The 53,737-nt window shown below is 35.2% G+C and carries 58 protein-coding genes and 4 pseudogenes; 45 read left to right on the top strand and 17 right to left on the bottom strand.

Annotation, left to right across the window (positions count from 1 at the left end; translation table 11 throughout):
- Positions 1–442 precede the first annotated feature (442 nt).
- Positions 443–1,690, bottom strand: coding sequence for an S-layer homology domain-containing protein (locus tag ACQKNR_RS26760; protein WP_427322134.1), 1,248 nt, complete (start codon positions 1,688–1,690; stop codon positions 443–445).
- Between the two features lie 125 nt (positions 1,691–1,815).
- Between ACQKNR_RS26760 and ACQKNR_RS26755 the strand changes: the two are divergent.
- From ACQKNR_RS26755 to ACQKNR_RS26735, 5 genes and pseudogenes are all read left to right on the top strand, one after another.
- Positions 1,816–1,953 (top strand): annotated as a pseudogene (locus ACQKNR_RS26755) (IS6 family transposase); the annotation flags it as partial.
- A gap of 302 nt (positions 1,954–2,255) precedes the next feature.
- Positions 2,256–2,453, top strand: a pseudogene (locus tag ACQKNR_RS26750) (N-acetylmuramoyl-L-alanine amidase); the annotation flags it as partial.
- Between the two features lie 116 nt (positions 2,454–2,569).
- The gene (locus tag ACQKNR_RS26745) at positions 2,570–2,740 is read left to right on the top strand and encodes a hypothetical protein (protein WP_427322132.1); all 171 of its coding nucleotides are present in this window, start codon (positions 2,570–2,572) and stop codon (positions 2,738–2,740) included.
- A gap of 247 nt (positions 2,741–2,987) precedes the next feature.
- A complete protein-coding gene (locus ACQKNR_RS26740; RefSeq protein ID WP_427322130.1) occupies positions 2,988–3,227 on the top strand; it encodes a helix-turn-helix domain-containing protein in 240 nt (79 codons plus the stop codon).
- Positions 3,228–3,499: 272 nt separating this feature from the next.
- Positions 3,500–4,999: an ATP-binding protein gene (locus ACQKNR_RS26735; RefSeq protein WP_427322128.1), complete on the top strand. Its 1,500-nt coding sequence runs from the start codon at positions 3,500–3,502 to the stop codon at positions 4,997–4,999.
- A 48-nt stretch (positions 5,000–5,047) separates the two neighbouring features.
- On the opposite strand, the gene ACQKNR_RS26730 is transcribed toward ACQKNR_RS26735, so the two are convergent.
- From ACQKNR_RS26730 to ACQKNR_RS26700, 7 genes are all read right to left on the bottom strand, one after another.
- The gene (locus ACQKNR_RS26730) at positions 5,048–5,911 is read right to left on the bottom strand and encodes a GIY-YIG nuclease family protein (protein ID WP_427322126.1); all 864 of its coding nucleotides are present in this window, start codon (positions 5,909–5,911) and stop codon (positions 5,048–5,050) included.
- A 32-nt stretch (positions 5,912–5,943) separates the two neighbouring features.
- Entirely contained in the window at positions 5,944–6,177 is a 234-nt protein-coding gene (locus tag ACQKNR_RS26725; protein ID WP_427322124.1) for a hypothetical protein, read from the bottom strand.
- A complete protein-coding gene (locus tag ACQKNR_RS26720) occupies positions 6,167–7,177 on the bottom strand; it encodes a plasmid segregation protein ParM (protein WP_427322122.1) in 1,011 nt (336 codons plus the stop codon). The genes ACQKNR_RS26725 and ACQKNR_RS26720 overlap by 11 nt, the downstream gene beginning before the upstream one ends.
- Positions 7,178–7,490: 313 nt before the next feature.
- Positions 7,491–8,087 carry a hypothetical protein gene (locus ACQKNR_RS26715; protein ID WP_427322120.1) on the bottom strand — a complete coding sequence of 199 codons (597 nt, stop codon included), beginning with the start codon at positions 8,085–8,087 and terminating at the stop codon, positions 7,491–7,493.
- A gap of 34 nt (positions 8,088–8,121) precedes the next feature.
- Positions 8,122–8,265, bottom strand: a complete 144-nt coding sequence (locus ACQKNR_RS26710) for a hypothetical protein (protein WP_427322118.1) — start codon at positions 8,263–8,265, stop codon at positions 8,122–8,124.
- An 87-nt stretch (positions 8,266–8,352) separates the two neighbouring features.
- Positions 8,353–8,604, bottom strand: coding sequence for a hypothetical protein (locus ACQKNR_RS26705; RefSeq protein WP_427322116.1), 252 nt, complete (start codon positions 8,602–8,604; stop codon positions 8,353–8,355).
- Positions 8,605–9,057: 453 nt separating this feature from the next.
- A complete protein-coding gene (locus ACQKNR_RS26700; protein WP_427322114.1) occupies positions 9,058–9,534 on the bottom strand; it encodes a DUF3967 domain-containing protein in 477 nt (158 codons plus the stop codon).
- A 216-nt stretch (positions 9,535–9,750) separates the two neighbouring features.
- Here ACQKNR_RS26700 and ACQKNR_RS26695 point away from each other — a divergent pair, with 216 nt between their 5' ends.
- A complete protein-coding gene (locus ACQKNR_RS26695) occupies positions 9,751–10,002 on the top strand; it encodes a hypothetical protein (RefSeq protein WP_427322112.1) in 252 nt (83 codons plus the stop codon).
- A 76-nt stretch (positions 10,003–10,078) separates the two neighbouring features.
- On the opposite strand, the gene ACQKNR_RS26690 is transcribed toward ACQKNR_RS26695, so the two are convergent.
- From ACQKNR_RS26690 to ACQKNR_RS26680, 3 genes are read right to left on the bottom strand one after another with little or no spacing between them, the layout of a single operon-like run.
- Positions 10,079–10,603 carry a hypothetical protein gene (locus ACQKNR_RS26690; protein ID WP_427322110.1) on the bottom strand — a complete coding sequence of 175 codons (525 nt, stop codon included), beginning with the start codon at positions 10,601–10,603 and terminating at the stop codon, positions 10,079–10,081.
- Positions 10,604–10,620: 17 nt separating this feature from the next.
- Positions 10,621–11,550, bottom strand: coding sequence for a hypothetical protein (locus ACQKNR_RS26685; protein WP_427322108.1), 930 nt, complete (start codon positions 11,548–11,550; stop codon positions 10,621–10,623).
- A gap of 20 nt (positions 11,551–11,570) precedes the next feature.
- Positions 11,571–12,602 carry a DnaD domain protein gene (locus tag ACQKNR_RS26680; protein ID WP_427322107.1) on the bottom strand — a complete coding sequence of 344 codons (1,032 nt, stop codon included), beginning with the start codon at positions 12,600–12,602 and terminating at the stop codon, positions 11,571–11,573.
- A gap of 355 nt (positions 12,603–12,957) precedes the next feature.
- Between ACQKNR_RS26680 and ACQKNR_RS26675 the strand changes: the two genes are divergently transcribed.
- Together ACQKNR_RS26675 and ACQKNR_RS26670 are read left to right on the top strand one after the other, a co-directional pair.
- The gene (locus ACQKNR_RS26675; protein ID WP_427322105.1) at positions 12,958–13,224 is read left to right on the top strand and encodes an RNA chaperone Hfq; all 267 of its coding nucleotides are present in this window, start codon (positions 12,958–12,960) and stop codon (positions 13,222–13,224) included.
- A gap of 130 nt (positions 13,225–13,354) precedes the next feature.
- Complete coding sequence (locus ACQKNR_RS26670) at positions 13,355–13,519, top strand: hypothetical protein (RefSeq protein WP_000377658.1); 165 nt, start codon at positions 13,355–13,357, stop codon at positions 13,517–13,519.
- 329 nt (positions 13,520–13,848) lie between these two features.
- Here ACQKNR_RS26670 and ACQKNR_RS26665 read toward each other — a convergent pair whose 3' ends face one another.
- From ACQKNR_RS26665 to ACQKNR_RS26650, 4 genes are all read right to left on the bottom strand, one after another.
- Positions 13,849–13,998 (bottom strand): hypothetical protein, encoded by a 150-nt coding sequence (locus ACQKNR_RS26665; RefSeq protein WP_427322103.1) that lies wholly within the window; start codon positions 13,996–13,998, stop codon positions 13,849–13,851.
- Positions 13,999–14,245: 247 nt separating this feature from the next.
- Complete coding sequence (locus ACQKNR_RS26660; RefSeq protein ID WP_427322101.1) at positions 14,246–14,548, bottom strand: hypothetical protein; 303 nt, start codon at positions 14,546–14,548, stop codon at positions 14,246–14,248.
- Between the two features lie 18 nt (positions 14,549–14,566).
- The gene (locus ACQKNR_RS26655) at positions 14,567–15,208 is read right to left on the bottom strand and encodes a hypothetical protein (protein WP_427322099.1); all 642 of its coding nucleotides are present in this window, start codon (positions 15,206–15,208) and stop codon (positions 14,567–14,569) included.
- Positions 15,209–15,526: 318 nt separating this feature from the next.
- Complete coding sequence (locus ACQKNR_RS26650) at positions 15,527–15,871, bottom strand: helix-turn-helix domain-containing protein (RefSeq protein ID WP_427322097.1); 345 nt, start codon at positions 15,869–15,871, stop codon at positions 15,527–15,529.
- 224 nt (positions 15,872–16,095) lie between these two features.
- On the opposite strand from ACQKNR_RS26650, the gene ACQKNR_RS26645 reads away from it, so the two are divergent.
- The 10 genes from ACQKNR_RS26645 to ACQKNR_RS26600 all read left to right on the top strand — a co-directional run bounded on the left by ACQKNR_RS26645 (position 16,096) and on the right by ACQKNR_RS26600 (position 25,731).
- Positions 16,096–16,302, top strand: coding sequence for a helix-turn-helix transcriptional regulator (locus ACQKNR_RS26645; protein ID WP_427322095.1), 207 nt, complete (start codon positions 16,096–16,098; stop codon positions 16,300–16,302).
- 82 nt (positions 16,303–16,384) lie between these two features.
- Positions 16,385–16,666, top strand: a complete 282-nt coding sequence (locus tag ACQKNR_RS26640; protein ID WP_427322093.1) for a hypothetical protein — start codon at positions 16,385–16,387, stop codon at positions 16,664–16,666.
- Between the two features lie 122 nt (positions 16,667–16,788).
- Complete coding sequence (locus tag ACQKNR_RS26635) at positions 16,789–17,136, top strand: hypothetical protein (protein ID WP_427322091.1); 348 nt, start codon at positions 16,789–16,791, stop codon at positions 17,134–17,136.
- A gap of 136 nt (positions 17,137–17,272) precedes the next feature.
- Positions 17,273–17,437, top strand: a complete 165-nt coding sequence (locus ACQKNR_RS26630; protein WP_427322138.1) for a hypothetical protein — start codon at positions 17,273–17,275, stop codon at positions 17,435–17,437.
- The gene (locus ACQKNR_RS26625; RefSeq protein ID WP_427322090.1) at positions 17,406–17,816 is read left to right on the top strand and encodes a cell division protein SepF; all 411 of its coding nucleotides are present in this window, start codon (positions 17,406–17,408) and stop codon (positions 17,814–17,816) included. Before ACQKNR_RS26630 ends, ACQKNR_RS26625 begins: the two co-directional genes overlap by 32 nt.
- 18 nt (positions 17,817–17,834) lie before the next feature.
- Positions 17,835–18,302, top strand: a complete 468-nt coding sequence (locus tag ACQKNR_RS26620) for a hypothetical protein (RefSeq protein WP_427322088.1) — start codon at positions 17,835–17,837, stop codon at positions 18,300–18,302.
- Positions 18,303–18,567: 265 nt separating this feature from the next.
- Entirely contained in the window at positions 18,568–18,708 is a 141-nt protein-coding gene (locus ACQKNR_RS26615; RefSeq protein WP_176398032.1) for a hypothetical protein, read from the top strand.
- Positions 18,709–18,737: 29 nt separating this feature from the next.
- A complete protein-coding gene (locus tag ACQKNR_RS26610) occupies positions 18,738–19,295 on the top strand; it encodes a dUTP diphosphatase (protein ID WP_427322136.1) in 558 nt (185 codons plus the stop codon).
- A gap of 462 nt (positions 19,296–19,757) precedes the next feature.
- Positions 19,758–20,261 (top strand): sigma-70 family RNA polymerase sigma factor, encoded by a 504-nt coding sequence (locus ACQKNR_RS26605; protein ID WP_427322086.1) that lies wholly within the window; start codon positions 19,758–19,760, stop codon positions 20,259–20,261.
- A gap of 418 nt (positions 20,262–20,679) precedes the next feature.
- Positions 20,680–25,731, top strand: a complete 5,052-nt coding sequence (locus ACQKNR_RS26600; protein ID WP_427322084.1) for an RHS repeat-associated core domain-containing protein — start codon at positions 20,680–20,682, stop codon at positions 25,729–25,731.
- Positions 25,732–25,849: 118 nt separating this feature from the next.
- Here ACQKNR_RS26600 and ACQKNR_RS26595 read toward each other — a convergent pair.
- Positions 25,850–26,213: pseudogene (locus ACQKNR_RS26595) on the bottom strand (DDE-type integrase/transposase/recombinase); the annotation flags it as partial.
- Positions 26,214–26,252: 39 nt separating this feature from the next.
- Between ACQKNR_RS26595 and terS the strand changes: the two are divergent.
- On the top strand, positions 26,253–27,185 hold the full coding sequence (gene terS / locus ACQKNR_RS26590; RefSeq protein ID WP_427322082.1) for a phage terminase small subunit: 933 nt from the start codon (positions 26,253–26,255) through the stop codon (positions 27,183–27,185).
- Between the two features lie 4 nt (positions 27,186–27,189).
- Here terS and ACQKNR_RS26585 read toward each other — a convergent pair whose 3' ends face one another.
- Positions 27,190–28,026, bottom strand: coding sequence for a tyrosine-type recombinase/integrase (locus ACQKNR_RS26585; RefSeq protein WP_427322080.1), 837 nt, complete (start codon positions 28,024–28,026; stop codon positions 27,190–27,192).
- Between the two features lie 251 nt (positions 28,027–28,277).
- Between ACQKNR_RS26585 and ACQKNR_RS26580 the strand changes: the two genes are divergently transcribed.
- The 26 genes and pseudogenes from ACQKNR_RS26580 to ACQKNR_RS26455 all read left to right on the top strand — a co-directional run bounded on the left by ACQKNR_RS26580 (position 28,278) and on the right by ACQKNR_RS26455 (position 53,625).
- Positions 28,278–28,478 (top strand): hypothetical protein, encoded by a 201-nt coding sequence (locus ACQKNR_RS26580; RefSeq protein WP_427322078.1) that lies wholly within the window; start codon positions 28,278–28,280, stop codon positions 28,476–28,478.
- A gap of 5 nt (positions 28,479–28,483) precedes the next feature.
- The gene (locus ACQKNR_RS26575) at positions 28,484–28,825 is read left to right on the top strand and encodes a type II toxin-antitoxin system PemK/MazF family toxin (RefSeq protein WP_427322076.1); all 342 of its coding nucleotides are present in this window, start codon (positions 28,484–28,486) and stop codon (positions 28,823–28,825) included.
- 51 nt (positions 28,826–28,876) lie between these two features.
- Positions 28,877–30,355 (top strand): DEAD/DEAH box helicase family protein, encoded by a 1,479-nt coding sequence (locus ACQKNR_RS26570; protein ID WP_427322074.1) that lies wholly within the window; start codon positions 28,877–28,879, stop codon positions 30,353–30,355.
- Between the two features lie 3 nt (positions 30,356–30,358).
- Positions 30,359–31,921 carry a phage portal protein gene (locus ACQKNR_RS26565; RefSeq protein WP_427322072.1) on the top strand — a complete coding sequence of 521 codons (1,563 nt, stop codon included), beginning with the start codon at positions 30,359–30,361 and terminating at the stop codon, positions 31,919–31,921.
- On the top strand, positions 31,918–32,835 hold the full coding sequence (locus tag ACQKNR_RS26560) for a phage minor head protein (protein WP_427322070.1): 918 nt from the start codon (positions 31,918–31,920) through the stop codon (positions 32,833–32,835). The genes ACQKNR_RS26565 and ACQKNR_RS26560 overlap by 4 nt, the downstream gene beginning before the upstream one ends.
- A gap of 103 nt (positions 32,836–32,938) precedes the next feature.
- Positions 32,939–34,150: an XkdF-like putative serine protease domain-containing protein gene (locus ACQKNR_RS26555; RefSeq protein WP_427322068.1), complete on the top strand. Its 1,212-nt coding sequence runs from the start codon at positions 32,939–32,941 to the stop codon at positions 34,148–34,150.
- A gap of 20 nt (positions 34,151–34,170) precedes the next feature.
- Positions 34,171–35,094, top strand: a complete 924-nt coding sequence (locus ACQKNR_RS26550; RefSeq protein ID WP_427322066.1) for a major capsid protein — start codon at positions 34,171–34,173, stop codon at positions 35,092–35,094.
- 22 nt (positions 35,095–35,116) lie between these two features.
- A complete protein-coding gene (locus ACQKNR_RS26545) occupies positions 35,117–35,449 on the top strand; it encodes a YqbF domain-containing protein (protein WP_427322064.1) in 333 nt (110 codons plus the stop codon).
- A gap of 4 nt (positions 35,450–35,453) precedes the next feature.
- Complete coding sequence (yqbG, locus tag ACQKNR_RS26540) at positions 35,454–35,834, top strand: protein YqbG (RefSeq protein ID WP_427322062.1); 381 nt, start codon at positions 35,454–35,456, stop codon at positions 35,832–35,834.
- A 2-nt stretch (positions 35,835–35,836) separates the two neighbouring features.
- Entirely contained in the window at positions 35,837–36,202 is a 366-nt protein-coding gene (locus ACQKNR_RS26535; protein WP_427322060.1) for a hypothetical protein, read from the top strand.
- A 4-nt stretch (positions 36,203–36,206) separates the two neighbouring features.
- On the top strand, positions 36,207–36,611 hold the full coding sequence (locus ACQKNR_RS26530) for a hypothetical protein (RefSeq protein ID WP_427322058.1): 405 nt from the start codon (positions 36,207–36,209) through the stop codon (positions 36,609–36,611).
- A 10-nt stretch (positions 36,612–36,621) separates the two neighbouring features.
- On the top strand, positions 36,622–36,978 hold the full coding sequence (locus ACQKNR_RS26525; protein WP_427322056.1) for a hypothetical protein: 357 nt from the start codon (positions 36,622–36,624) through the stop codon (positions 36,976–36,978).
- Positions 36,979–36,990: 12 nt separating this feature from the next.
- Complete coding sequence (locus tag ACQKNR_RS26520; RefSeq protein ID WP_427322054.1) at positions 36,991–37,269, top strand: hypothetical protein; 279 nt, start codon at positions 36,991–36,993, stop codon at positions 37,267–37,269.
- Positions 37,269–38,084, top strand: coding sequence for a hypothetical protein (locus ACQKNR_RS26515; protein ID WP_427322053.1), 816 nt, complete (start codon positions 37,269–37,271; stop codon positions 38,082–38,084). The genes ACQKNR_RS26520 and ACQKNR_RS26515 overlap by 1 nt, the downstream gene beginning before the upstream one ends.
- Positions 38,085–38,159: 75 nt before the next feature.
- Positions 38,160–38,726, top strand: coding sequence for a hypothetical protein (locus tag ACQKNR_RS26510; RefSeq protein WP_427322051.1), 567 nt, complete (start codon positions 38,160–38,162; stop codon positions 38,724–38,726).
- Positions 38,727–38,773: 47 nt separating this feature from the next.
- Positions 38,774–39,058 carry a hypothetical protein gene (locus tag ACQKNR_RS26505; protein WP_427322049.1) on the top strand — a complete coding sequence of 95 codons (285 nt, stop codon included), beginning with the start codon at positions 38,774–38,776 and terminating at the stop codon, positions 39,056–39,058.
- Between the two features lie 41 nt (positions 39,059–39,099).
- Positions 39,100–44,331, top strand: a complete 5,232-nt coding sequence (locus ACQKNR_RS26500; RefSeq protein ID WP_427322047.1) for a hypothetical protein — start codon at positions 39,100–39,102, stop codon at positions 44,329–44,331.
- 11 nt (positions 44,332–44,342) lie between these two features.
- Positions 44,343–45,845: a distal tail protein Dit gene (locus ACQKNR_RS26495; RefSeq protein ID WP_427322045.1), complete on the top strand. Its 1,503-nt coding sequence runs from the start codon at positions 44,343–44,345 to the stop codon at positions 45,843–45,845.
- Positions 45,842–46,958, top strand: a pseudogene (locus ACQKNR_RS26490) (phage tail spike protein); the annotation flags it as partial. The gene ACQKNR_RS26495 and the pseudogene ACQKNR_RS26490, both read left to right, overlap by 4 nt.
- An 835-nt stretch (positions 46,959–47,793) precedes the next feature.
- Positions 47,794–48,069: a hypothetical protein gene (locus tag ACQKNR_RS26485; RefSeq protein WP_088325971.1), complete on the top strand. Its 276-nt coding sequence runs from the start codon at positions 47,794–47,796 to the stop codon at positions 48,067–48,069.
- A 90-nt stretch (positions 48,070–48,159) separates the two neighbouring features.
- The gene (locus ACQKNR_RS26480) at positions 48,160–51,198 is read left to right on the top strand and encodes a BppU family phage baseplate upper protein (RefSeq protein WP_427322043.1); all 3,039 of its coding nucleotides are present in this window, start codon (positions 48,160–48,162) and stop codon (positions 51,196–51,198) included.
- An 11-nt stretch (positions 51,199–51,209) separates the two neighbouring features.
- Entirely contained in the window at positions 51,210–51,458 is a 249-nt protein-coding gene (locus tag ACQKNR_RS26475) for a hypothetical protein (RefSeq protein WP_427322041.1), read from the top strand.
- Position 51,459: 1 nt separating this feature from the next.
- Positions 51,460–51,669: an XkdX family protein gene (locus ACQKNR_RS26470; protein ID WP_427322039.1), complete on the top strand. Its 210-nt coding sequence runs from the start codon at positions 51,460–51,462 to the stop codon at positions 51,667–51,669.
- A 58-nt stretch (positions 51,670–51,727) separates the two neighbouring features.
- On the top strand, positions 51,728–52,153 hold the full coding sequence (locus tag ACQKNR_RS26465; protein WP_427322037.1) for a phage holin family protein: 426 nt from the start codon (positions 51,728–51,730) through the stop codon (positions 52,151–52,153).
- On the top strand, positions 52,153–53,145 hold the full coding sequence (locus ACQKNR_RS26460) for a glycoside hydrolase family 25 protein (RefSeq protein WP_427322035.1): 993 nt from the start codon (positions 52,153–52,155) through the stop codon (positions 53,143–53,145). Before ACQKNR_RS26465 ends, ACQKNR_RS26460 begins: the two co-directional genes overlap by 1 nt.
- Positions 53,146–53,481: 336 nt before the next feature.
- Positions 53,482–53,625, top strand: coding sequence for a hypothetical protein (locus tag ACQKNR_RS26455; protein ID WP_427322033.1), 144 nt, complete (start codon positions 53,482–53,484; stop codon positions 53,623–53,625).
- The last annotated feature ends 112 nt before the right edge of the window (positions 53,626–53,737 follow it).

The raw sequence follows: 53,737 nt of genomic DNA, 5'->3' as shown, positions 1-53,737 counted from the left end.
GAATTTAAAAAAGATGACTCCTGTTGAATACAGAAATCATCTTCTTGATGTTGCCTAACTTTTTTTAAAATGTCCTTTACAAAGGGTACAGATTAATATGGGATATCGTTTCTTTTTTTATGGTTTGATGAGAATAGATGTAGCATAATGTTACTGTATACCAACGGATTTGTGATAAATCTTGTCGCTACTAAATATAGGTTATGCAGAGTTAAGGGCGCTGGTTTGGTTTTTCTATCATTCTTCTGAATCATATTTATCAAAATCGGGATTAATTATAATGGTTTTACCAAATATAACCAGATTTCAATCCGAACATTATTTATACCATATAGTACACCTATTGCCTTGAAAGTAGTGCGTTGTGTCTTTTATAGTTATTTTGTTTGTAATACACCATTACTGTCAAAGTTATATGATATATCTGCAATTTAGTTTTTTATCATCTGTTATAGTTGATATAACTAGAGTCATAATAAATCCACTCACCTGTTCCAATTCTTAGCCAGCCGTTCTTTTCTTCATATACTGTAACTTTTTCGCCTTTACTTGTCTTTCTAACAATAGAATAGTTTGTACCTGATCCGCTTCGAACATTTACCCCAATACCATTAATTTGAGCCGTTCCAATTACCTTTTTAACACTACCATTTTCAATTACTTGTAGCATATTTAGAATGAATGTTGCTGTTTCACCACGAGTTGTTGTTCCTTTAGGGTCGTATTGATTGTCACCCTTACCTCTTACAATGCCTAGGCCATACAGTCTTTGTACGTCTTCTTTATAAATAATTTGGTCTTTGTCTGAGAATGGTAGGTTTACAACTGGTCCCCATATACCTTTATACTGTAAAGCCTTGTTTACAATAATTGCTGATTCTTCTCTTGTAATAGGTGTGTTTGGGTCAAAATAACCATCACCTCTACCTAAAATGATACCTGCACTTGCAGTACGTTTAATACCATCTCGTAAAGTTGAGTTTGCATCGTTTAGGTCTTTAAATGAAGCATCTCCGGATGGCAGGTTTAGAGATTTAGAGATTAATTGAGCAAATTCGGCTCTAGTTATCGCTCTATTAGGTGCGAAAACTCCGTTTCCTTCCCCTACCATAATACCCCTTCTATTTAACTCTCGAATAGCTGACTCATACCAACCTCCTGTAATGTCATCTGTTGGTTGAGAAGGATAGGAGTATTGCAAGTGCGGGGAGTCTACAAAACCTTTCCAGTCTCCACCCCATGCAAACCCGATAGACTTCGCATAATGTACGGCACGTTGGATGTCGGCATTATAGTAGCCATCCCATAACGTTTTCGCTCCCTTCGTGGGTACGAAGTCCAATGCTTTTCCTACTAGATGATAAGAATCCATTGTTCGGGAAGCACCTTTGTTTACGTTCTCACGCTGTTTCTCTATAGATCGTGTTGTTTCATAAACTAACACTTGAATCCCATTATCTACACAATATTGATACCACTGTTTGGCTTTTTTTCTTGTATGTGGCTCTAATTTCTCTAAGTTTTCTAGAGTTCGATTGTGATAATATTGGCCGCTAGAATTTTTCTCCGTTTCTTTATATGTTTTAATAGGAGCGGCCAAAGCAGGTGAGCCTTCGCTAATACCCCCAAGCGCTCCAAATCCAAGTGCGCATAAAGATGCCACAGTGAGTTTTTTCTTCAATTTCATCATATAGTTACCTCCAGTATTGTGTATTGAAAAAAAATTATCCTTCCTTTATAAGGGGAACGTACATTCCTTATAAAGGGAGGATAGTCTTAATTTTTGTTAAAGAATTAATAATCGTGGTTCTGCTGCAAAGCCTCCGCCATGCTTCACGTACATTGAAAGGAATCGAAACGATTCATGCTATATACAAACAAAAGAGAAGTCACATGCCAGACTTCTTTTTTTCGACGTACAAGGAATTACAGCAATTATTCATAGCTGCTTAAACAATAACCGTATGTTGTAAGCGGACGTATACTTTTTTTAAACTTTGCAGCAGAACTGATAAAAGAATATCATGTCTATAGACAGTACAGGTTTTCTTTTTCTTCTTTTGATAAAAGTAGTTTTTAATGTGTTGCAAAATTCAATTTTGTGAGATTCTATAGAAGACAAATGTGAGTTAAAAGAATCACCCATTCTCCAATTTACAGCTTTATCTATAAACATCCTTCGTGAAATATCATGAGGGATGTTTTATTTTATTCTAGAAGAAATAAGGCAAGTAAAGATGAATGGATAACTATAGGCTGAAGTGAATAACTTATGTTTCTAGGATGCTCCATCTTGGCAAGATAAAGATGTAGCTGGTTCTGTAGATGTAGGATTAGGATTTCAAATTGATGCAAAAGTAAGCGTCAATGGTATAGCGTAATACAAAGTTCATAATAGTATAGGTAAAACATACTATATAATAGCAAATGAAGCCTATGTGTATGTGAAGTGAAAATAAGAGTCGTCATTATGACGGCTTTTTTTATTTTAAAGGAATTATTTAACTCATACCTGTTGATTCAAATGAATAGCTATGGTATAATTATATATGTAAGGGAGGTGAGAAACATGGATTGGGACTTAACAGAAAAGATTCTTAGGAATCTAGCTTACATAGTAGGTATGGGAGTAGGAATCATAAACGGAAAGAAAGCTCTAAACGACATAAAAGACAGAAAGGAGAAGAAAAAGCAAGAAGAAATAGAAAAACGTCTAGCCCGCAAGACTAGACGCAAATAACACAACGGGGGAAGAAATTCCCCCACTCTTAAAAAAATTATAACACAAATCCAATCCATGTAAAAATGAAGTTTGATCGAAATACTTTAACTTTAGTTTTGTTCTTAATATTAGTGGTTACAGTTACAAACTATACGAATCCTGGAGGGAGTGACTATTTAGGAATTGCTTCCACAATAATTATAACTATAGGACTTGTTATTAATTTAGTTTCTTTATGGATAAAAGGTAGGGACGAAAAATGAATATGGACTTTAAAATGAGTCGTGAAGAAATAGAAAAGTTAGTTAACCAAGTAGTTTTAACAGCCAACGAAACTGCAAATTTATTAGATGTCACACCTCAAAGATTACATGTACTTGTAAAACAAGGGCGACTTGTTCCCATTAAAGTAGTTGATAGAGTTTCGTTATATTTTCGTGAAGATGTAGAAAGACTGGCTGAAGAATTAGAGCAATTAAGGGGGAAATTTCGTCCATATGAATAAATTGGAAGCCAACTCTTATGAGTCGGCTTTTTTATTTTATATCAACGAACTCATCAAATTTCAATCGTGTTTTTAAGCCATATAGTAAACCTTCCCTAACTAAGCAGCACAACAGTTGTACGGTCGAAGATAGGAAGAGTTACAAGGATAACAGGCAATAATTATATTATGTAACCAAAGTTTAATATAGAATAGCAACCCTGTATACTCTAATATATATTTGCTAAGATATAACATAGAAATGTATGTATCATAAAAAGGCGGACGAATAAATGACGAAAAATTCGATTAATTTAATGTCACTAATTAATGCTAAAAAAGACCTTTCGCAGAATACCTTTGAGACTTATTTAAAAAAGTTTGAAGTTAGTATAAAATCTTCTGAATTTGAAGATATAACAAAATTAGTTGAGGGGATAAAATCTACTACGAAAAAAAGGATTATCTTTAGCAATTATTATGTTGGTTTTACAATTAAACAAATCGGAAAAGAATTCGATTTGTTACGCTTTGGGACCAACTACCATATTAATATTGAATTAAAAAGAACAAGCACCAAAGAAAAGATACTAAAACAACTTATTAAAAACAAATACTACCTTAACTCGTTAGAAACAGACGCTCTTAACTTTACTTATGTTTCCAGTGAAGATAAACTTTACTTTCTAGAAGAAGATGATTCTTTAGTGGAGTCAGACTTCAAGTTTTTAGTTGGAAAAATCGCCCATCAAGATATTCTAGAATTTGATGATGTAAATCAGTTATTTGATCCAAGCAATTATTTAATATCGCCCTTCAATTCAACCGAAAAGTTTATAAATAATCAATACTTCTTAACTCAACAGCAGGAATCTATAAAAGGACAATTAAGCAAACTTTATTCTTCTTCTCAGAGTAAACTTTTTGCTATCGAGGGATCTGCTGGAACCGGAAAAACTCTGCTTGTATATGACATCGCAAAGCAATACATTAATGCAGGTAAGAATGTATCTTTAATACATTGCGGAAATCTAAATGTCGGGCATAGTAAACTGATTTACAATCATTCTTGGAATATACGTCCTATAAAAAAATATGAGAAATTATTATTAGAACAAACCGATCTAATCATAGTGGATGAATCACAAAGAATTCGTAAAGATCAGCTAGAAGAAATAATTGAATACGCTAATAATAATCAAGTTACTTGCATATTTTCACTCGATCCAAAGCAATGTCTTAAGAAAGAAGAAATTAGGAATAAAATCCACGAAGATTTATACCGAATTGTTGATAAAAAATTCGACCTAACAAAAAAAATAAGAACAAACCCTGAAATAAGTGCATTTATAAAAAATTTATTTAGCCGTTCCGATAGAACTTCTCGACAAAATTATGAAAATATTGAAATACAGTACTTTTCTAATATTGACGAAGCGAAAAGTTTTGTTACCTCATTAAAATTTAAAGGATGGATTTCTATAAATTACACTACAAAAATTTATGGAGCGGATTCAATTAATCGTATGAATGTTCATGCTGATGAAAATGCACACTCTGTAATAGGTCAGGAGTTCGACAACGTAATAGCAGTAATAGGAGATTCTTTCTACTATAATTCAGACGGTAAACTAGTAGGTGATAGAAACGCTTTCTATCCTCCGACAAAAATGCTATATCAAATTTTAACTAGAACTAGAAAAAAGCTATGCTTAGTAATCGTAGATAATGAAGAAATTCTAAAAGAATGTCTAGAACTACTAGGGGGGAGTACACCAGCAACAACATCATAAAAACCCTGCATATGCAGGGTTTTTATATACTTACAATTTCTTATTTTTTTATAATCTTTTCGCTACGTTATCTTTTATAGTTTCGAAATCATAATCAAATAACATTTGTGAACCACGAGTGGCAATCAACTTTTGAGAGAATTTTAATTCCTCTTCTTCTAAAATTGATTTAATACGGTTGAATTCATCGTTTACTTCTTCTGTATTAATATTACCCATCATACAAGATAAATTGATTAGATCTTTTGAAGTTAATTCAAACCATTCTCCATTTAACCTTCTCAATTTGAATTGACGATGCAATAACGATTCTTTCTCTCTTGCATTTTCCACTTCAAAAACAGCTAGGAACTCCCATTCGAAAGGTAACTTCACCTCAAATTGTTGTTTCCTAATGTTTACATCACGCGAATAACCAATTTTATACGTGTTTGAGTGAAATTCTTTAATAATATAAATATAACCATATGGTTTTTCTAATGGTTCTAAAATAATATGTCTTAAATCAACATTAGATAATAAAGATACTGAACACAGTAACCTTTCAGCACTGCGTCTCAGCACATCTTCTCTATATTCTGTAACATCCTCATCCAAATTATTAATTGCAGTATCGATTTTTCTCTTTAGAATCTCTAATTTTTCTTTTAGAAATTCATTTCTTTTTTGTTTCTTAAGAATAGCAACAGAACTTTGTTGACATCGTTTGTAAAGATAATTGTTTATATTCATATTTTCTCTAAAAACATTATCTCTAATTCTTGCATAATCAAAGTGCATATTATTTTCCCTGCTAAATTCTTTTAACTCTCTTTTTGAATACTCAATCGCTCCATTAATTTCATCATCAATTTTTTGAAATAATTCATCGAGATTTCTTTCGAATTCCTTTTGGTTATTTGTTGGAATCATATAGAGTCACTTTCAATTGCAAATTCCGTAAATCAAGATTCAAAATCTCCGCCGCGTTTTAACTTAGGTCGCTTTTTCTGTTTAGGTTCTTCTTTCTTTTCAACTACTGGAGCAATAACAGGCGCTGTACCACTTGTATGCATGTATTGCCTGATAGCAGTTCTAACCATTTCCGCTTTACGGTTACGGGGTAATGACTCTAACCACAACTTGATGTCTTTATCTAGTACATCATCATAAGACAAAAGGTACGTCTTATTCGCCATCTTCTTCGCCTACCTCAAATTTTCCGTATCTATAGAAACCTTCAACGTTTGCAGTCTGGCTTTCTTCTAACTTCGTTACTTTACCAATCCATTCTTCCAATAATTGATGGAATGTATTCGCACCGCCACCAGAAACAAGTACTTCATCGAAACGATCAAATGTTTTCCAAGCATTATTTACACCATTTACAATAAAATCATACACTTCTTTAATTGAAACTGACTTCTCTTCGTTGAAATCAATTGGATCCATACGTTTAGAAGCTTGATATTCTCCACTCTCAAATACTTTTTCTAATTTGTAATCGTTAATAGTAGCGCTTGTTTCTTTTTTGATTTTAGATACAATCGGCTCATATACATCATGCATTCCTTTAGAAACCGATGTTGATTCTTTATCACGACGTAGCATAGAAACTACATCTAGGTCTGTAGTACCTGTTCCAATATCAATGATACCTACAGTCATATCTTCATAAGAATCATCACTTACAAATCCATCTTCATCTAAGTAACGGCTCATTACTGTTCCTACTGGTTGAGCAAGTACGATAACATCTACAACATTAATCGTTACTTTTTTACCATTAACTTCAACTTCATGTGTTCCTTGGTATACTTCTTTGATTTCTTCAACTGCTTTAGTACCAATTTCCTGACTAGGAACACCAGTTACAACTAATACTTCATCGTAACCTTTAACGTTTGATTTAGTTGCCATTTCAGCTAATGCGATTTTAGATAATGTGATGTATTGGTTAGTCTTGTAACGAATTTGCTGAGCATATGTGTTTAAAGTATTGTTTACTTTAATGATATCGTCTCCCCACACATATTCAGCGCCATCAACCTTATAAGTTTTAAGTTTCATTTTCCCACCAGATAATGCCTCTCCTACATTTGAAGCGAATGAATAAATAGAAGGAAGTGTCTTTTTAAATACATCTGTACGCATTTTAACAGCACCATTCCCGTGATCGATTGCAAATACTTTCGTCATTTTTCCATCTCCTAAACAGTTATTTAATACTTATATAATAGTTATGTAATTTTATCTTTATTCTAACTAATACAGCTGGTTTTGGCAATATTTTCTCTGATAAAAGGAAAAAAATAATAATTCTTATATAACCATTATTAACTTCAGGAAAATAAAAATAGAGACCCTTCACCAGAATCTCCACTAGATAAAATGAGGTAAAAACTTCCCCTTTGTTTAATTTACAACCATACTATCTGGCAACTGCCCCCAGAAATCAGATAACGAATTCGCATAAGTTTCGAAGTCGTTATCTTTTAAGTTAATTACTACATCATTTAAAGTTGTTTGATACATGTGAAAAATCAAATAAATCAGGTCTTATTTTCAATAAGTCCTCAGCAGATTCACCCGGCCCATGTTTTATTACATTAGCAAGTAATCTCAACTCGTTTATTTTGTCCCAACAAGATAAAGTAGTGATATCAACTTGAAATTCAAGAAAGAAAGTTTTTATTTTACCGATATTCGTACAAAAATTTTTATATTCTATTTCTTTCTGATTCTTATCCAAATACTGATAACCACTACGTGTCATTTCTTTATACAAAAACTTTCTAACTTGTTGCTCCCAAAATTGATACATTGTAGCAATCCACATTAACTGTGTATTATATCTCATTAAAGATACGTTTTCATAGTAATCTATACCAAATTGCCATGCATCATCGGAAAAATCGCCCGGATCGCAACACTCAGGATCTGCATGCTTCGTCAAGTCACGGTATGCATTTTGAGCAGCTTCTTCAGCCTCTTGATCTATGTTGTTGAATACCGGAGATATTCTATCGGTATACGTTTTCAAATACAGTTCATATGGTTTTTGCAACTCTTTTCTTAAATAATCATCTAAAAACATAACAGATGGCATTTAAATTCCCCCTACTTATAATATGTTCATATTTCTACCAGAATTTCCACCAAGGTTTCTTATTAGATGCTGCAGTTTCCAACAACACACGCTTTTCTAACCTCTCATCAATGTAAAGTTGTTGCTCATCCATTTTCTTGGCCATTTGCTTTAACATTTCATTCTGCTGCTGAATCATTTCTTTTAGCTCGTTATATCACTCGTCATGTTGCTCATTTTCCGTTATAACACCCGTATCAACATCTGACATATCTATTTATTTAACCTACGTCATAATTGCGTTATACGCCTGTTTTAACGTTATATTAGGGTGTGATTTCATTTCAATCAACTTCCTTAGCGTTATAACATCTTTATCCATAAAATTACGATGCCCATGCCCTTTCTTGTGAAAATGATACCCTTGTTCCTCTAGCATGATACAGTACTTACCCAAAGTAGACTCTTGGATTTTCAGCATCGTCGCTACGTCTTTGCTAATATACACGGCTTGAGAGCTATCTGTTTTATCTGTCATAGCATTATCACCTTAGTTATAACATTCGTGATGGCAGAGGTGATAACCTTATCTTCGCCAGGAAACAACAAAAATCCCTTGATGATGTAAAGAGATTTTACATCAATCATAAAATGCTGGCGGTACCTCTATTAACAAGAACAACATCAAAAATCAGTAAAATAAATAACCATTTCCCAGTCTCCTAAAACTTATCAAATAAAAAACAAAAACTTTATAAATTTTACCTTTGGAAAAGGAACTATATCTAATTCATTTTTCTTTTTAAAAATGGTACATTTTATTTGTAATACGAATAAAAATAATACCTAACACACTCTATGAACGAAAAAAGCCTAACGTCTTGAAAAAGATGTCAGGCTTTTTATCGTATTTGGGTACGGAAACATCGCTATCAAGCTACGGTCTTGAAGTACCTCTTAAATTTTCCTTACTTATAATATGTTCATATTTCTACCAGAGTTTCCACCAAGGTTTCTTATTAGATGCTGCTGTTTCCAACAGTACACGTTTCTCTTCCTGCATCTCACGTATTGCGCCCATAAGCTGCTGATCTCTTCTTTCTAATCTCTCATCAATGTAACGCTGCTGCTCATCCATTTTCTTAGCCATTTGCTTTAACATTTCATTCTGTTGTTGAATCATCTCTTTCAACTCGTTATATCGCTCGTCATGCGGCTCAGTTTCCCTTATAACAGCTGTATCAACCTCTGACATATCTTTTTCTTTAACCCAAGTCATGATTGCGCTACACGCCTGTTTTAACGTCATATCAGGGTGCGTTTTAATTTCAATCAACTTCCTTAGTGTTATAACATCTTTATCCATAAAACCACGATGACCATGCTCGTTCTTGTGAAAATGATACCCTTGTTCCTCTAGCATGATACAGTACTTACGCAAAGTAGATTCCTGGATTTTTAGCATCATCGCTATGTCTTTGCTAATATATATGGCTTGAGAGCTGCCTGTTTTATCTGTCATAGCATCATCACCTCTGTTATAACATTCGTTATGGTGGAGGGGAAACCCTTGTCTTCGTCGAAATGTTACATTAATCTCTAAAATTATTTTTTAATTTAATATACGGTGCGTGAAATTTAGTTTAAATGGAAATTGTATATTCAATATGGAGGATGATACATAATGAAAAAAGAAAAATTAATTGATGTTAAAAATGTATCTGCAACGGAAGTTTTAGAGATTAAAAACAAATTGAATCATTTGGAGGATGGAATGATTCAAGAACTAACACAAGCAGGTATGCATGGTAGTTTGGCTCACAACATTCATGATTTACGAAATATGCTCAATGATCTATTTAATAAAATTGAATACGGGAAAGAATCTATTGATGACGAAATGGCTCCTTTATTTGAAAGTAAGGAATCCAAATAACGTAAATGGTACCGTACAAGTCGGGTGTTATCATTCAACTTGTACGTATTTTTTTCCTTTAAGAGTTTGTTTATTCCTATAATGCTTGAGTATTTTCAAGTTTACTCATAATAAAATCTAATAATTCTTCTTTTGTTATTTCTTCATCACAATATCCGTAAATTGCATCTGCAACATTACTATTAACTAATTTATAAATGAAATCTTGTATACACCCCATCACTTCAGGTATATCGAAAGTAACACCCATATCTGCAAACTTGTTATATGTAATATAACGTTCTTTTTCAATATCTACTAGAATCTTAATAATTTCAAATATCTCACTTTTAATTACTGGATCTATTAAATCTGCTTTACATGTTAAAAGACGTTCACTAAAATTTTCCCTGCTTTCTCTTCCATCACAATAGTCCTCTATATTTTCTGAGAAGACATCACCGAAAATATTACATAACAATACATTAGCCGACTCTTTAAAATCTAACATATAAAATACCTCATATATTTCAGTAAGACCAGCATCATAAAGAGGCTCCAAACCTCCGTTTGCTCTTTTATTTAAATCTAGTATGTTTATTACCAAATCTAATTTTTTCATAGTAATATCTCCTTATTTTATATAATTTTAGAACCTTCAAACCAATCCATTGCATTTGCCGGATATTTTTCGTCTTTAAAAAACAGTACATCTTCCTCTGTTAACTCGTACAAAGCTTTTTCTACTAATCTATTACTAAATTGTTTTTTTGCAAACTGATGATAAAACTTCATTGTGTCGTATGTTTCTATTGAATGAACAATTTCAACTGTATCACCATACTCTTCTTTTAACCGATTGATTTTACTGTTTAAATCAATTGATGTTGTATATGTAAATTTATAGTGCCCAGATGGGTACAGGCGAATTAAAATAACAAATCCACTTTTAGGTTTTGCTGCTTGTTCTTTTTTTATTTGACGTTCTTGATATTGATTTTCTTCCTGTTCTCTTTCTACTTCTAGTTTTTTTTCTCGATTTTCATTGTAATTATCTATCCATTCTTGATCTACTTGTTCAGCAAATTGCAAAATATCATTTGCGAGATTTTGCATATCCTCTTTATTCCACATCCAACCACCATAAATACTATTTGTGCCTTTAGTAACAGCAATACCACCATTAGACGCAGGTAACATTGTAACTTGTCCTAAATGTTGATAGTAAGGATCATATCTAAAATGGCTATGGTTTTCTATTGATTCAGCTATTTTTTCATTAATAGACATAGAATCCCATTGTATGCCTGATAGATATCGGCGTAATAAGATAATATCTATTTTTTCATTTCCGTCAAATTGAATAACTTCTTTGCTTGCAAGAGTAGTTAAAATATTTTTCACTTCACCTATGGATTTACCTGTCATATCTGCAATTTCATTTAAATTGTGATTCTCACGAAAAATATGAGAATGATTCAAATATGCATTCAATACAATATATTCGTCAACAGTAATTCCAGCTTTAATATAATACTTTGTCAATAATGATGCTGTCTTTTGCGGCATAAAAATTCCTCCTTTTTGTTTTAATCACGTTTATATTTCTTTAATAATTCATCTAAACGTTTTTGCTCGTCTTCTGAATGTTTTTTGGCTTGTCCGTTGTCTTTCGCTGTTGATGAAGCATTTTCTTCTTTTAACCAACCTGGAGTTATTTCAGTACGTGCAATTTTTTTAGATTTTTTAGTTGAAGCTTTATTAGCTTCTCGACTATTATTATGCTTTTTCTCATATTCAATTATATCTTCTAAATTTTGAACATTAGCTGCATTCCATTTTTCTAGAACTTTATTTATATATGCAAAAGGATGTTTTGCTTCTGCTTCTGCACTACGTTTAATTGCCTCAATAACTAGTAAACAAGAATACTTGTTTTCTAATGTTTTAAGTTTATTTAAGAAGTATGTAGTTGCATTTGGATTGATTTGTTTTAAATAAAAATTAGAAGGAGAAATAGTATTTTCATTACTACTACTACTAATTGTATTTAAAGATGTATTTAAAGATGTATTTAGGGACTCATTTGATTCAGTAGTATCAACGGGTACAGCTTCTAAATCGGTTCGATTTTCGAACTGCAATTGGTTCGATTTTCGAACTGCAATTGGTTCGATTTTCGAACCGCTATCAATAGTTCGATTTTCGAACTGCTCTTTTTTTGCTTCTTCGGCTTCATTTGCCTCTTTTAATTTTTTATTTACTTTTTGCCATTCAAATGTCAATTCCCAAGGATAATCAGCAAAATCTTTAATGTTTAATCTATATGCAAATTTACCGTTGATTTCTTTACGTTGAATATAGTTTTTTTCGAAGCATTTTTTCAAAGCGTTATTTACAGCTTCTCTACCAAGTGAAGTAGCTTTTTGAATTTCAGAAAATGTGAATTTCAGGCTGTTACCGTGACGATTCCATCCAAAAGTATGACGAATCATAAAACCGATAATTTTAACTTCTGCGATTGTTATACGTTTAGATAGTAAAATTTCATCATAAAATTCGTTAGGGGTTTGTGTATGTGATGTTGGGGCTGTGAACCCTTCAAAAGTATTTTTAGACATAATAAAAAATCCTCCATTTTCCACCCCGCCCAAAAATGGGTATAGGAAATTAGAGGATTGTAGTTCACATTTTTAAAAGTATATGCTATCATAGACGTAGCGATACACATTTAAATACGTTAATACAAACCTCGTTTTTAAATTTTCATCGGTTGGTAGGAGCGGCCAAACTCTCGAACCTTTGAAAATTCCTGTCGGGGTTTTTTTATTTTTTTATATGAAAAATTTACATTTGCAATTTATGTATCTACTTCTTTATGATAGCAGAGATTTGTTAAAAAAAGAAGAGTAAAAGAGAAGACCGTCGTTTGATGGTCTTTTTTGTTATACTTAAACAAAAAGGGGGATATAAAGTATGCATGTTTTTTTTGACAATATTTTAATGTATTTAGAACACTATAATATTCCATGTACATTTGTATTAAGTAACGGGAAATCATTAAAAGGAAATATAGTAGGCAGAGAACAATATATGATTTACGTTGAAACAGATGAGAGACAACATTTTTTATTTAAATCTAACATTATGGACATCATTCCAAATGAGAAGTTAGATCTACCAAAAGTAAAAGAATCTGTGAAAAATCATATATCAAAGAAAAAAGAGTCTGTCGTGAAGTAATACATAGAAAAAATAACAAGATTGTTTAGTGGTAGTTACACCTAATATGATAAACTAGATTTAACTGTATATTGTGAGGGCGGGAGGTTGCTATCCTTTCTCTGATCTTAGAGAGGAAGGAGGTGACCGAATGGATTCTTTATTTAATTTATTGTATGACGCTGCTAAGGTATTCCTTACAGTATTTGCAACAGCTTATGCAAATGAGCTAGCAAAAAAGATTAGCAGTAAACGAAATAAAAGAACCGCCCCAAATGCCGGCAAGCGAAAGGGCGGTTCTAAACGAAAGAAATAAATTTTAGCAACCGACCACCTTGCGGTAGCAGTTACTTGAAGAGATGTTAGCGCATCTCTTCTTTTATTTTATGCAATTCAGTTAGAAGTCATACTCTATTCATATCATAACAAATAATCAGAAAAAAGAAAAGACACTCAAATGAGTGCCTTCCTTCGGCTTAAACCACTTTAATTTTAATAATATATATTGGACTTCAATCCAAATAATATTTTACCACGTTAAGTTATATTGTTTAATTGAGAAATATGATTCAAATCTAAAATAATATCGTCTATAGAAGCAGTTTCATTAAACGCTATAGGATTAGAGCGATTACCTTTAGTAGATTACGCTTTTTCTTCTTTCTTTGTTTCTTGTTTTGTTTGTTCTTTTTCTTTTGTTTCTACTCTATTACTTGTCTTTTCGTTAGAACCGCAAGCAGCTAAACTAAAGGAAAGTGATTCAGCAAAAGCAATAGTACCCAATCTTTTGTACATTCTGTTTCCTCCAATTATTTAAAATGTAAGATTTTCGAGCTAATCATATTAGATGACCCGTCTATTTTTTGTCGTATTTTGTCGAATAAAAATAAAAAAAGAGAGCCGAATACCTTTTTGGATAAAATGGGAAAAATAAAAAAAACTCCCAGAACGAATATAACAGATGCTGTTACAACTGTCTTGGTGTATTTTTCCCTAAGGAAAAGGGAAAATACAAAGAAAAGACACTCAAATGAGTGCCTTTTTAAGCTGATACAGCAGCTTTATCTTTACGGAAGATAGCCATTAATCCTCCGATTAATAATAATACTCCTAGTAATAGGTAAACGATAGAGATACAGATGAATCCGCCAATTGCAGCAACAGTCATCATGATACCGCCAACAATTCCTAAAATTGATAGAGCGACAGCGCCCCAACCTAAAGCAATGATGCTGTCTGCACCTTCCGCTTCAAACGCAGCCCCCATACCTCCGATTACTAAAGCGATAAATGCACAAAAAATACCACCAATAAGTCCTAATACAAATTCAGTTGTTCTTTTCATATTGATTTTCCTATATGATTATTTAGATTTAAAGAATACTTTAGTTAGTTTATGAGTTTCAAATTGAATAATAAAGTCATCGCCAGCATTTACAGCTTGTGAAATATAACCTTCACCTTCAGCGCCTTTGTATAATTTTTGATGTAACTGATTAGGTGTTACAACAGGTTGTTCATGGTTATATACTTGTCCTTCTTTTGATACTAGGTTGAAGTTCATAGCAGATAGTAAATATTCAAAGTCTTGTGCTTCAGCATCTACTACTTTTCCTTTTACTTTAACTAATACCCATTCCTTCCCCTCCAGAGCAGGTTCATTGAATTTGTTTTCCTTTTTTAGAATTTCCAACGCTTGTTCACCACGTATTACTTCTAAAATAGAAATTTCAACTTTTGTTTTGAATTTCTTAAATTCTCCACCATCAGTATTTAAAATAAGATCATCTATAGAAGCTGCTTCATTAAACGCTATAGGATTAGAGCGATTCCCTTTGGTAGACTCCGTTTTTCCTTCTTTCGAATTATCCTTCTTTGTCTCTTGTTTTGATTGTTCTTTTTCTTTTGTCTCTACTCCGTTACTTGTCTTTTCGCTAGAGCTGCAAGCGGCTAAACTAAAGGCAAGTGCTCCAGTTAAGGCAATAGTACCCAATTTTTTATACATTCCGTTTCCTCCAATGTTGAAATGTAAAATTCCCAGAACAATATAACAGATTCTGTTACAAATTAAGTAGCGTATTTTTCCATAAGTAAAAGGGAAAAATAACAATTTTAAATATTCATTTAAATTAGAATACACGTTCGGTTTTTGTGCTATAATTATTTGGCTAATATTGAAAATGGAGGTTGTAGTCGTGGAAATAAAGCAACTACTTGAACAAATCTTGATTTTAGAGAAAATAGCAGAAGATGAAAATGTGATAACGGCTATAACTGAATTTAAAAAAGCGATTGATAGTCCCTAACACTATCAATCGCTTCGTTATTTTGATGCGCTTCCCGTATCTACAATAGCCTTCATCATATCTATAAGAAGTTTTTGTCGCTCTTCGCTTAGTTTCTCAATCTTTTCTGTCAGTACGTTCATTTCTTTTCTAACCTCAGAAGATTCTTCTTTATCTAGCTCTCTATATTCAGACAAACCTAATATATAATCAGATGTAACTTCGAGCACACGAGATAGAGCAGATACTGTTCCGCGAGAAGGTGTAATTTTATTATTTTCTATTTGGGATAATGCAGATTTACTAACACCAATTTTCTCAGAAAGATCCTGTTGCGTCAGTTTTTTCTCATTTCTCAGCATCTTAACTCTGTTACCGTTCACGAACATTCGCCCTTTCATTTTCTAAATATAATTAATGGAACAATTAACAAGTACATAACTGTTAATTGTTATTCCCTACTTATATATTAAACAATTGTTAAGTAGTAGTCAACAAAGTACATGTGAAACATTACTTGATAATTCGGAGTATTGAAAATACAATAACTTGTGTTTACCTAGGCTTAACTCCATGATACAATCACTCATGTAAGTGAGGTGACGCCATGAAATTCAATCATACAGAAGTAAAAAAGTTAAGATTGGAACGCAAAATGTCACAAGAAACTTTAGGTAAACAGGTTGGATGCACACGTTCTGCTATATCTCAAATAGAGAGTGGTAAGTATGAACCTAGTAGATCTACATTAATTTGTTTTGCTGAAGTTTTTGGAGTTACAATTGATCACTTTTTTGAGATAAGCACAACTTAACATTTGGTATTTTATTTTTTAACTTTTAAGTTAAGTTGAACTTAACTTGAGGGAGTTGATTTTGAAAATAGGAGTTGATTCTTTGTCAATCATTGAAATAAATTCTTTTAAAACCGTAGCAAATGAGCTAATTCCGATAATGGAAACAGATTCGGGAGCAAAAATTGTGAATTATGTTACAGGAGAAACGAAAATAGCTGTATTCAAACTCCTTGTTCGTATGAATGAGAATATGAACAAATTGACAGAAGCGATGCAAATAGGAGATTTAGAAAGTTGCAATAAGTGGAATGAAAAAAATCTTAAAGTTAACCACGAACTACATAAATTACTACAACAGAAGCAAGAAGAGGTTGCGTTATGATTGATTTAAACAGTTTCGTAGAAGAAATCCAAAACAAAAAAGTATTTATCATTGCTTAATAGCAATTTATATAACCTTCAGCTGCACCACCAAAAGGTGTAACTGAAATTGAGGTGAATCAAATGGCATTAGCAGATAGAGTGCTTCCGGAGCATATACAAAGAGCTTGGGCTTTAGAAAATAAGTTGTGCGAATACATGAAAAATCGAAAAGTATTACTTCGCCAGTGCGACAGAACAATGAATGTTGGTGAAATAACAACTGCAAGGGAATTGAAAGAGCTTTGCGATAAACAAACAGAAGAAGCAGCTGCAGTTGAAAAAGAACTTGTTGAATTGTACATAAAAAAACAGAAAAGAGATCAATATCTTAGAAGTGAAGAACGAAAGAACGTAATTGAAGTAGCTGATCACTTGGAACCTCTAGGCGGTAATCCAGCAGTAGTAGAACAAATAAGAAAAAACGCATAAAAAAAGACCCGTCTCAGAAACGGATCATTTCGAAAATTTACATTTGCAATTATAACATACGAACGCACGAGCGGCCATGCAATAGAGTGCGTTGCATATAAAACGATTAAAAAAAGATTGATAGGAGTTGAAAGTAATGAATGATTGGTTGTTCGATAATAGCGATTGGTGTGACATCTGTGGTGATGTAATTCTATCTGCTGATGTAAAAAGTATGCACATCGAGGGATGCGAAAAAACGTTATGTAAGTCTTGCCGTGGTGAGTACCATGACGGAGCAACTAATATTCTTGCTGGATGAGCTGTCTAATACAACTGCAGTTAGAAAAAATACCAAAGATATAAAGGTTATGGAACAGGCACGACCATTTGATATTAGTAAAGCACATGCGAAGCACTTGTCAGGACGCATAGGATTCGCTGATGTGATCGCTACCGTTCCATGTAATGTATGGAGTTCGGACGAGCTTCCACGCTCCGTAAGGCAGGATAATCACTTTGATATGTATATCGACTATGTAACAGCGTTATGGCGGTATAAGCGAGAAAAGGACAAAAGCTTTGATTGGGATGAAGCAGAAGAGATTTGCAAAGCTGCAAGGGAATCCCAAGAACCGCAGCTATTAAGAATTTATTTTGATAGCGGATTCAAACCACAATATGTAATTGAGTATTTATAAGAGATGGAGGAATGAAAAATGTTAATAGCAGTAGTAGAAGTACAAGTGCCACGTTTTGTTAAAACACCATTTGAATTAGGTGAATGGGTTGTTTATGAAGGTGAAGATTACACAGCGTTTGCAAAGGTTGAATTCCTTGATATTAATCCAAAAGATGGCCGTATTAAGGTATACGGTGTTTGGGGTAATAATAGTGTAATGAACGTAGGTGACAAAGGGTATCAATTTGCCGATCAGTGTCGTTTAGCAACAGAACAAGAGCAATATTGGGAAGGGCGCCGCCGGGTCTTTGCTGCTAAAAAAAGAAGAAACAATGAATTTCAAAGTGGTGATTTTGTTACTGATGATACTCGGGTATTAACTGTAGTACATCAAAATAAGGATACTGGAATCGTAAGGGTAAGGGTCAATAATTCGAATGAAACATATGAAGTTGAACCGCAGGACTTGGAAGTGCTATTTTTTAAAGAAGATGCGGCAGGATAATCCAGTATGGCCCAGGATACGTTGATTGTTTTTGGAATATTGGTACTATTGTTAGGTGTAGCAATTAGGGGATTCGATACATTCGGTAAGTAATGCGTAAGGCAGCAGGTGAAATAAGAAATTGCAGAAGCAAAAATTAATAGATTGGCTAATAGATTTGGAATGTTACAGGACTAGGGACCGTCAGTTGTGGGAATTGGACGAACTAGAGCTAAAGGTCTTACTGGTTGAAACGGTAATTAAACAACTAAAGGAGATAAGAACAATGAAACTTGAAGTTACATGTTCGTGTGGGATGAATGTAGCATCTAGTTTACATGCAGTAGAACTTGAGAATGAAAGTACCGCCGAAAGAGTATTACCTATTATTGCAACAAAGGATAACGGGATCCAGGGGGATGAATGATGAAAAGCAGCATACGCACAATGAGACACATATCAAACCTACATATGATTACAAAAGAAGAAACACAGCAAACATTTGATATTACAGAGTTATTTGAAACGCAGGTAGAGTTAGATAAAAGAATTAGATATAAAGGTAATGATAAGCTAGATATGCTATTCCGTGCATTGATGGTAGAAATTGGTGAAGCCTGGAATGAAACAAGGGCTTTTAAAGTGTGGAGCACAGGATTTGGGATACCAAAAAATGGGCTATTAGAAGAATTAGTTGTTGGATTCCACTTCTTAATGAACATTGTAATTGAATTAGATCGTTATACATTAAAACGCAAGCTTGTAAAAAATTTTCGTGAGCAATATATCATGAAGAAAAACATTACAAATATAAATATGCTATTTGAATGGTACATGCAGGATATTTTAACGGCTAAAAGAGCATGGTGCCAATACAGAGATTTGAGTGTAACATTATCCCATTTACATAAAGCTTTCGGCATTTTCTTCCGTCTTTGTTACCTATACGGATATAAATATGAAGATATTGTTCTTACTTATAAAGAAATGAATAAAGAAAATTTTGTGCGTTAAGTGAGTTGGTATTAAGATACGTAAGTTTGTTATTACATATGAAATTCCACCTCTGATTGGTGAGATTGATGCAAAAGATGAATATAAAGCTTTATACATTGTTGGAAATTTATTGCCATGAACTGCAAGGGTTTGTGGTGTGAATAAGTAAATCAGGGAGAAAACGCTATTTTAGTAGGGAATTGATTATGTAAGAAAGAGCATGCAACAGTTCATGCTCTTTGAAAAATAGATTCTGTGCCTTTAGAACCACTTCTCAATATAACATATGAAACATTGCTCGGAATGTGCAAAAAAACAATCAAGGAGCAGATGGGAAATTTCACTTACCGTATTTAAAAAACAAATAAAAAATAAAGAAATTAATAGTCCACATTTAGAGGACGTTGATTATATATAGGAACGAATTTCTTCCTATATAATTCAGCGTCCTCTTTTTATTTAATAGGAGGAAGCTGGCGTATGAAAGATTTAATTGAGCAGTATACCGAAACAAGAGAGCAATTAGAAGCATCTAAGGTGGGCGCAACAGAAAATGATATAAATATTATTAACACAATGATTAACGATATTAATTTTGCTCTGGAATGGATGCTTACTGCCAAACAGCCAGGTAAAACAAGAGGAATTGAGCGTAGAGCGGGATATGAGCGTGAAAGACCATGCGACCCATTGTTAATGCAAAGATATTTCCGTAGCGTCGAAATGCCAACCTATGAATGGGATGTAGAAGCAAAAGAGAGTGTTATTTCTGAATGGGATCGTATACAACTACAAGATGCATTATCTACATTAACGGAGAATGAGAGAGAAGTTTATATTATGTCACGAGGGAATGCTTTTACTCAGGAAAAAATAGCAGGATTGATGGGAGTATCAAGAAACACAATTAAGAAGACGTTGCTGCGAGCAGATAATAAAATAGGAAAACAATTAAGTGAAAGTCTTTTCTGCATTTGCGGATGAGACTTTTTATTTATATTGACCAGTTAAAATGATTAAAAAATAGCAAAATCCGCCACCCAAATGCCCCCTATATATGAAGGTTACCGTAACCATCTTCTGTAGAGTATTGATTGAATGGAACCCATTGTTGCTCCCCTATAATCTACAGGGTATTTTTTACAAAGTGTACAGCAAGATGTTGCGAACCTTACTGTATGTTTTTTCGATTTCAAACGCAAAGAGAATAGTGGTTCTGTTGCAAAGCTTTCTAAGTGAAGTTGAAAATTCAACAAGATCCAACAGTCTATGCCACAAGGTAGATGATGTTGTCGTAGGAGGTGAATTTTTAAAAAATAAGTTTTTTTTACATTATTTCTGTTGTTTCAAGAAACAACCAAATTTTCAAAACCAAATAATTATAATATAAAGGAGTGTTTTTATGGCTTCAACTCAAGTTTTCTCAGAGGCTTTTAATTTTCTTCCACTTAACGCGTCAGTCAGTAATAGAACTAGGAGCGTTAATGCTAACATTGTTCTTGGTAAAATCAGTAGTGGCCTTCAAAGTCCTGTAACTTTTACGCTGGCTCTAAATTATAATCCTGGCAGTAATGTTTGGCAAAATCTTCATTTTCGTAACCATTGGACTGTAAATATACCGAGACTTGATCGTACGAATAATCTAATTTATTTAAGTAATGGAGCGGTTGAAAAAGTACTGCCAGCGTCTAATGGAACTATAAAATTTTTATATCACAAGGTGAATGATTGTAAAATTGAGGTCGTTGACGTTGAGGGGGAAGACGTTAAAGAGTATCGTGTAAAGCACAAAAATGGTACCGTAGAGTACTTAAATCATAGAGGCTTTATAACAAAATTAGTTTCTGCTAGTGGTCATTGTTTAAATTTTATTTATGAAGCTGCTAGTAGTACCAATCCTGCGTTGACAGAAATTAATGATGGGGCAGGGAATAAAATTACAGTAAAATATAATGGTACTGTCAATGTCGAGATTACACAGACAATACATTCTACTTCTCGTAAAACGACAGTCTATTTTAATGATGACGGTGATGTAATCAGTTCAATTTCACTTCCAAATGATACTAACAATAAGTATGAATTCGAATATACCACTATTGATAATAGTAAATATATATCTAAAATCTCTCAACCTAATGGTAATGTGCAAGAGTTTACTTATGAACCAATTAAATATTCAAATAATATTAATGTTCAGGTAGTCAAGAAGCTAACTGTAAAAGGAAAGAATAATGAACCAAGTCAAGAAATCACATATTCAAGTTCAGGTTCAAACCCAGAACGAAATTTTACAGGGTATAAAAATGCTTCTAATTATACTCCAGTGACAGGTGCAGATAACTGCATTCTGCATACCGATGATTATACGTATCAAGTTGAGGAGAAATACAGTGATATAGAATATACTAGAGTATTTAACCGTTTTCACTTGCCTGTTGCTGAGTATATTAAAAAGCCTGGTGAGAGTTATAACAGACAGGAAACCACCTATGAATACAATAAAATTATTTCTGGTGCGAACATTAATGGGCAGACTAATAACAATTTTTCATTCTGGACAAAAAAGACGATTACATATAAAAACAGTCAAAATCAAACGCGATCAGTTAATACTACCCAAAGTGTAGACGTATATGGCAATCAGCTAGAGGAAGTAAAAGTCTCAGGAGTTAAAGTAACAAATGCCTATTACCCAGCTGCAGGTGAGGGAGATAAATGCCCAGCAGATCCTCATGGTTTTGTTAACTACCTGAAATCGTCAACTATATCAGCTGGCACTGAGGAATCAAAGACGACAGAGTTTACCTATAGAAGTGTAACTGGGTTGACTTATGTTGAACCAATTAATAATAATACTGTTACCCCTAATATGGTACTTGTTAAAAATAAAAAGGAGAATGGTGTATTTACACAAAAACATATACGATATTTTGCAGCAAATGATACGCCAGTACCAAACAGATTAGATGTGGGTTCGCTAAAACACAGTGAAACAGGTACACTTCATATGGACTTCACCTATAGTCACGACGGCGATAAGTCAACAACAACTACAAAACTTAAGTCAGGCTCGCTCGAAAAACAGTCAAGCGTGACGATATTGCGTTCTACTGGTCTGGTCGTCGAAGAAAAAGATCATGCCAATGCCGTTACTAAGTATAGTTATGATGACTTAAATCGAATTACTCAAAAAAAAGTCTTTGCAGATACAACATATGAACAGGTTGAAACCTATAGTTATAGTCATTATAGCGATAGAGGTACACCATATGGATTTCAAAATGCTATTACTAAGACTATACCAAGTGGTAAACAACTTATCAGCTACGTAAATAACAAAAATCAATTAAGTTACTCACTCGAAGTTACGGGGAATAATTCAAAGTACTGCACATCTTCCATTGTCTATGATGTGAATGGCTTGGTAACATCTGAAATCGAATATGACAGGGTTACAAAGGCTGACGGTAGTACATTTGATATTACTAACACCACAAATTACACTTATGATGTAAGGAAGCTTTCTGAAATTCAATACTCAAATGGAGATCAAGAAACAATAACAAGAGATGTGGTAGCTAACACAGAGACTCGTAGGAAGAATTCGCAAGTGAGTTATACGACAAAATATAACAATTATGATGCTCCCGTAGAGATATATCATAATAAAGATAACGGAAAGCACATTTTAACAAGCTATAGTTACGATAGTTTTGGTCGAGAAATTGAAACTAAAAATGCATTGAACGGTAGGAAAACTGTATCTTATGATAAATTTGATAGAGTAGTAACTGAAATTGTTAAAGGGGCTCTAGATAGCGAACGACAAGATACAACGACTTACACATATGATAGTAGTCAAATTCAAAATATGAATTTACCAATTAAGTTAGAATGCACTACCCAGCAGGGAACGGATTCATCTTCACAAAACGTTTTAACTTCAAATAGAGTATATGACGGTTTTGGTAGATTAATTAGTCAGGATGGCCAACCTAATCGTTCGTATTCCTATAATCAATCATATTATGACAGACCGTCAAAAACTAACATTACAGGTAACACGAATAATAACTTTACATCAGAAGTGTTGAATTCGACAACGTTACAAATTGAACAAACGGTTGATAAGGATGCTGCTGGAAATGAGAGAAAATGCACCTATGAGTACTATAATAATACAGGTTTGTTGAAGAATTCTAAGGTCTACAAGGCAGATGGAACACTTAGAAGTCAATCGGACTACACCTACGATAATCGAGGTCTGCTAACAAAATCTGAAGTTACTTATGTATATCCATCAGCAAACCTTAAAGTCATCACGACTAAAACCTACTCTACCAGTGGTAAGCGATTAGCAAGTGTTAAATATGAAATTACTGATAATAACAATACGAATAATAATTCAACCGTAGAGGTAAAGTATGTATATGATACGTTAGGTCGATTAAAAAATAAGTCGTATGATCGTGGCTCGAATTATTCATTTGAGGCAGCAGGTACGTACATTCAAAATGGTATGTACACTAATGAAATAAACTTGATTGAAATGAAAGATTCTCAATTTGCAGTAGGTAGTGGAAAAAAAGTTGCAGAGCTGACATGTGGTTACAACAGTTATGGTATTCAGGATGGTTTTGTATTTTCTAGATATACTAATTCTAGAAATACTAAATCTGAATTTGATATTTTTAATAGATATGGTACAAACTTGTTAATTAGTGAAAAAAGTATTTATTGGGATGACAATACAAAGTATAAACGAGAATATACTTATTTACCCCAATATATGCAACTGAATACTGCAAAAAGGAAAAGGAATGATACACTTATTTCTACTGCAACATATGGAGATCAAGGCGTTCTGCGTCTTAGCAGTGATAATGCATTTAGCGAACGTACCTATACAAATGATCGTATTAATACTTTGAAAAAAACTACTGATACGAATCCTGTTACTTTAACCTACGATTCAAATGGAAATATCACGAAAGATGCATTTACTTCAAAAAACCGTAGTATTACTTACTCTGGAGGAAATAATGTTATAAAAGTTGTTTCTGATGGCGTAACGTATAATTATTTTTATGACGCATCAGGTCGACTTGTAAACATTTCGAATTCTTCTTCTAAGGGTGCAACGTTTTTATATGATGGTGATGAATTAATTGCCAAATATACTACAGGTAATATTCTTACTTTTTATTTTAGTTTTGGTAATATTCCATTGGGTAGTTTGAATAAAACGGGGAACGACGTAAAGTTAGAATTGTATGGAACAGATACGGATAATACAGTATTTGCTAGTAATACATTTGGACCCGTTAGTGAGGGTGCAAGTGGCCCAAGTTTCGAATCAAGAAAAAAAATTGATTATAGTGATTTTGGTGAATCCACGGAATCTATTGGAAGCATCAGTTCCGAAGCATTTCCTGTGTGGCATACACGGGGGTTTAAGGGAGAATTATATGATTATATATCCGATACTTATATGCTTGGCAATGGTAACCGAGCTTATAGCCCTAATATGAAAACTTTTTTATCCCAGGATATTTTGAGCCCATTTGGTGTAGCTGGGGTTAATAGATACCAATTTGCAAATCTTGATCCCATCAATAATAGTGATCCAAGTGGGTGGTTAAGTACCGCAGCTACAGTGGGTATTACCTTATCAGCTGTGGGAATAGCATTGTCACTTATCCCTGTTGTTAATGTAATAGCCGGTATAGCAGCTGGAACGGCGGCACTTACCTTATCAGCTGCGCTGGGTATTGCTGGAGGAGTTGCTGGAGTTACGGGTAGTGCACTTGGTATTGCATCTTATGCAACTGAATATGATAAGGAGTTATCTACGAATCTAGGATACGCTTCACTTGCTTTTGGTATTGCATCGGTAGGTTTGGAGGTTGGTTCTGCTATTCTTAGAGCGAGTGGCTCACTTGCAAGAACAGGTAACGAACTTTTACAAGAAACCGTTCACTTTACAGGGCGAGGATCAACTGGAGTCGCAACATACCTTCCAATGTCGACTGTGCAAAGGTTTGACCGTCTACAAAACACAAGTGCAATTATAGCTCATGGTGCACCATTTAATACATTATCAGGGTCGCCTGCGCGTTTTATGCGTTTAAAGTCAGGAAAACAAGTTGGTACTCAAATCTTACAGAAACTAAATGAGGTACAAGATACTGCAGATACTCTTCTCTTTTCATCTTGCTTCAGTGCTGTTGGTGGTACTCGTGCATCCCAAGCTCAAGTCGTAGCTAACATTACTGGTCGTAATGTTATAGGTTTCAATGGTAGGGTATTTCCTGGACAAGCATTAATTGGTAGAGGAAATCCAGTAACTTTTTATCCGCAAGTGGGCGCAGTTGCTGCTAGAACAAATAAATTGAATACTGCTGCATCATTGCCTGTAAGTTTATTTTTACACTTAAAAACTTTCTTGTAAGCAAATTATGCTCTGTCTCTATATAATTCTAAGAATTTACTAAATTATATGAACCTAGTAAATGTAAGAGGGTAGCCGAGTTGTTACCCTCTTACTACTATGCGGTGAGAGCAAAGAGTTAATCAATTAGCTTGCTTTGTTTTTTTGCCAGACTTTTCTCCTTGCAAAGTCTGTCCTTTTTTAATCATTCTCATCGCTTCCAGTCTAGCCAACACTCGTTTAACTGATTGAAAAGATCTCAATCTTAACATGGTACGTACTTAATTCTTGATAAATCGATAATCTTGCTCGATTATATTATTTTAATATTTTTTTCGTCTTATTAGGATGCCCGCGGGCATCCTTTTTTTTTCTTTAATTGTTCTATATTGATAGGATAAGCTGTCTTCTTGTTTTACTGAAGGTAAATCAATGGTGTTTCCTTCGGAATCAACAGCTCGGTATAAGTACACCCATTGTCCTTTCACTTTGATGAAACAAACACAAACTCGAATACTGCTGAGGAGGTGGTGAGATGAGGGATGGCTAGAAAAAGAGATTCTAGACGAGATCAAGCTAAAAAAATATGGATAGATAACGAAAAAAGCGGTAACGAAAATAAATTAGTAGATATCGCAAAACAAATTGGGGTTCCTGCTAATACAGTTCGTAAATGGAAATCCCAGGAAAAATGGGAAGAAGAGTTGAAAGGGAACGCTCCTTATTCAAAAGGGAGCGCTCCTATTAGCAAAAGGAACGCTCCTAAACAAAAAGGTGCCCAGATTGGCAATAAAAACGCTGTTGGTAACAAGGGTGGAAATGGAGCACCTATAGGTAATAAATTTGCCGCTGGTAATAAAGGTGGTGCTGCTCCGTTACGAAATGTTAATGCTGTAAAAACAGGAGAGTATCGCAGTCTATGGCAAGACGCTTTGGATGAAGAGGAAAAGAAACTACTCCAGATTGAGGAGATTGATCCTATACAGGAGCTTATCGATGCGATTCAGCTTTATACATATCGTGAGATGTTCATCATGAAACGTATAAAAGCATTACGTGAAGGATTAACTCCTGTTCAAAGAAGAATCGTAAAAGAGCGAACGCCTGTAAAAAGACAAGTCAAAGTTGAAGATTTACCAAGTGGTAAATATAAAACGATGACTGTTAATGATTTTGATATGGTGGAACAATCTATAGAAGAAACTGAAGGCGATAGAATAGCTGCGGTATTAGCACATGAAGAAGCTTTAACGCGTATTCAAGATAAAAAGCTAAAAGCAGTTGAAAAGTTAGATGCTTTAGCTAATACAGCGCCACGTAAATTAGAAATGGAAGAAAGAAAGCTTACTATTTTAGAAGAAAAGTGGGAGAAGGAAAAAGGCAGTACTGGGAATCAGCAACAGCAAACAAAAGCCTGGGCAGGAAGTTTGGAAAACATATTTGCAAAAAGAAAAGCGAAAAGGGAAGAATCCTAATCGCTTAATCACGGTCTCTATACAACGCTTCAATAGCATTTTGTTTGTCTTCTGGTCTAACGCTGCGATAACGAGTAATCATAGCAGGGCTTTCGTGGCCGGTTAGTGTTTGGATAGTTTTATCATCAATACCAGCATCAACAAGATCTGTAACAAATGTATGTCTGAATCGGTGAGGATTCACACCATATTTATTACAGACATGCTGTACTGTTCTTTTGCTAATACGTGTTTGTCTGTTACTAAGGAATAAAGCATCTGCTGTACTTTCCCTAGACTTTAAATAGTCGGTGATAGCATAACGAGCTTCTTTATGTAACGGTATGATACGTTCCTTGTTTCCTTTACCTTGCCTTACTCGGATGGTACCTTGCCTTTCGGAAAAATTAATATCATCTATATCAAGCGCTACTATTTCTGCAACTCGAATACCTGCGTATATGCAAGTTAGAAGAATGGCCTTATCGCGTTTGTTTCCGCTGCGGTCAACTTCTCTCATTATGCGGAGTACTTCTTTTCGTTCTAATGCAACAGGAGCTTCACGATATAAGTTGGGTGCTTTAACTACACGAATATCTTTAATGCAATCTGTTTTCTTAGCAAACTGAGAAAATGCTCTAATTGCAGCATAATGTCCGTTTATGGTAGATGCACTTTTCTTTTGTGAAGTTAGATCATCTAAATACTGCTGAACATCCGAACGAGAAAAATCATACAGATTAGTATCAACTGCTCCTAGCCATTTTTCGAAATGAAGTAGCTTGTAATGATAACTGCGAGTTGTTTCAGAACTTTTTCCTCTGTCTTTTTCGTGAGCGATAAATGAATCTAGTATATGCATAAAAAAACTCCTTTTAATTACACGCAATATTTTTTGGTAGATAAGTGCAGATGTACTGTCGATAAACCCGCATTGAATTGTTATGTATTATCTATATTATAGCGTGTAATATAAATTACACGCAATATCAAAAAGAAGGATATTGTTAAAATAATATCGAAATTATATGCACATCCTTTTATGGATGGTATAATTTTCTAATGCCAGGCGTATACTTAGCCCAAATACCTAAACGGATTGGGGTGAAGAGCATGGAAAAACGAGAGGGGAAGAATAATATGAAATTCTCGGACGTAATAGCGAAAAATAAAGAAAAATTCTTAAGAATCGCAGAAGAAAATACAACTCGTAATAGTGATGGTCACACAGTAATCAAAGAAAATGATCCATGTCGAGAGGATGAACATCCCCGGCGACAAATTGTAGAAAGAAGAGTGCTAGTTGAGGCGTAACAGTTTTGCCTAAAGGTGCAGTTAACGAAGTTTGGTACGCTAATTATCCTTATGAAGAGGACAAGACCCGTACATCAGAAAGACCATCTGTGATTGTATTTGAAGTTGATGATGAAGAAGTAATTGCTATTAAACTAACAAGACACGAAGTGAGAGCTTATGATGAGTTTGACGTAGAACTTATCGAATGGCAGAGTGCCGGTTTGAAATCTAAATCAACGGCAAGAGTTTCTAAATTCGAGTATTTGAAGAGATCGCAACTACTTAATAAAAAAGGAGTTCTTCATCCTACAGATGAAGAGCGAATAGCTGAATCTTTAATGCGTTATATGGAGTCGAGAGACTAGGTATAACGCATTTTCTTTTGCCTAAATAAAGGAGAGTGTCCAGTATAAGGTATGTCTAATTTCTATGATGTAGCAACAGAGGAAGAAGTACTGCAAGATATAATCACGCAACTGCTAGAAATATATGTAGATGATCCTGTGGCATTTGTAGAGGATATTCTTGAAGTTGAACCTGATCCTTGGCAAAAGGAAGTGCTCAATGATATAGCGAACCATTCACATGTAAGTGTTCGCTCTGGTCAAGGTGTAGGTAAAACTGCAATGGAGTCCTGGATCTGTATTTGGTTCCTTTGCTGTAGGCCATATCCCAAAATAATATGTACTGCTCCCACAAAACAGCAGTTATACGATGTGCTATGGGCTGAAATTGCAAAATGGCTTAATAGTTCTCAAGTTAAAGACCTGCTAAAGTGGACGAAAACCAAGATTTATATGAAAGGTTTCGAGGATCGTTGGTTTGCTACTGCAAAAACGGCTACTCGTCCTGAAAATATGCAAGGTTTCCATGAAGACTACATGCTGTTCATTGCAGATGAAGCTTCTGGTATAGCTGATGATATTATGGAAGCCATTCTCGGTACGTTATCTGGTTCAGAAAATAAGCTTTTTATGTGTGGAAACCCGACTAAAACTAGTGGGGTCTTTTTTGATTCTCATAATAAAGACAGGGCATTATATAAATCTCATAAAGTGTCTAGTGAAGATTCTCCTCGAACTAGTAAAAAGAACATTGAAATGCTCAAGAAAAAGTATGGAGAAGGTTCAGATTTATACCGCGTTCGTGTAGAGGGGGAATTCCCTAGAGGTGAAGCTGATGCATTTATTTCATTAGAAACTGCAGAGGCAGCACGTATGCGAGAAGTATATAAAGTTGAGATTATTGAGAACGAGGAAGAAAAATCTGCTGTAAAAGAAATTATTCCAGATAGTGCAGTTGTAGAGATTTCATGTGACGTTTCTCGCTTTGGTTCAGACGAGACGGTAATAGCAACTAGAAGAGGGTGGAAGGTCCTACCTCTGCAAATTCATCACCAAAGGGATACGATGTATGTTACAGGATTAATCTTAAAAGAAGCGAAGAAATACTTTTCTTGGTGCAAAAGAACAGAAAAACGAATTCCTGTTCGAATAGATGATACTGGCGTTGGTGGTGGCGTAACGGATCGATTGAAAGAAATTGTAGCAGAACATGATTATCCGATTGATGTAATACCAATCAATTTCGCATCTAAAGGTAATGCTGATTACGCTGGTATCATCAGTTTAATGTATGGGCATTTCAGAGATGAATGTTTAGAAAATGTTCAACTACCGGATGACGACGATTTAATAGCTCAATTATCTGTTCGTAAATATTCAATCACTAGTAATGGTCGTATTCAAATCGAAAGTAAAAAGGCTATGAAAGATAGGGGCTTAAAATCGCCAGATAGAGCAGAAGCGGTAGTAATGGTATTTGCTCCATTGTATGTAAGACGCCGTGATGGTTCGCGTCCAGAGAGAAAACGAAAAGAAAGAGGAAGGAGGTAAACTATGGCAAGTAAAATGAAAGCGCAGATATTTAAGGCTAGTGGTGTATCTGCTACAACACAACAAATATATGATGATCCTTTTGAGAATTCATATGAAGATGATGAGATTTTAAGGCCGCCTTACAATATAAAGGAATTAAAATTAGTAGCAGAGCATTCTACTATACTACAGCAATGCATAGAAGCCTATACAACTAATATTGTTAGTTTTGGGATGAATCCAAATTATTCTTTTGATTATAGAGCGGCCGATAAAGCAATTCAGAAGAAAGCAGATGAAGAATGGGAAAGACTTCGTTTCTTCTTAAAGTACCTAAGCTTCGAAGAAATTCCAGAAACTATCTTAGCTTGGGCGTTAGCTGATAGGGAAAAAACAGGGAACGGTTATTTAGAAGTGATTCGAAACGGTTTAGGTGAACCGTGTTCCATTGAGTATATGGATTGTGTAAACATGCGTGTAACCACATTTACCGAATTTGTAGATACAGAAGTTACTGTAATGGAAAAAAATCAGCCCATAACTGTACCAATTCCAAAGAGATTTCGGAAATACGTACAGATTCAAAATGATAAAAAGACTTTCTTTAAAGAATATGGAGATCCACGGTTCATGAATAGGCGTACTGGTAAATTTACAAGTATTCATAATGGTGTAGAAGAGGCAAACGAAGTCATACACTTAAAAAATGGTCCTGGTGCATACGGTAAACCAAGATATCTAGGTCAACTAATCTCGCTATTTGGGGCTAGAAAAGCTGAAGAACTTAATTACTACTATTTTAAAAACGGACGACATGTTCCTGCTGCAGTCATTGTAGAGAATGGTCAATTAACGAAGCAGTCTTATCAAGAAATACAGGATTACATGAGCAGTGTGCAGGGAGTCGATAATTCTCATAGGTTTATGCTACTTGAAGCAGAAGGTATTGAAACAGAAAGTTATGCGGGAGAAGAAGATGTTAAACCTGTAAAAGTACAAATAAAATCGCTGGCTGATATGCTTCAACAAGATGCTTTGTTCTTAGAGTATGATGCAAAGACTAGGGACAAGCTTCGGTCTGCCTTTCGTTTACCGCCGTTATATACTGGTGAGTCTCAGGATTATAATAAAGCGACTGCGCAAACAGCAAAGCAAGTGACAGAAGAGCAAGTATTTGGGCCACAACGAAATGTAGTTGCAGGTAAGTTAACTACACTGTTCTGTCAGTCATTAGGATTGCATTATGTATCTATTATTTTCAAAGGTCCGAGCGCTTCAGATCCTGTAGAAAAGGCAAAAGCACTGATACCATTAATAAATGCAGGTACGATTACTCCTAATGATCCTAGAGATTTAGCTGGTGAAATATTAGGGAAAGAGTTAGAACCGTTAACATTTGAAGGCGCTAACGAAAAACCTTTCCAGTTAATAATGGGTAATAATAAAATAATTGATAACCCTGCAGGTGCTGAAGTCGTCACGTTAGAAAAATCAGCAAATAAAGAGTTTATTCATTTCTTAAAAGATACACGAGATGCTATGGAAGAAATGAGAGATGTATTGAAAGAAGTGAGTAAAAAGTGAATGCACTAGATCGCGCTTTGAATTCGATTAATCTCATTATTAAAGTTGCTGAAGAAGACGAAGACATTGTGAATAATATGCCTAATGATACGCCTGGAGCAGAGAGCTTACAGGCTTTTATTGATGAATACGAAAAGAAATTAGCCAAGCTATTTCGAAACCAGATGAAGTATTATTTTGATGCCATTAACAAATATGGAGCAGATGAAGATATTGTAACTGAGGATATTCTTGCATACTTAGAAGATGAATTATTCGTAAGTGATGATTTCGAAAGCGATATGACCAGTTTATCCGAAGAAATGTTAATTGCAATTATCCTGGTACTTTGTGAAAACATTATGGAAGCTATTGATCCAGATGTCTTATTTGAGGAATTGTCAGGTGCTGCTGCTACTACTGTAAGTGCATGGGCAATTCAATTAGCAGCATTCTTATTTCTTACGACACGTAATGGAATCATAAACGCAGTTACTACCGCTATAATAGGGAATTTAACGCTATCTACATTAACTACAGCTATACAAGACCTTTGGGTATTCGGAAGAAATAGAGCGGCCAGCTTAGCACAGAATGAGGTTTTAACAGCATTATCTATATCACAACAAGAGAGTTATGCGCAGAGTCCTGCTGTTACTGGTAAGGTATGGGTTCATACTGATAGACAAGAAAGAAATCCACGTGCAAATCATCAAAAAATGGATGGTGTGGAGAAAGGTGTTCTTGAAGAATTTGAGATTATAGATTCTGATGAAACATGTATGTACCCTCGTGAAGATAAATTATCTCCTGCAGAAAAATATAATTGCAATTGCGTTATATTCCCTGTGGTAGATGGTAAGACATTAAAGTTAAGTAAGAAAGTTAAAGAAGCACTTCGAGAAGAATATCTAGCTGAAAGACGATTATCTTAGATGCTGCTTTTTTATTTTGCAGAAATAAGGAAGGGGATATCTGTATGATGAAACTCACCAGATTGGATGGATATCTATATTTGAGAGGAGGTGAATTACAAATATGACAGTACGAGAATTGAAGAATGCTGAGATTACACATGTTTCCTATGTAGATAAGGCTGCAAACAAGCAGAAATTCTTTTTAACAAAATCAGCCAACAAACAGCCTGATTTTCAAAAAGAAGTAAAGATTATTACTAAATCTGAAGATCCACAGAAGTTAGTATATGGCGTGGTATATGAACCCGGAACAACCGATTTGCACAACGATTTCATGACTGCAGAAGAGATTGAAAAAGCTGCTCACAAATTTATGAAAGATGCGCAAAACATTGATACACAACATGATTTTGTAGCTGGAGCCGGAGAAATAGTGGAAAGTTACATTGCACCTGCTGATTTTGAAATTAATGGCGTAACAATACAGAAAGGCTCTTGGGTTATTACTACAAAAGCTAGTGATGAGGTGTGGAAGAAAATAGAAAAAGGTGAAATCACTGGTTATAGTATGGCTGGAACTGCAGAAGTTGAGGAGCAAGAAGAGGTATCAAAATCAGAAAATAGTTTTGTAAAGTCCTTAGTGAAGCATCTAGGGGCTTTTTTTACTTGTGAAAATATCACTTCTATTACAAAAGGTGAGGTAAGAGATAACTATGCAAGAAACCAACAGAATCGTAATGTTTGGGCCGCTTGGGACAGCTTAGAAGATGCTTATTTCGGTGCTAAGTGGGATAACTATACAAATGAAGCTATAGATTTTGAACGATTACAAGAAGCTGTTCAAGATTTCTCGGAGATTGTTCAAGAAATACGAACGGGTGGAAGTGTAGCTATTGCAAAGGCGTTAGAGAACAAACCTAATACTTCTTTAGCAGAAGAAATTGAAAAGGCTGGTAAGAAAATAAGTGCAGCAAATCAAGCTGATATTGATGCTGCCCAAACTGCGTTACAAAATATTATAGATCGTGTAAGCGATAAGGAGGAAGACGAATTGAAACCAGAAGATATTACAAAAGCTGTTGAAGCGGCATTAAATCCATTAAACCAACGATTAGAGGCATTTGAAAAAGCTCAGCAAGAAGAAACACATGTTGAACCAGTACAAGATGAATTAACAAAATCAGTTACTGCTGCTATCAAAAAAGCAATGGATCCAGTGAATGACCGATTAACAAAAATTGAAAAAGCACGTGGCCTCAGCCAACAAGGTGATCCTGGGGTAGGACAACAACAAATTCAAAAAGAAGCACATTATTTACAGGGTCACCTGTAATAAAAAAGGAGACAAAACATATGAATAATACACAAATTTTAAAAGCTGGTACAACCACTACTAAAGATGTTACTAGTGGTTTATTAAGCCCTGAGCAGTCTAAAAAATTTCTTAAACAGACATTTGAAGCTACGGCTTTAGGTGGATTGATTCGAACTGAAACACGCAAAGCAAAAACAGGTGAAATTGATAAAATCGGAATTGATTCACGTATTATTCGTAAGAAAACAGAAAATATGGATGATGAAAAGCGTGTAAAGCCCAAATTCGCAAAGGTTGAATATGCAACTACAGCTATTCGTTTACCATGGGAAATCACAGAAGAAACTATTCGTGAAAATATTGAAGGAGAAGGATTTGAAGCGACTGTATCAAATCTTATGACGACTCAATTAGGTCGCGATATGGAAGATATCTATTTAAATGGAGATACTGCTGTTGCTGCTGACAATCCAGATCATGACTTCCTATATATTAATGACGGGTGGCTTACACAAATTGCAAAGAGTGGACATGTGGAAGATCGTGCTGCTAAAAACAATGGTGCGGTGGATATTAACTTATTCTATGACATGTTAAAACAACTGCCTGATAAATATAATGATGGTACTTTAAAATGGTTATGTTCTCCATCATTTAAACAAAAATGGGAACAACATTTATACAACATGCACATTTCTAATGGTGGTGGATTATCAGATTCTATTATGAGGGCACCTGCAGGTATTGAATTACTTCCAGTTCCTCGTATGCCTGGTGATAAGGTTATGCTAACTAATCCTAAAAACTTAATTGTAGTTAATACGTATGATGTGAAAATTCGAAAAACTATTGAGGGTAAAGATGCTATTATGCAAGACAAACGTTTCTATGTTGTACATCTGGATTTCGATAGCATTATTGAGGAAATGGATGCGGCAGTATTAGGTAAAGGTATTAAGTGATATGGGAAATAAATTAATCTTAGTGCCAGGATTATTATCGTACAGTGGATTAGTAGAAGCGTCACACAAAAATCCTATTGTATTTGTTGATTCTAAAGAAATAGCAGATGCAGTAGTTAGCACTGGTTATTTTAAATTACTAGATTCTCATGATGAAAAAGAAGTGGAGGCAGCTGATTCAACAGAAGCCTCCATTTTTAATGGGGAAAAGTATACCGAAGTAGATCTAAAGAAACTAACTAAAGCAGAGCAAGATGATGTAATTATTAAGCTTGCAAAAGGCAATGAAGTACCGCAAACAAAGAATGAGTCAGAACGCATTGTATTAATTTTGCAACTGCAAGAACAGGAGTAATATAATGCCACTTATTACACCTGGACAACTCATTGATTACACTACATTCGATGAAGTGAAAGTACGTGACCCTAAGCTGCTTCAAATGGATATTGTTGAAGCTCAAAACGAAATCTTCTCGTTAACTTTTGTTGATTTTGAGGATAAAGAAAAATTCCCTTCTGTGCCGGACGTTGTTGAAATAGCTTGTTTTAAATTTGCGCAGTACTATGCCCTGGTCAATTCCGATGAAACTACATATGAAAATGTACAGTCTGAGCGTATGGGCAACTACTCATATCAAAGTGGTGGATATATTAAGCCGGATGTAAGGTCTTTGCTTTCACAATGGATTAGCGAGAAAAAGCAAAAAGGAACCGTTAAAATGCGATTGAGGAGCATATAGGTATGAGTAGACGGGCATTTGAACGTTTATTAATACACCGCTGCTCCTTTATTAAAAAGGGCGTCATTATCGGTAAAGATTCTTACAATCGTAATATATACGGGGATCTGCCTATACATGATGTACATTGTCGGTTCGATACCGTACGGAAAAAGGTTGTAAACACGGATAAAAGTGTTGATATTGTAGAGCAGAATATATTATTCGTATTACCTTCACAAGATATAAGCGATTCCATGCAAGTTTCTAATATTAAAACACCAGATGGAATAGTAGTTATGTCTGGTGTTTTTGATATTAATGAGAAAAACCCGCAGTATAGCCGAAAAAAACTACATCATTTTGAATTTGCATTAAAGAAGGTGTAAATAAATGGCCAAAGTCTCATTTGATAGGAATAAGGTTAATTCCATGTTAAGAGAAGCACGCGTTAACGCTGTAGAAGCTGCTATGTATCCATTTGCTAATGAAGCGAAGCGACTTGTAAGAGATGAAGATCATGTTGATACATCCCGTTATATTAATTCCATAGGTTATAGGACGGACTACCCAGAAGTGAATAAAAGCGGGAAAGGACGTATTCTCCCGAGCGATGAGGATATTGTTCACGTTCTTACAGAAACTGCAGATAAAACGATCCTGGAATCTGGTACTGCTGTTCCATATAGCATATATAACGAAGGAAGATATAATATTTTAGCTAGAGCAATGGATAATGCAGAAGGAGACATGCATGAAGCAGGAATTGCAGAAGTGCATAAAGTATTTTCGAAATAGGTGATTATTCATGATTGAATATAAGAACCCTATACCCGCTATTCTACAATTACTAAGCAGGTATGGAGTGCCTTGCTATGGGAATAAATTTCCGATTGATGCAGAATATCCTTCTGTTGTAATACGTACAGCGGGAGGAAATGGATATTCAAGGTTACAGGTCATATCACGCTCTGAAAATAGTGATATAGAGGCGATGGATATTATTACAAAAACCATTAATATACTCGAAACGAAAACGGCTCAAATCGAGGGTCTACAGGTATTGTGGTGTGAAAAAAATAGTAATCCAGTAGCATATTTTGATTCAGAAGCAGGAAAAGAAGAAGCCTGGTGTTATATGACTCTGGAACATTTCGAAGCGTAAAGAGGTGAATACATGCCAAGAAAAAAAACAGAACCAGCAACTACCGAAGAAATTAAAGAAGAAGTTGAGGTTGAAACGGTAGAAGAGCAGATTGAAGAAAACGAAAATAAGACACGTAATATTGTGTGCGTAGGAGCTGCTGAAAATAGTGGCTCTTTTTGTTTGGTCTATCGTGATGGTTTGACGATACATCCTGGACGCTTATTAGAAGTTGGTAAAGAAATTAATGAAGATGAAGCAGCGGATTTACTGTCGTTGACTACTTTTAAATTTAAGGAGGTAACAAAATAATGACAGGATTATTTAAAGTTAATGCTAACAATATTATTGGCGGTGCAGGTCGCCTAATTGCTGCGCCATATGGTGTTAAATTCCCAGATTCAATATCAGAAGTTATGGATACTGCTACGTTTGATTTAATCGGCCCATGGGAAGATCTTGGAGCAACGAAAGAGGGAATTACTGTATCACGTTCATTTGAGGAAGAAGGTACAGAAGTAGACCAGGCTCAAGGTGAAGTTGAAACAACTATTACTAAATGGGAGCATACTATTGCAACGCAGCTGGCTGAAAACACAGTTAAAAATCGCCAGTTAGCTTTAATTGGTAGCAAAATCATTGAAAAAGCGCCTAAATATGGTGTGGCTGTAAGAACTACTGGTGCGCTAGCGACAGGTGCCTCTATTATTACATTTGGTGCTGCACCTGGTGCTGATTTCAAGGTTGGCGGTTATATGAAAATTGGTAATGAAACTTTCAAAGTCACTTCTATTACAGGTAATACAGTTATTATCGATGGGACAGTTAAAACATCCTATGAAACAGGAACTAATGTTTTACCGGTAAAAGAATTAGGATCAAAACGTATTGGATATGGAACAGTTACTGAAGCACCGATTCAAACAATTGCTTTAATCAGTAAAAAGAAAAACGGTACGCTTTCTATGGCTGTATTTTATAAAACAAGGGTATCAGGCGACTCTAAAGAACAAACGTGGAGCAAAGAGAAGCGTATGCTACCTCTGTCTTTAAAAGCTTTTGCTCAAGATACAGTATGTAGTGATTCGAATGTTTACTATGAAATTGAAGAAGTATTAGAAGTTTAATTTATCAGTGTGTAATCAGTAGCAAGATAATCCCTATTGATTACAACTGATTTTGTTAATTAGGAGGAATTAATTATGGAACAAATTTTAAAAACGGTTGATATTGATAATTATGTAGGGGAAATCACTTTATCCAATGGTAATGTATTAAAATTACCGAAAATCGGAATGCGAAAAATCATTGCAATCGTTAAATTTATTGGTGTTGATGGTTTTAAACTGTGGGAGCAAGTTCGAAAGATTATGACCGAAACAGACAATGATACATTTGGTAAATTCGCATTAGCTATTGATAGTTTAAAAGATGAACAGTTAGTGAAAATCCAATCTATTTTATTAGATATCAGTGAGGAAGAAGCCTTAGATTTAGACTTAAATGAAACGTTAGACATTTTTATCGAGTATGGTGAAAAAACAAATTTGGGAAAGACTTATTCTCAAATTCAGAAACTGATGAAAGTAATGTTCAAGAAGGATTTACCGGAATTCGGAGAACTTCTGGACAATTGGTTTCCGAAGAAAGAGGACAAACTAGAAGAGATGGAGCAGTTAATCAAGGAAGCTCACAATCAGGTACCAGAACAAATGGTAACACAAGTAACAACACCATTAGTTGGAACGATTTCTGCGAACGCCTTGTAAAAGAAATAGGATTTGTTGCTTCTTATTATCGATATACAGAAGAGTACGTGTTAGACCATACTCCTGATTGGATCAAAAGGAAATACAAGCAAGCTCTACAAGAGAAATACGAACAACATTGCAATAATGTATACGGACAGTTCCAAAGTTATATACTGCTTATCGACGCTATGGTGAATAAAGGAGAAGATTTTACGAAAATCCTTCCTCCAACACTAGAAGAAGTTATGAAGCAGCATATGGGTAATGAATCCGATAGTACAAGTAATAATCAAGAACAATATGATGAGACCGAATGGTGGTCGGAGCAAGAAACTGAAGAAGAGGCTTAATGCTTCGACTTTTTATTTTACAAGAAAGGGGGGATTTCACTATGAGTAATGTAGGTAAAACATCAATTGATATTGAAGCAGATTCCAGTCAGGCAAGGCGATCATTTGAAAACTTCTTTAAATACGTTACTACTGCAACAAAAAAGATTGAACGTGTAATCAAACAAGCAGACATCATGGGGGATTTTGCTGCACAAGTAGAAAATTCATTACAGCGAGCAGAAAAGGCTTTTGACAAGCTAGAACGTAGAATTAATACTTTTAACCCTAGTCTTAATATAAATGATGTAGAAATCGATACAAGTACTGTAGAGCGAGGATTACGCACCTTAGAAAGTCAGATACAAGAATTCAATCCTAGCATCACAATTAATTCAATCGATATTGACGACAGTGTATTAGAAAGAAAGTTACGTCAGTTAGAACAACGCCTAGCTGCTTTTAACCTAGAAATGAATATCAGAACACCAGATTTAGATACAAGCGCGATAGAAAGTAGAATTTCGGCTTTAGAACGACGTGTGGAACGTGTTGATATTGGTGGTGGTATCGAACGACGAGCAAGAAGCAGTTTGCGACGTGCAGAAGAACCATTTAATGATTTCTACGATTATTTAGACACTGCTGCACGACGTATGGAAAATAGCATGCGCGCTTTCAGTCCAGCCGAAACATTAGATCAAGAAATACAGCGCATGAATAATTCTTTAAATCGATTTAATCCTGAGGTTCAGTTAGAAAGACAAATGCGTAGCATAGCGCAAAGTGTAGCGCAACCTATAATGAATCTACCGCAGCACCTCAGACCATTCCATGATGCATTAGCACGAACGCGATATGAGTTACAAACAACAGCTTTAACGAGCAGACAATCTTTAGATGAAATGGCTACCGCTGCTATACGCTCACAAGTATCTTTAAATCGTATGATGAGTGCAACAAGTAGTGGTAAAGCTGCAGCAAAGGCGATACAAGAATTAGGCGATACAACAAAAACTACACAATTAGCTATTTTAGGTTTGTCACGAGATGGAAAGGTAAAAGTATCTACAGAAGAAGCACAAAGGCAAATGGCGAGTTTTAACGACCATGTAGAGCGAACCAAGCAACGCTTAGAACAACTACGTGATGCTGGCGATATGGCTTCCTATAATGAAGGTATGCGACAACTTGAACGTCAAATGCAACAAGTGGATAGAGCTATGCGTGCAGCTGCACAAGGTGGAGCAGCTTATACAAGCATGTTAGACCAATTGGGTATCCATACTGCAAATGCTGCCAATCAATCTGCAATTGCTATGGAAAGCATGAGAACGGGTTTTATGCGTTCTATCGATCACATGAATGCAATGAAAACGCAGTCGCAAAAAATGATGGATGCTCTTGGGGATACAAGTAGTATACAGCGTCTTGACCGTGCATTTTTACAAATCGGTCACAGATTAGAAGAAATGGCTAAGCGAGGAACAGCTGCAAATATAGCTCTAAGACAATTGGGGCCTAATGCAAGCATGAAAGATTTAATGGATCGCGTACGCCTTATTAATACTGGACTAATGAGAATGCAACAACTAGCCCTAGTTGCAGGTATAGCAGTTGCAGGATTCACTGCCATTATGTTCAAATTGGCTACTGCAGGTCCAAGTGTAGATGAAGTGGCTCAACAGCAAGCGGAACTTACCAATACCTTCTTAGAAGAATTAAAACGTCGTGAAGATGCAATATATAACTTCGCTGGTTTGTTCGAAAAAATAGAAATTAAAGGTTTCAATAAATCGACTTTAATGAACAACTTGCAAGAACAAGTTAATGTTATGTCTCAATGGGTCGATAACATGAAATCTTTATCCGCTCGTGTCCCGGAGGATCTTAAAGGCGAATTATATAAGATGGGACCAGAAGCAGCTGGGCAAATAGCCGCATTAAACAGTATGTCTGATGCAGAGCTAGCAAAGTATGTTGAATTGTGGAGAGAAAAACATAGCTTAGCCCGACAAGGGGCAATGGATGAATTAGCAAAGCTAAAAGAGGAAACTGAGCGAAAAATTTCAGAACTGGAAAAATCGTTGCAACCTCTTACTATAGCTACAGAAAAATTTAAACAAGCGTGGTTAAATGCTCTAGGGCCATTTATAGAAATATGGGGCGAAATTGCTGCTAAGATTCTAGATGCTGGTACTGCAATAGGTAATTTCATTGCGAAATTGAATGAAACAAATCCAGAAATAGTTAAACTTGTGGGTATGTTTACATTCCTATTCACAACACTATTGATGTTATTGTCACCTATGGCTATCGGTATAGGTAAAGCAGAAGGAATGGCTGCTGCATTCACTTTAATTTGGACGACTATACAACCTATGATATTAGGATTTTTAAGGGTAGCAGGTATGGCTTCACTAGTAGCAGGTGCAATTGTTCTTGTTGGTGGATCTATTATGAAAATGTGGGAACACTCCGAGAACTTTAGGAATTCTATTACAAGTGCCTGGGAGAATATCCAATCTGTATTCGGTTCATTAATTTCGTCGATAGCTGAAGATGCGCAACGTCTTTTTGATGCATTTATGAAAGTTATCAATTTATTAATAGGTGGCAGCGGAAGCAGTACACAAAGATTTTGGACGTCTTTAGGCGATGCAATTTCTAAAGTAATAGATTTACTTTCAGGTATGCTAATGCCTGTTCTTTCTGCAGTAGGTAGTGTGATATCAAATGCATTTAGTGCTGTTGTTGATGTTTTCGTTGAAATATTTAAAGCGATAGAACCCGTCGTAGTACAAATACGCAACTTTATTAGTGTAATTTTCGAAGCATTTTCAGCATTAAGCAGCGGAGGTAATTCTGCTGCAGTTTGGGAAACAGTAGCAAATATATTTAACTTTCTAGTTAATATAATTAGAGATGTTTTTGTAGGAGCGATAACCTTACTAGGCAGTGCGTTCTCACGACATTTTTCTAATGTTATTGCTATCCTTACAACAGTTGTACAGGCTTTTACGTTTGCAATTCAAAAAGTAAGAGAATTCACTGCTGCGATTATATCAATTTTTAATGGTGATATCGGCGCAGGTGTAAATATTTTAGAAAAACTAGGTTTCTCACCTAGCCAAATTCAAACGATAATAGCTAGCGTTACAAATGTTAAGGCTGTTATAAGAGAATTTGTTGATGCTGTGATACAGGGATTTACAGAAGCTTATCAGTTTGTAAAGGCGCTATTTGATTTCTTTACAGGTAATAAGCAAAGTGGTGTAGATCTATTAAAGCAATTAGGTATGTCTGAAGATACAATACAGAGTGTTGTTTCAATTGTAGATGGTATTAAAGATGCCTTTAATAGTTTATGGAGTTTCTTCAGTGAAAATATCCTGCCGATCATTAAAGATATAGGATCTTCTGTACTTGAAGGATTAACTGGAGTCGTCACAGGAATAGTAGAAATCGTAAGTGGTATTATACAAGTGTTCTTTGGCTGGTTATCTGGAGATGTAGAGAGCTGGTCGCAAGGGCTTAAATCTATATTCGATAGTTTGGTTACAATCATTAGTGCTGTATTCTCTACAGCTTTTGAAATTTGGAAAGGTATTTTCCAAATTGGATTAGAGATATTAGCATCAATTTGGGGTGCGTTAGTAGATTGGATTTCTCCGTATATCGAAGCAGCAATTGATTACATAACAACAAGTTGGAATTCTCTTGTTGAAGACACGAAATCTATTTTAACTGGTATAGGTGATTTTTTCGTTGAATTATGGAATCAATGTATGGAAACAACGACTTCTATATTAGGGAGTATAGGTACATTTTTCATCGACTTATGGAATCAATGCGTTGAAGTGACTGTTAACACATTAAATTCTGTACTTAACTTTTTAGTAGAATGGGCAGCAAATATATTAAACTTCTTTGCTCCAGCGATTGGTTTAATCATAGCAGTTTCCTCATTAGCCTGGGAAGGATTGAAAGCTACCACAGAATTCATATTTAATTCAATATATGAATTTATAATGTTCATATGGCAAATGGTATATTCAGCGATTACTAGTGTAGTAGATTTGATACTTCCGTATATAACAGCTGCATGGGATATGATAAGCAGTGTAACATCCACTGTATTTAATGCCATAAGTACATTCATATTAGCAATATGGACATCTATATATACTTACATTTCTGAAAAAATCAGTGCTGCAGTTCAATTTATAACTGATGGATGGAATCTAATAAGTAGTGTAACTTCTACTGTGTGGAATTTAGTGGTTTCATATATTTCTAGTACACTTTCGGCTATATATTCATATATCTCCGAAAAAATTAATGCTGCAGTTCAATTTGTATCCAATCAGTGGAATTTAGTGAGCAGTGCAACTTCTACTGCCTGGAACTATATAGTTTCATATATATCCAGTGTATTATCTTCAATCTACTCGTATATTACTGGAAAAATTAGCGCCGCTGCTCAATATCTATCAGATCGTTGGAATATGATAAGTAGCGTAACATCTAACGCGTGGAATCAAATAAAGTCGTATGTTTCAAATGCTTTGAGCGCTATTTATAACTATGTTTCTGACAAAATATCTGCTGCATATAACTATATTTCTGATAAATGGAATTCTACACTTTCAACAACATCTAGTATTTGGAATTCTATAAAATCGACAATATCCGATGCCTGGAATGGAATCTATAACTATGTAAGCGATAAGGTAAATGCTGTTAAATCATATATTTTAGACAACTGGAGTACTCTATCAGGTAGCGTAACTTCGGTATTTAATGCTGTTAAAAAGGCCATTATTGATCCAATTGTGGAAGCTTATAATAAAGTGGTTGGTATTGTAAAAGATATTAAAGCAGCATTTAATTTTAAAATAGATATACCGAAACCCAATATACCTATACCAAGTTTCAACTTCAATAAAGGAGATATACTAAATGGTGTTATGCCTAGCTTCGGGGTTAAATGGCACGCTAATGGCGGTTTCTTCGACTCTGCTAGTATTATAGGTATTGGTGAAAAAGGACGCGAGGCAGCGGTTCCCCTGGTTGGTCGCCGTATGGATCCATTCGCTGATGCTGTGTTCAATAGATTAGCAGAAAAATTCAACGGTTCATTTACTGGTTCTGCTCCATCTTCATATGATAAAAAGGTTGATTTAATTTTGAATTTGACTAATTTAATGGATGGTAGAGAATTAGCTAGCGGAACATATAAATACGTTACAGAATTACAAGAACGAGAAGAAGAAAGAAGAAAACAATTTTAAGGAGGGGACTCATGGGTAGTTATCAGAGCTTTACATTTAATAATGAACGTAGAGATTACATTGTAATGCCCGTAGGTCGTAAACGTCCTGCTTGGGCTCCTATAAAGCGCAACTTTTTAACAGTCCCTCATAAACCAGGGGCTTTTTTAATTAATACAGAGACAGGGGTACGTCAAATAGATGTACCTCTTATTATTAAGGCAGAAAATATCGCTGATTTACAAAAAGTAAAAGAAGACTTAGCGGATTGGTTATTTACAGAAGAACCTGCTGAACTCATTTTTGACGATGAGATAGATAGAACATACCTTGCCGTAATCGATGGAGAGTTAGACCTAGATGAGTTAGTAAATAGAGGGAAGGGTGTTATTACATTTATTTGTCCAATGCCATACAAGTTAGGTGCTACTAAAACAAGTGAATTTGTTCAAAAACGGTCTACTGAAACAACAGCATACTTAGAGAATAAAGGCAGCGTAGAAGCGCCAACAATAATTGAAATGACCGTCAAGAAACCAAGTACTTTTTTAGATGTTTGGTTCGGTAAATATCCTAACGACCGTGATTATTTCCGCATTGGATCAACTTTGTCTATCAATGATAATCCTGTGCAAGAAGATAAGCGTGTACTATGGAATGAAATGAATAATATTGTTGGTTGGACTGATGCCGGACAGATTGGAAATATGAAAAGTACCGGTAGATTTAAGGTTAATGAGGGTAAATATGCATTTGAGGTTGGTGAATGGGGAAATCAAAAAAACTCAGAATTCACAGGCCCTATATGGAAGCGCTCGATACCTGGTGGACCTCTTACTGATTTTAAGGCTGAAATATATGTTACTTTGATAGCTAAGAACTATTGGGAAATGGGCCGAGTTAGTATGTTCTTATTGGATGAACAAGGCGATATAGTAGCCGATGTCAACATGAATGATCTGTACTGGACAGTCAAACAAACACACGCTTTTGCGCGCATCGGAAACGCCTCACAACCAAATAATACAAGGAAAATGTTTGACTCTGGAGGTAGTGGTAATACAGCGTTTAATGATTTCTATGGCCGCATGGCAATCGCACGCCGTGGGAAAAAGTGGTCTGTTTACTTTGCTAGATTCCGAGACGGAACAGAGATAGACGACTATAAAGCAGTTGAATTCTTTACAGACGATGAAAAAAATCCAATGACAGTAACAGGTAGAAAGGTCGCCCAAATAGCTATTGGTATTCAACGATGGTCTACTAATGAGCCTACTAACTTGATGAGAATTGATGATTTGAAGGTTTGGAAGATTAATAAGGTACCTGGCGAAGGTAAGCCATACTTGGTAGATACTGGCGACAAAGTTGTAATCGATACAGAAAGAAGCCTTGTTACGATTAACGGGAAAAACGCTATTAATATTAAAGATATATTTAGTGAGTTCCCCACTATTATCAGAGGATATAATCGGATTGATATTATGCCACCAGATGTTACAGCAACCATTAGTTTCAGGGAGAGATATCGATGAGAGGACCGAGCGGAACACTTCATGTTGTTGATTTTAAAACCAATCAAATTGTCTCGGCCATTCAGTCGAAAGATTATTGGGATGATAAGCGACATTGGGAAATCAAAAACAACATTGATATGCTTGATTTTACTGTCTTTGATGGAACGGATCAAGCGGATACATTGATGCAGCAAAATTTAATTTTAAAAGAAGTAAGAGGCGGTCGTATCGTCCCCTATGTTATAGACGATACGAAAAAAAAAGCAGATGGTCGATCAATGACGGTATATGCTTCAGGAGAATGGGTGCTACTGAAAAAAGAAGGGATTATTAAACCGCAAAGAATTGAGAGCAAGACTGTGAATGAATTCATTGATATAGCACTTGCCGGAACCAAGTGGAAGCGTGGCATTACGGAATACGCTGGTTTCCACACAATGACTATTGATAAATTAATTGACCCACTTAAATTTCTTAAAGATATCGCTTCACTTTTTGATTTAGAAATTGTTTATCGAGCTGAAGTTGTCGGTTCTCGAATTGTTGCTCGGTATGTAGATATGGTAAAAAGCAGAGGTAGAGATACTGGAAAAGAGGTTACTTTAGGTAAAGATTTAAATGGTATTGTCCGAAGAGAAAACTCTCAAAATATTTGTACAGCACTTGTTGGATTTGTAAGAGGCGAAGAGGAAAAGATAATAACGGTAGAGAGTATTAACGGCGGTTTTCCTTATATTATAGATCATGCTGCATTTCAACGCTGGAATGAGAATGGTCAACATAAATTTGGTTTTTATACACCGGAAACTGAAGAACAAAATATGACACCGGAACGCTTAATGACACTTATGAAAATGGAGCTAAAAAAGCGTGTGAATTCCTCTGTTCAGTATGAAGTTGATGCAACTGATATTGGTAAGATATTCAGATTGGCACACGAGGAAATTACGGAAGGGGACATTATAAGAATTAAAGACACAGGGTTCACCCCTAAATTGTATCTTGTGGCCAGGGTAATTGCGGGTGATGAGTCATTCACAAATCCGTCTTCAAACAAATATGTATTTGGTGATTATATAGAAATCATCGATACGAGAGAAGAAATGCAAAAGCTATACAATAAGATTCGAAATGCTTTATGGGATAAAGCAAGTAATGAAGCGTTAAAACTACTCGAAAAACAACTGGAAGACATATCTAGTGGTTTTGACGATAGATTAATTGCAATGAAGACAAGCCTTGAAAAAACTGATGAATATATTAGTTTAAATGCTCAAGCTGTTAATCAAAAACTAGAAAAATTATCTTCTGATTTTAGTGTAACCGCTAAAGAGGTTAGTTCAAAAGTTACAAAAGGTAAAATTATATCTACTATTAACCAATCAGCAGAACAAGTGCGAATATCAGCTGAATTAATTGATCTAGTCGGTAAAGTAAAAGCGGAGTGGTTAATAGCTGGATTGTTGCAAGGTATGACAATTAAAACAAGTAATGATAAAGAATACATCCACATGGAAAACCAGGTTCTTCGGTTTGTGAATCAAGGTAAAGCAAAGATTGTTATTGGTTTTGAAGATGATAAGAAAAGTGCAACCCTAAATCCATATATCATCTTAGGAGAAGGGGACGGTGCAGGTAGGAACTTAGGAAGTATCTATAAAGATGGAAATGGTGTTTATTATAGATATGTAGACCAAAACGGATTAGAAAGCAATATCCGGTTGACTGCCCAAGGCAACATAGGGATAACCGCACAGGATGGATTTTGGTGTTCTTCTAAAAGGGTTAACTTCTCAGCTCCAATTGAAACGCCAGGAATTAAATTTAACTCGTTTGGCAGCACTCCAGGTTCTCAACAAGGTACTTTTTGGATGGGTAATGGCTATAAAGGGTTTGGGGCTTATTTTCATGATGGACGTGCATGGAACTATCTAAGTAGTTCACAGTAATAGAAGGAGCAAATAATATGAGTCAGTTCTTAGGTATTATAACAACAGTTAAGAAAGACGGAACAATCCAAGTACCGTTAGACATGTTACAAACAGCAGGTATTAAGCCTAATTCAAAGGTGGAATTATTCTCTGATACTTCTAATCTTTTTATTAGAACTGCCGAGAAATTCTGTGATATTTGTGGTGCAAATACAAACACAACAAGAATCGGTAATCAAGAGATTTGCAAAATTTGTTTAGATCAAATTGCAACTGCATCGCAAGAAAAACAACAGTTGGTATCAGAATAGAAACGTTGAAAAATTAATTAGTTAAAACAGAGGGAGCAGCAAACGCTGGTCTTTTTATTTGTGTCTATATATTAAGAATGGAGTGATAATATGGAACAATTAACGACACCTTATGATCTGTATGTAGATTTAACTGAAGGTACCATACTTGTATATGTTAACGGGGTACCTGGCACTAAAATAATTCAATTTTATCAAAATGAAGGAAAAACATCTGTGTTAAATATTCACATTCGACAACAAAATGATGTACTAAAACTTCAAAATAAAACAGTACGTATAGCGTTTAAAAAGCCTGATGATGAAATTGTTTGGCAGCCATGTGAAATTGTAGATGCAAATATCGGTAAAGTTACAGTCGCTTTGGAAGAACAAACTTTAGTGGTTCCTGGAGACTTAGCTGTACAATTACAGGTTTCTGATGCGAATGGCCGTATTTCAGAATCTGATGTGTTTTACATTAGAGTGCATAAATCTTTAATGACGGGGGAAACCATTAAATCGACTAGTTCATTACCTCTGTTAGAAAATGCGATTAAAGCAGGAGAATTATTTAAAGGATATAAAGTATCCGATTTAGCGGCAATAAAGCCTACTGCAGAAGCAGCTAAAAAGGCAGTCGATGACACAAATAAAAGAGTAGATGCTAATTCTGGTAGACTTACCGTTTTAGAAAAAGATATGTCAAAACAAGATATTAAAGCACAATCACTGACTCATGGTCCAAACCTTGTAAATGCGACTGTAGCATCTCCGCTTAATGTGGAAGTGCAGGGACGTACATTGGTCAATTTACTAGGACAGACTACTCTGGATCCAACAAAGTATTACTTGTTTATGCCGAATAAAGGTACAACGAAAATTACCGCCGGTGGAAGTTCATATGATGGAGTTGCTAAATTTACAGGGCAATCAGCTATTACGTATACAATTAAGCAAGATTATAGAAGGAAAGTAGCTGGTAGTACTGTAGAAAATGGGCATATCGCTAAACGGACATGGTCACATTCTACTTTAACTACACTGGCAAAGCCGACAGAAACAAGTTCTTCAATTGGTGAAGTAGAACAACTACGATATGCAGATTATATATCTTTAGACGGAAAATACAGTCCGACATCTGTGAATTTTAATGGCGGTATAGCACAAGAAATGCATAGTTTTGATGTTATTCGGGCGTTACAAGATAAGTTTGGTATTCAAATATGGCAAGGAAAAACAGCATTAGCTGATAAAGTTATGATTGCGAAGCAACTGATTGCAGATTATACAGTTGCTTTGTATGCACGTGGCTCTGGTCCGAAGGGAAATAAAGTATATGTAAAAAGATGGATTCCAAGTACTTCTACCTGGTTTGGTTCTACCATAAGTACAGAAAATAATCCTACTAAAATACAAACAGGTTCAGCGAGTGTGCAAGAAATTGACAATAACGGATTTATTCACGTTATTGCGTACGCTGATGCGAGTGATGGAGCTAGACCGAGTTTAGTTAGTGTTGATCTAGCAGCATTCGAATTAAAAACAAAAATAGATTCCTCAATGGTCATGCTAGAGGATGCATTGTATGAAGTCAATCAAGCGATTTACAACAAAATTAATGTTGACCCAGAGTATTCCGGTTCAAAACTTATTGATAAATTCCCGTATGTGGAAGGTATTCAACATTTGAATCCTGTTGTCATTACGGAGGGAGCGAATTTAACTCCTGGGTTGTCTGAATGGACGCACTCAGCTAACGCACAAGTAGTTGGAAGTGACGTTCTTGAGATTTTATCTACCGGGATATACCAGCAATCGAGTGTATCTATAGAGGCTTTCCCAAGTACCACATACACATACACTGTTGAAAAGGTTGAGGGTACGGGGGCCTTTATTGGAATCAACTTCATTGACATTAACGGGAATTTTATTTCTCAGATCAATGCTGATAATAATACCCCATCTTTGACAGTGACTACCCCGCCAAATTGTAGAGGACTTCAACTTAAGCTAACTGGGAGAGAGCATGGAAATAACACGCTAGTATTTTCAAAACCAATGTGTGTGATAGGAGATAAACCAAAACCATTCGTGCCACGTAATCCATCGTATTTACACACAAATACAGTACTTGCAGGAATGAGCGGAATTAACGATGTGTTATACAAAGAAGATGGACAATGGAAAGTACTTCGTAAGTGGGGACGAGACTTAAATTTATACGGAGATATATTTGAATGGAAGCCTAACGGTAACAGAACAGGTGGTAAGGAATTTATAATTACTTTTTCATCTAAAGAAGGAGCAGGAATTCTTTCTAGATATGATGGGGTAAGTGTTTCTTATTCCAAGTTACCTATAAACAATGGAGATGGTTTTAATAATACAGGTAGTATGGCCCTTAGAATAACAGTTCCAAATAAGGATACTGGTTTCTTAGAGTCCTATACTCCAATAGGAGATGAAACCAAAGCTTACTTTAATGGTTGGAAAGTCAAAAATGCTGATGCGAATGGTAAACCTACTGCATGGGTGTCTCTTGTGGATGGCCAGGATGCTCCCACACAGACGCTAGCTTACGTGAAAGCAAATAGAGCGCAAAACTACACACCATATAGGCTTACGTATCAGTTTGCTACACCACGAGTAGAAAATGTGCAAATTGAGGGAGAACTTGTAGTTGATGGATTAACGCAAATAAACATCGATACCGGTGTTGTAGTAAGAGAGAAGGTTAAGCCTAAAGCAATAGGGGATGAATACTACATCAATGTGTTCCAGGCAGGTCATGAAGAGCAAAGGTTAAAAAATAGATGCAATTATATAATTAATGTATATAAAAATGGCTCTCCTGATGCGGCATGGATACTCTCTAGATATGGGACGGAAGGTCAAACAGGATATGGGAACGCTAGAGTGCAAAAAACATTATTTGATCCAAAAGCAGAATACACTGTGACATATCTTGTATTGGACAAACATCAATTCACAACAAATGCAACTGATGTGAGAGTGTCATATAACCAATCCATACGTTCTACAACGGATGCATTAACGGTAGGACAATCCAATAATACAACAAGTATTAGCATCCTTCAAAACCTTATGATGGACGTTCTTGCTAGATTAAAAGCGAATAGCTTGTAGGAGGTGTAATGATGGAATTAGAGACAGTAATTGAATATCTATCTAGTGCTGGTTTAATCAATAAAGAAGAGTTTGATAAGAAAGTAGAAGAATATAAGCAAGATGCACCGGCAGTGAAGTTAGCTCAAAATAATGCATCATTATTAATGCTGGTAGCTGAAAAAGATCTGCAACTTTCAAAAATAAACCAACAGTTATTAGCAACAAATGAACAACAGGCTACACTACTTATGGCACTTGCCGAGAAAGGGGTTTTATAATATGTTAGGTAACGATTTTTGGTATAAGACAATTAGAAGATATTTTGAGTTAGGTTGCTACAGTAAGGAAGATGTACAAAAGTACTATTCACCACTGAATAAAATCACTGAAGAACAGTGTAAAGAAATTATTGGTGAACCTAAAGAGCAAGAGGAATCACAATCAATTCTGGAAGAGAATTCAGAAGAACAACCAACAAAAACAGAATAGGTTTTTTCAAAGCGTACACGATGTAGGCTTTTTTATTTTACTAAAAGGAGTAGAAGATATGGATCGTATCGATGTAGTAATGAAAACATTTATAGTCACTTTTGGTGGCTTCTGTGGGTATTTCTTAGGAGGATGGGATGCAATATTGAAAGTTTTAGTTACGATGGCATGTATTGATTACCTGACAGGGGTGATTGCTGCAGGATTTAATGGACAATTAAAAAGTAAAATCGGTTTTAAAGGCATCGCCAAAAAGGTGATGTTTTTTCTTTTAGTTGCAGCGGCCACTCAAGCTGATGTGGCTATGGGAACAAAGTGCGCTATTCGTGAAGCAACGATCTTTTTCTTTATTGGAAACGAGTTGCTGAGTCTTTTAGAAAATGCCGGACGTATGGGAATCCCTTTGCCTTCAGCATTAACGAATGCAGTTGAACTTTTAGGTGGTAAACAAAAACAAGAAGAGAAAAAGGGAGATGTTCAATAATGGGACACATTGTAGATATTTCAAAATGGAACGGTAATATTGATTGGGATGTAGCAGCGCCACATTTAGATTTTGTAATTGCACGAGTACAAGATGGCTCAAATTATGTAGATCCTTTATATAAAAATTATGTACAAGCAATGCAAGCAAGAAACATTCCATTTGGTAATTATGCATTTTGTCGTTTTGTTTCGGTAGAAGATGCACGAGTAGAAGCACGCGACTTTTGGAACCGCGGTAATAAAAATGCCACAGTTTGGGTAGCTGATGTAGAAGTAAAAACAATGAATGATATGAGAGCGGGTACGCAAGCTTTTATCGATGAATTACGCAGATTAGGCGCTAAAAAAGTAGGGTTATATGTGGGGCATCATACTTATGTGCCATTTGAAGCACGTAATATAAGAGCTGATTTTGTATGGATTCCTCGCTATGGCGGTCCTAAGCCTGCATATCTATGTGATATGTGGCAATATACAGAGTCGGGCAATGTTCCTGGCATCGGGAAGTGCGATATTAATAAATTAATTGGTGATAAACCATTATCTTGGTTTGTAGGTGGAACTGCATCAAAGGTTGTAAGTTCCCCTGAAAAACTTGAAGGTATTGGTATTGCAACATCAAAATACCCTGATGGATATGGGGTTAATTTATATGAGAATCCTGCTGATCCGCAGTATACAGGAAATATCACTCAAAACATTCCGTATCTTATTTTCAAAGGATATTGGGGTGGTGAAGATAAGGATATGATTTGCTTAGGCTCTGAGAAGCAGTGGGCAAAATTAGAGCATTTCGATGTAGAATGGTTCCATGCTTACTCCAAATATCCTCCTGGATACGGAATTGCAGTTCATAGTGAGCCTGAGTGTATTAATCATATTGATAACATCGATGGAACGGTGCCATATCGCGTTTGGGGCAAATATTTGGATGCTATTGATATTGGTGGAAACAGATGGATTAAAGTAGAACATGTAACGATTAAATAATGAAACTTTGAACTTATTAGATATACTAACGGTACCGATGAGATTGTGTCATAATACCATCGAAATGGTCTGTTTTTTCCTTTTGATAAAGGAAGTTTTTGTTGTATCGTAAAATTTGAGTTTGTGAGATTCTATAGAAGGAAGCTACACGTGAGTTATTAGAAGCTCTAATTCACTGTCTAGTTTCTTTCCCTAATAAACATCCCTCGTGAAATATCATGGGGGATGTTTTATTTTGTTCTAGAAGAGATAAGGCAAGTAAAGATGAATGGAAAACTATAGGATGAAGTGAATAACTTACGTTTCTATGATGCTCCATCTTGGTAAGATAAAGACGTGACTGATTCTGTAGATGTAGGATTAGGGTTTACTATTGATGCGAAAGTAATCGTTAATGGTTCACCACAATATAAAGTTAAAAACAGTAGAGGAAATATATACTACATTACAGCTAGCCCGTATTATGTAAGCATAAGATAAAAAAGAAACGATATTCCATATAAAATGTACCCTATGGAATAGACACTTAAAAAAGTCTATTCCATAGGGTATTTCTTGTATAATAAGAAAAAAACTAGAATCGGAGAAAATT

The organism is Bacillus sp. NPDC094077 (assembly GCF_050279465.1).
Lineage (GTDB): Bacteria > Bacillota > Bacilli > Bacillales > Bacillaceae_G > Bacillus_A.
The sequence above is the reverse complement of the archived record's forward strand: the minus strand, read 5'-3'. Positions and strand labels throughout refer to the sequence as shown.

What these genes read in the sequence shown, in the direction of transcription:
- ACQKNR_RS26760 (WP_427322134.1), bottom strand. Translation starts at nt 1,690, where the DNA reads ATGATGAAATTGAAGAAAAAACTCACTGTGGCATCTTTATGCGCACTT.
- ACQKNR_RS26745 (WP_427322132.1), top strand. Translation starts at nt 2,570, where the DNA reads ATGGATTGGGACTTAACAGAAAAGATTCTTAGGAATCTAGCTTACATA.
- ACQKNR_RS26740 (WP_427322130.1), top strand. Translation starts at nt 2,988, where the DNA reads ATGGACTTTAAAATGAGTCGTGAAGAAATAGAAAAGTTAGTTAACCAA.
- ACQKNR_RS26735 (WP_427322128.1), top strand. Translation starts at nt 3,500, where the DNA reads ATGACGAAAAATTCGATTAATTTAATGTCACTAATTAATGCTAAAAAA.
- ACQKNR_RS26730 (WP_427322126.1), bottom strand. Translation starts at nt 5,911, where the DNA reads ATGATTCCAACAAATAACCAAAAGGAATTCGAAAGAAATCTCGATGAA.
- ACQKNR_RS26725 (WP_427322124.1), bottom strand. Translation starts at nt 6,177, where the DNA reads ATGGCGAATAAGACGTACCTTTTGTCTTATGATGATGTACTAGATAAA.
- ACQKNR_RS26720 (WP_427322122.1), bottom strand. Translation starts at nt 7,177, where the DNA reads ATGACGAAAGTATTTGCAATCGATCACGGGAATGGTGCTGTTAAAATG.
- ACQKNR_RS26715 (WP_427322120.1), bottom strand. Translation starts at nt 8,087, where the DNA reads ATGCCATCTGTTATGTTTTTAGATGATTATTTAAGAAAAGAGTTGCAA.
- ACQKNR_RS26710 (WP_427322118.1), bottom strand. Translation starts at nt 8,265, where the DNA reads ATGATTCAGCAGCAGAATGAAATGTTAAAGCAAATGGCCAAGAAAATG.
- ACQKNR_RS26705 (WP_427322116.1), bottom strand. Translation starts at nt 8,604, where the DNA reads ATGACAGATAAAACAGATAGCTCTCAAGCCGTGTATATTAGCAAAGAC.
- ACQKNR_RS26700 (WP_427322114.1), bottom strand. Translation starts at nt 9,534, where the DNA reads ATGATGCTAAAAATCCAGGAATCTACTTTGCGTAAGTACTGTATCATG.
- ACQKNR_RS26695 (WP_427322112.1), top strand. Translation starts at nt 9,751, where the DNA reads ATGAAAAAAGAAAAATTAATTGATGTTAAAAATGTATCTGCAACGGAA.
- ACQKNR_RS26690 (WP_427322110.1), bottom strand. Translation starts at nt 10,603, where the DNA reads ATGAAAAAATTAGATTTGGTAATAAACATACTAGATTTAAATAAAAGA.
- ACQKNR_RS26685 (WP_427322108.1), bottom strand. Translation starts at nt 11,550, where the DNA reads ATGCCGCAAAAGACAGCATCATTATTGACAAAGTATTATATTAAAGCT.
- ACQKNR_RS26680 (WP_427322107.1), bottom strand. Translation starts at nt 12,602, where the DNA reads ATGTCTAAAAATACTTTTGAAGGGTTCACAGCCCCAACATCACATACA.
- ACQKNR_RS26675 (WP_427322105.1), top strand. Translation starts at nt 12,958, where the DNA reads ATGCATGTTTTTTTTGACAATATTTTAATGTATTTAGAACACTATAAT.
- ACQKNR_RS26670 (WP_000377658.1), top strand. Translation starts at nt 13,355, where the DNA reads ATGGATTCTTTATTTAATTTATTGTATGACGCTGCTAAGGTATTCCTT.
- ACQKNR_RS26665 (WP_427322103.1), bottom strand. Translation starts at nt 13,998, where the DNA reads ATGTACAAAAGATTGGGTACTATTGCTTTTGCTGAATCACTTTCCTTT.
- ACQKNR_RS26660 (WP_427322101.1), bottom strand. Translation starts at nt 14,548, where the DNA reads ATGAAAAGAACAACTGAATTTGTATTAGGACTTATTGGTGGTATTTTT.
- ACQKNR_RS26655 (WP_427322099.1), bottom strand. Translation starts at nt 15,208, where the DNA reads ATGTATAAAAAATTGGGTACTATTGCCTTAACTGGAGCACTTGCCTTT.
- ACQKNR_RS26645 (WP_427322095.1), top strand. Translation starts at nt 16,096, where the DNA reads ATGAAATTCAATCATACAGAAGTAAAAAAGTTAAGATTGGAACGCAAA.
- ACQKNR_RS26635 (WP_427322091.1), top strand. Translation starts at nt 16,789, where the DNA reads ATGGCATTAGCAGATAGAGTGCTTCCGGAGCATATACAAAGAGCTTGG.
- ACQKNR_RS26630 (WP_427322138.1), top strand. Translation starts at nt 17,273, where the DNA reads ATGAATGATTGGTTGTTCGATAATAGCGATTGGTGTGACATCTGTGGT.
- ACQKNR_RS26625 (WP_427322090.1), top strand. Translation starts at nt 17,406, where the DNA reads ATGACGGAGCAACTAATATTCTTGCTGGATGAGCTGTCTAATACAACT.
- ACQKNR_RS26620 (WP_427322088.1), top strand. Translation starts at nt 17,835, where the DNA reads ATGTTAATAGCAGTAGTAGAAGTACAAGTGCCACGTTTTGTTAAAACA.
- ACQKNR_RS26615 (WP_176398032.1), top strand. Translation starts at nt 18,568, where the DNA reads ATGAAACTTGAAGTTACATGTTCGTGTGGGATGAATGTAGCATCTAGT.
- ACQKNR_RS26605 (WP_427322086.1), top strand. Translation starts at nt 19,758, where the DNA reads ATGAAAGATTTAATTGAGCAGTATACCGAAACAAGAGAGCAATTAGAA.
- ACQKNR_RS26600 (WP_427322084.1), top strand. Translation starts at nt 20,680, where the DNA reads ATGGCTTCAACTCAAGTTTTCTCAGAGGCTTTTAATTTTCTTCCACTT.
- terS (WP_427322082.1), top strand. Translation starts at nt 26,253, where the DNA reads ATGGCTAGAAAAAGAGATTCTAGACGAGATCAAGCTAAAAAAATATGG.
- ACQKNR_RS26585 (WP_427322080.1), bottom strand. Translation starts at nt 28,026, where the DNA reads ATGCATATACTAGATTCATTTATCGCTCACGAAAAAGACAGAGGAAAA.
- ACQKNR_RS26580 (WP_427322078.1), top strand. Translation starts at nt 28,278, where the DNA reads ATGGAAAAACGAGAGGGGAAGAATAATATGAAATTCTCGGACGTAATA.
- ACQKNR_RS26570 (WP_427322074.1), top strand. Translation starts at nt 28,877, where the DNA reads ATGTCTAATTTCTATGATGTAGCAACAGAGGAAGAAGTACTGCAAGAT.
- ACQKNR_RS26565 (WP_427322072.1), top strand. Translation starts at nt 30,359, where the DNA reads ATGGCAAGTAAAATGAAAGCGCAGATATTTAAGGCTAGTGGTGTATCT.
- ACQKNR_RS26555 (WP_427322068.1), top strand. Translation starts at nt 32,939, where the DNA reads ATGACAGTACGAGAATTGAAGAATGCTGAGATTACACATGTTTCCTAT.
- ACQKNR_RS26550 (WP_427322066.1), top strand. Translation starts at nt 34,171, where the DNA reads ATGAATAATACACAAATTTTAAAAGCTGGTACAACCACTACTAAAGAT.
- yqbG (WP_427322062.1), top strand. Translation starts at nt 35,454, where the DNA reads ATGCCACTTATTACACCTGGACAACTCATTGATTACACTACATTCGAT.
- ACQKNR_RS26535 (WP_427322060.1), top strand. Translation starts at nt 35,837, where the DNA reads ATGAGTAGACGGGCATTTGAACGTTTATTAATACACCGCTGCTCCTTT.
- ACQKNR_RS26530 (WP_427322058.1), top strand. Translation starts at nt 36,207, where the DNA reads ATGGCCAAAGTCTCATTTGATAGGAATAAGGTTAATTCCATGTTAAGA.
- ACQKNR_RS26525 (WP_427322056.1), top strand. Translation starts at nt 36,622, where the DNA reads ATGATTGAATATAAGAACCCTATACCCGCTATTCTACAATTACTAAGC.
- ACQKNR_RS26520 (WP_427322054.1), top strand. Translation starts at nt 36,991, where the DNA reads ATGCCAAGAAAAAAAACAGAACCAGCAACTACCGAAGAAATTAAAGAA.
- ACQKNR_RS26515 (WP_427322053.1), top strand. Translation starts at nt 37,269, where the DNA reads ATGACAGGATTATTTAAAGTTAATGCTAACAATATTATTGGCGGTGCA.
- ACQKNR_RS26510 (WP_427322051.1), top strand. Translation starts at nt 38,160, where the DNA reads ATGGAACAAATTTTAAAAACGGTTGATATTGATAATTATGTAGGGGAA.
- ACQKNR_RS26500 (WP_427322047.1), top strand. Translation starts at nt 39,100, where the DNA reads ATGAGTAATGTAGGTAAAACATCAATTGATATTGAAGCAGATTCCAGT.
- ACQKNR_RS26495 (WP_427322045.1), top strand. Translation starts at nt 44,343, where the DNA reads ATGGGTAGTTATCAGAGCTTTACATTTAATAATGAACGTAGAGATTAC.
- ACQKNR_RS26485 (WP_088325971.1), top strand. Translation starts at nt 47,794, where the DNA reads ATGAGTCAGTTCTTAGGTATTATAACAACAGTTAAGAAAGACGGAACA.
- ACQKNR_RS26480 (WP_427322043.1), top strand. Translation starts at nt 48,160, where the DNA reads ATGGAACAATTAACGACACCTTATGATCTGTATGTAGATTTAACTGAA.
- ACQKNR_RS26475 (WP_427322041.1), top strand. Translation starts at nt 51,210, where the DNA reads ATGGAATTAGAGACAGTAATTGAATATCTATCTAGTGCTGGTTTAATC.
- ACQKNR_RS26470 (WP_427322039.1), top strand. Translation starts at nt 51,460, where the DNA reads ATGTTAGGTAACGATTTTTGGTATAAGACAATTAGAAGATATTTTGAG.
- ACQKNR_RS26465 (WP_427322037.1), top strand. Translation starts at nt 51,728, where the DNA reads ATGGATCGTATCGATGTAGTAATGAAAACATTTATAGTCACTTTTGGT.
- ACQKNR_RS26460 (WP_427322035.1), top strand. Translation starts at nt 52,153, where the DNA reads ATGGGACACATTGTAGATATTTCAAAATGGAACGGTAATATTGATTGG.